The organism is Flavonifractor sp. An306, from assembly GCF_002159455.1.
GTDB lineage: Bacteria > Bacillota > Clostridia > Oscillospirales > Oscillospiraceae > Flavonifractor.
This window is the reverse complement of the sequence record NZ_NFIQ01000035.1, coordinates 1-42,300: the sequence shown is the minus strand read 5'-3', so window position 1 is coordinate 42,300 and position 42,300 is coordinate 1. Positions and strand designations below refer to the sequence as shown.

The window sequence follows — 42,300 nt, the reverse complement described above, 5'->3', positions numbered from 1 at the left end:
TATTCGGATTGGTGAGTATGTCGTAAATAGCTATAGTATATCATAAAAACAAATCTGCACACCCAATATATCGAGTGTGCAGATTATAAATAGAGTATCTATTATCTATCAATCAGTCTATTATTACTAATTGCATAGATTATCATATGTCCCCAGTTACGAACTTACTTTAATGGCACTTCTCATATAATATAGATTCATTTATTCCATATCAGGCTCTTTCCTTCTCTAATATTAGATATAAAATTTGCTTATTCATCTCTCTTTTACACCGGTAGTCTGGTAGTAGTAGGGGAAAATGCCTGCTTTCTTAGCATATCTGAAATTTTGAATGAGGGAGGAGGGGGCCTATACTTAACAACCGTGCTTTTTAAAATTACTTCAATGTAATATTAACAACACAAATTATTTTCCATAAAAATATCTGGCACAACGGAGCAACTTATATGAATAACTCATCTAAACTTAATGAACATAAGCACATTATACTTGTTCATTCAATTATGCTAATAGTAGCATCACATACTAGCTGATTATTTATCAACAATTTTGACACAACAGAAAATTGCATTATGAATCACCAAATTAAACTTAAAGGCATATATTATATATCATATTTGCTCATTAAGTTATCTTAATTGTATCATTACATATTTAGTTTCTTATATATCAGAAATATTTCAATTATTATATAATTTTTGGTAATTTGGTAACCTGGGGTCAAGTCCGTTCCCAAGCGGATTAGCCGAAGTCAATTTCTTCATTGTCCGCTTCTATTGCAGCAAGTTCTTTTACTTTCCGGTACCAGGTAGACCGGGCAATCCCCAGCTTCTTGGCTCCCTGGGCAGCGCTTATTTTTCCATTCTTGTAGTCCAAGTAAACATCTTCAAAGGTATCTACCGCCTTTCGGGGCCTTCCGGTCATGCGTCCCTCCGCCTTGGCTATGGCTATCCCCTCGGCCTGACGCTCCAAGATTGTTTCTCGCTCAAACTGCGCCAAAGCACCAAAGATAGTCAGCATAAGTTTTCCTGCTGGGCCTTTTGTGTCAATGGCTTCCTTCTGACTGACAAATCGCACGCCCTTTTCCTCTAATGCCGCTGTCAGGTCTAACAGGTCACGGGTATTTCTCGCAAAGCGTGAAAAGCTCTCCACGACTACCACATCACCCTCACGCACAAAGTCCATCATCTTCTGCAACTCCGGGCGCTGGGTGTCCTTTCCGCTTAACTTGTCCGTAAAGACACGCTCAACCCCCAACTTCTCCATAAGCACATCCTGACGGGCTGTGTTCTGCTCCCGTGTTGAGATACGCACATATCCAACTTTCATATTGCCGCCGCTCCTTCATAACTAGATTTGTAAATGAAACAGCACACCAAAACTGTCCCATAAAGCACCGCACCAAAAGCCATACCTTTCAGAGCGGGCAACTTTATTGAGCAATCGAGCGTCCCAAAAACTTATTTGGAACTTTTAGAACACCCCTTTTGAAGCATTGTTTCAAAAACTACCCTCTCATACTTTTGAAGCAGTCCGCCTAGATTTACCAAATACTAGAAATTTTATCCGAACCACTTTGGAACCCTCTGGAATCCCCTGTCGCGGCTTTTTCCATCAACCCACCCCCTGGGACACTACCCCCACCCTTAAAATCCCGTGGTGACCCCTTAAAATTGTTTTGGAAACATTTCCCTCATTTCTCACACCCAAACCTTTTTCATTCTCTTCCAAACTTTACCGCTATCCAAGCCTTATTCTCTTCCACAGCACAACAAAAAGCTGGTACTGTTCGGGGTATCCCAAACAGTACCAGCTTTTTTCATTTTGTTCCATCGTAGAAGCGGTAAAATTGCGGAAAACCGCCCTTTATACCTCCTGGGGCGCTTCACCGGAAGACCCGAAAACCCTTGCGGCTCTAGCATCTTCCTCTCTACGCTCCTCAATGGCTTCCTTCAGAAGCATATCCTTTACCTTCATCAGACGGATGGTGTTGGACCGCTCGTTCTCGTCCAGCTTCATGGAGATATACTTGATGGCCTCCTGCATCTGGGGGATCTTCACGTACTCCAGGGCGTTGACCCGGCGGCGGGTCTTTTCGATCTCCTCCGCCAGCAGCTGGGAGGTCTTTTCGATCTCCGCCAGCTTCAGCATATCCTGAAAGACCCCGGACAGGGCGTCCACCGCCCCGTCCAGTTCGCCGGAGGTGGCGGCGAAGCCGTAGGGATAGATCTCCCCGGCGTCGTCGCTCTTGGTCTTGAAGTGGTAGATGGGCACGTTGACGCTCATGATGTTCTGGAACGTCATGTCCAGCTCCACGGACTGCTTGGGATACATGAGGGACTGCTCCAGCATCTCGCTGGACATGAGGGCGGAGGCCACGGTGAAGGAGCCGTGGGCCCGCATCAGCCCCTCCTCCACCTTCTTCCGCAACGCCCGGTTTTCCCGCACCACGTCCATGAACTGCTTCATCAGCTCGTCCCGCTTATCCTTCAGCAGCTTGTGGCCCCGGATGGAGGTCTTGAGCCGCCCCTTCAGACGGGTCAGCTCCTGCCGGGTGGGGTTCACGTTAATGGCGGGCATATCTTATCCCTCCTTTTTCGGGAGGTATTTCTCGATATACTCCGGCTTGATCCGCTTCAGCTCCGCCTTGGGCAGCAGGCTCAGCAGCTCCCAGCCCAAATCCAGGGTCTCGATGACGGAACGGTTCTCGTCCACCCCCTGGGAGACATAGCGCTTCTCAAACTCGTCGGCGAATTTGGCGTACTGCAGATCGGTGGGAGACAGGGCGGCCTCGCCCAGGATGCTCATGAGCTCCTTGTTCTCCTTACCGGTGGAGTAGGCGGCAAACAGCTGGTTCATGGTGCCGGCGTGGTCCTCCCGGGTCTTGCCCACGCCCACGCCCTTGTCCTTCAGACGGGACAGGGAGGGCAGCACGTCCACCGGGGGATTGACGCCCTTGCGGTACAGCTCCCGGGACAGGATGATCTGGCCCTCGGTGATATAGCCGGTCAGGTCGGGAATGGGGTGGGTCTTGTCGTCCTCGGGCATGGTCAGAATGGGGATCATGGTGATGGAACCGCTCTTGCCCAGCTGACGGCCGGCCCGCTCGTACATGGTGGCAAGGTCGGTATACAGGTAGCCGGGGTAGCCGCGGCGGCCGGGGACTTCCTTCTTGGCCGCGGACACCTCACGGAGGGCCTCGGCGTAGTTGGTGATGTCGGTGAGGATGACCAGCACGTGCATGCCCTTCTCGAAGGCCAGGTACTCCGCGGCGGTGAGGGCCATACGGGGGGTGGCGATACGCTCGACGGCGGGGTCGTTGGCCAGGTTGGTGAAGAGCACCGTACGGTCGATGGCGCCGGTGCGGCGGAACTCCTGCACGAAGAAGTCGGACTCCTCGAAGGTGATACCGATGGCGGCGAACACCACGGCGAAGTTGGCCGCGTCGTCACCCAGCACCTTGGCCTGCCGGGCGATCTGGGCGGCCAGGGCGGCGTGGGGCAGACCGGAGCCGGAGAAGATGGGCAGCTTCTGTCCACGGACCAGGGTATTCAGGCCATCGATGGAGGAGATGCCCGTCTGAATGAACTCGTTGGGGTAGTCCCGGGCGGCGGGGTTCATGGGCAGGCCGTTGATATCCCGGTACTCGTCGGCCATGATGTCGGGGCCGCCGTCAATGGGACGGCCCATGCCGTTGAACACCCGGCCCAGCATGTCGCCGGACACAGCCAGCTGCAGGGGGTGGCCCAGGAACCGGATCTTGGACTGGGCCAGGTTGATGCCGGCGGAGGCCTCAAAGAGCTGGACCACGGCGTTGTCGCCGTTGACCTCCAGCACCTTGCAGCGGCGGATGGTGCCGTCGGGCAGCTCGATCTCGGCCAGCTCGTCGTAGGTGACGCCCTGGACCTTGCGCACCACCATCAGAGGGCCGTTGATCTCCTGGATTGTGCGATATTCCCGAATCATGCCTCAGCACCTCCCTTGGCGGCAATAGCCTCGATCTCTTCCTCCATCTCCCGGGCCATCTCGGCGTAGACGGTGGGGAACTGGTCGTCGGGCACGCTCTTGGCCCGGCCCATCTTCTCCCGGAAGGGGATGACAAACAGCTCGGACACCGGGGCGCCCTTCTCGATGGCGGCCCGGCACAGCTTGTCGTAGTCCAGAATCATCTGGATCATCTTGTCCTGGCGCTCGTAGCTGGAGTACCAGTCCACCTCCATGAAGCCGTTCTGCTGCAGGAAGTCCTCACGCAGCATCTTGGCGGTCTCCAGGGTGAGCTGGTCGCCGGCGGACAGGGAGTCCTTACCGACCAGCTGGACGATCTCATTCAGGCTGGCCTCCTCCTGGAGGATGGCCATGGACTGATCCCGGTTGGCCATGAACTGGGGACCCAGGTTCTCGTCATACCAGGGCTTCAGGGAGTCCAGGTACAGGGAGTAGGAGTTCAGCCAGTTGATGGCGGGGAAGTGACGGCGGTAGGCCAGAGAGGCGTCCAGGGCCCAGAACACCTTGACGATACGCATGGTGGCCTGGGAGACGGGCTCGGACAGGTCGCCGCCGGGCGGGGACACCGCGCCCACGGCGGTCAGGGAACCCCGGCGGTCGCCCTCGGAACAGATGCACTCCACCATACCGGCCCGCTCGTAGAACTGGGCCAGACGGGAGGACAGGTAGGCGGGGTAGCCTTCCTCGCCGGGCATCTCTTCCAGACGGCCGGACATCTCACGCAGAGCCTCGGCCCAGCGGGAGGTGGAGTCGGCGATGACGGCCACGTCGTAGCCCATGTCCCGGAAGTACTCGGCGATGGTGATGCCGGTGTAGATGGACGCCTCACGGGCGGCCACGGGCATGTCGGAGGTGTTGGCGATGAGCACCGTCCGCTTCATCAGGGACTCGCCGGTACGGGGGTCCACCAGCTCGGGGAATTCCCGCAGAACGTCGGTCATCTCGTTGCCCCGCTCGCCGCAGCCGATGTAGATGACGATATCCACGTCGGACCACTTGGCCAGCTGGTGCTGCATGACGGTCTTGCCGGAGCCGAAGGGGCCGGGGATGGCGGCGGTGCCGCCCTTGGCCACGGGGAACATGGCGTCCACGATCCGCTGGCCGGACAGCAGCGGCTTGCGGGGGGGATACTTATGCTTATAGGGGCGGCCCACACGGACGGGCCACTTCTGCACCATGGTCAGCTCGTGCTTCTCACCCTTGTCGTCCACCAGGACGGCAACGGTGTCCAGCACGGTGAAGGAGCCGGACTGGATGGACTGGATGGTGCCGCTCATGGTGGGGGGAATCATGATCTTGTGGAGCACCACGCTGGTCTCCTGGACGGTGCCGATCACGTCGCCGCCGGCCACCTTGTCGCCGGGCTTGGCAACGGCCTTGAACTCCCATTTCTTCTGGCGGTCCAGGGCGGGCACTTCCACGCCGCGGGGCAGGTTGTTGCCCCCGGTCTTTTTCATGATCTCCTCCAGAGGCCGCTGGATACCATCGTAGATGTTCTCAATGATGCCGGGGCCCAGCTCCACGGACAGGGGGGCGCCGGTGGTCTCCACCACCGCGCCGGGGCCCAGGCCGGAGGTCTCCTCATACACCTGGATGGAGGCGGCGTCGCCGTTCATGGTGAGGATCTCACCGATCAGGCGCTGCTCGCCCACGCGGACCACGTCGGCCATGTTGGCGTCGGTCAGTCCGGTGGCCACCACCAGCGGGCCGGAGACTTTCACGATTTTTCCGCTCAATGTTTCAACCTTCTTTCAGGTTTGAATTTCAAAATAGGGTTCCGCTTACAGAATATCTGCGCCCACGGCCCGCTCCACGGCGCTCTTGACGTTGGCCATGCCGATGCCCAGAGAGCCGTCCTTGCCGGGGATGAGGATGATGGCAGGAGTCAGTTCGTCCTTGTACCGGGCGATCTCCGGCCCCATGCCGGCGGCATACTGCTCGGTGAGATAGATCACCGCGTAATTTTCCTTGGCCAGCTCGTGGAGGGTCCGCTTGGCCTCCTCCACGTTTTCGGCGGGAAACACGTCCAGACCCAGGGCCTTGAAGCCCAGGACGCTGTCCTTGTCCCCCAGTACCGCGATACGATAATTAGACATAGGCTTCACGCAGCCTTTCCCGGATGGTATCCGCGTCCAGGCCCGCCATGCGGCCGGACAGAATGGTGCGGATGGCGGTAAACTCGCTCTCCCTGGCATACAGGTAGCCGATCACCGCCTGCTCCCCGAAGGGGATCCGGCGGGCCTGGGCCAGGTAGTGCATCACCGCGTCGTCGCACATGCGCTCAAAGCCGGTGAGCTCCCCGCTGCCGGGGGCAGTGAGGGCCGCCCCGGCGGCGGCCGCCTCGCTGAGGGGGCCCGCCCGGAACACCGTGGCCAGGTCGGCCCCCTTGCGGTCGGTCAGGGTGTGTACCTCCACGTTGCCGCCGGGCAGGAGCACCTGGCTCAGGAAGTCGCTCCCCTTGCCCATCCGGGCGGCCCGGACGGCGGAGCGCAGGTTGGTGGCGTCGATGAGCAGCCTGACATAGCCCTGGAGGAAGGAACTGCCGGTGGTCTGGGCCGCCGCGCGCATTTCCTCAAAATAGGCCCGGTCCAGCACGAAGTCGGCCAGCTGGGGATCGCCGCCGCCATTGAGCAGCTCCCGGGCCTGGGTGACGGCCTGCCGGAAGGGGTCGGTGAAGTCCCGCAGGCTGTCCCGCTGGAAGGCGTCCTTGATCTGGGCGGCGGTCCAGCGCCCCCCCTCCATCAGCAGACGGTCGGCCTCGGTGCCCACCGCCGCCGCCTTGATGAGGGTCTTGGCGTTGTGGTAGTCGTATTTCATCTGGAATACCTCTACCAACCCCTTCTGAGGCACCGCCCCCTTCAGCTCCTTGTACAGAGCCCCCCGGGCGGCGGAGAGCATCTCGTCCAGCGCCCCGTGGGTGAGGGCGGACAACTCCCCATAGCCGCACTCGGCCAGGACCTTGGCGGCCTCCTCGTCGGTGCGGGCCTCCAGCATCCGCTCCATCCGCTCCCGGGTCAGCAGACGGGTCTCCATGGCCCGGATGCGGGCGGATATGGTGAGGTAATCCGTGTCTCTGATCTTAGTCAAACCATTGCCTCCTTACTTGCAAGGAGCGCATCAGTCAAAGAGCACCTTGGCGACCTCCCGGTCCATCTCGCCCCGCTGGAGGCGCACCAGGGTCTCAAAGGTACAGTTGACCTCCACGTCCCCGTCACTGAGAATGAGGCCCCCTTTGATGGGCCGTGTCTGCTCGGACAGGGTCAGCCGGCCGTCCCCCAGCTTCTCATTGGCCTGGGTGACCACCGCCTTGCCGTAGCGGGTGCGGTCCTTCTGGGAGAAGATCACCGCCTCCTTCTTGGTGGAGGAGGCCTTGACCGCCAGGTCGGCCAGCAGGGCTACGTACTCCTTCTCGGGCAGCTGCAGCAGCTTCTCCAGAGCCAGGTCGTAGGCCTTCGCCAGCATCTCCTGCTTGGCGGCCAGTTCCAGCTTGCGGGCGTCCAGCTGGGCCACGCTGGCCAGCCGCTCCACCCGCTCCTCGGCGTTGCGCTTGCCCCGGGCGAGGATCTCCTCGCTCTCCCGCTTGGCCTGGGCCTCATACCGGGCGGTGATCTCGTCGGCCTGGCGGCGGGCCTCGGTCAGGATACCGTCGACCTCCCGCCCGGCATCCTCGGCGATGCGCCCGGTGATTTTTTCAATTCCGTCCATAATACGCCTTTCTGCTTCTTAGAAGCCGAACATGATCATCAGGAAGGAGATCAGCAGGGACAGGATGGCGTAGAACTCCACGATGATACACAGCACCATGCCCTTGGACCAGTCGTTGGGGTTCTTGGCCACGATGTTGACGGAGGCGGCGGCCACGCGGCCCTGAGCAATACCGGAGAGCAGTCCGCCCAGCGCCATGGGCAGGCAGGCGGCCAGAATCAGCAGGCCGTTGGCGATGGTCAGGTTAGCCACGGTGCCGTCAAACAGGCCCATCTTCATCAGAGCCAAAAAGCCGATAACCAGGCCGTACAGGCCCTGAGTGCCGGGGATAACCTGCAGGATCATGCACTTGGAGAACTGAGAGGGGTCCTCGGCCAGCAGACCGGCGCCGGCCTCACCGGCCAGGCCGGTACCTTTTGCGGAGCCTACGCAGGCCAGGCCTGCGGCCAGAGCGGCGCCCAGGAAACCAAAGAAGGGGCCGGCGTAGGTAGTCAGAAATTCACCGAATGTCATGTTACTGTTCCTCCTTAATGTCGACATACTTTGTCGCAATGTTCAGGGGCCGCCAGGGGCGTCCTCCCTCTTCATAGAACTGCTTGAAAAATTCCAGGTACTGCAGACGGGACGTGTGCACGTAGGTGCCGATGACGTTCAGGCCGATGTTGAAGGAATGGCCCACGATGAAAATCAGGAAGAAAATGGGGATGCCGATGGCCGGAGGCAGGCCGCCGCCGGGCATGGCGCCCAGAATGTTGAACACCTGACCGATGACCGAGCCGGCCAGCATCATGACCATCAGACGGGAGTAGGAGAGGATATCTCCAAAGTAGCCCGTCACGCCGTTGTACACCGCGCCGATCACCGCCGTCACCTTGCCGAAGCCCTTGGCGCTGCGGGCCTGGCCCAGCAGCATCAGGCAGCCGATGATGAGCACCACCGGGTAGCCCGCCACGTTACCCACACCCAGGGCAAACAGGGCGATACCCACGAAGATGACCCACCAGGTACCGATGTCCAGCACCGCGTCCACCACCTGGCCCCGGCGGCAGAGCATCCAGAACTTTACCGCCATGCCCACGATGATCTGCACCAGGCCCACCGCCAGGGCGAACACCAGCACGGTCATGGGGTCCCCCATCACGTTGAGGAGCGGAGCGGGCACGCCGCTGCCCTCCGGCACGGAGAGGAAGGGGATGGCAGGCTGGGGCAGACCCAGCATGTCGGTGAACTGCACCAAAAAGTCGGAGAAAAAGCCGCCGGTGAGCAGGCCGATCACAGCGGAGGAAATACCGCACATGATCATCAGCCGGATCAGCTGTCCAAAGCCGCCCTTGGGGCGGACCTTGTAGTTGATAAAGGCGCAGGCCCCGGCCAGAATCAGGCCGTAGCCCAGGTCGGCGAACATGAAGCCGAAGAAGAAGATATAAAACGGGGCCATCAGGCCGTTGGGGTCCACCCCGTCATAGGCGGGCAGAGAGTACATCTCGGTGATGGTGGTCAGCGGCTCGGTAAACCGGTTGTTCTTCAGCTTCACCGGCACCACCGGATAGTCCTCGGGAGCCGGGTCCTGGGTCTCCCAGCAGCAGGTGTACTGCCCCAGCTCCTCCGCCAGCTTCTTCTCGTCGGGCACGGGCACCCAGCCCTCCAGGAAGAAGGCGGTGCTGCTGTCCAGCAGGCGGCAGCGGGCCTCCTCCCGGGCGATCTCCTGGTCCGCCCGGTCCAGGCACTGCTCCAGAGCGCCCTTCCGCCCGGCGTAGGAGCCCACCTGGGCGATGGTGTTTTCCAGCTCCTTGGCGGCGGCGGCCAGCTGCGCATCCAGCTGCCGGTCGTTTTCCGCCGCGGTCCCCGTCCAGCCCCGCAGGGCCGCCCGGGAGAAGCCGTACTCCTTCAGCACCTCCTGGCACCCCTCCTCCGCGCTGCGGTGGCAGAGGAACACCAGATACTTCAGCTCCCGGTCCTCTCCGGCCCGCATCAGCTCGTAGAGGTCGGTCACCGCGCCCAGCGCCCCTTCCAGGGCGTTCAGGTCGGTGGAGGCGGCCACGGTACCAAACTGCACCGCCACCTCCGCCGTGGAGGCGGTTTCCAGGGGAATGTCCAGCGCCAGCCAGGGCGCCAGCGCCAGCTTTTGGGTCTTTAACTTGTTTTGCTCGGCGTACAGAGAGGAGATCTTGCGCTCCAGCTCCACCAGGCTTCCGGCGTCAGCCAGCGCCGCCTGATAGGCTCCGTCGTCAAAGAGCTCCGCCTCCGTGATCACCGGCCGGGGGGTCAGAAGCCCGCCCTTCTGCTTGGGCCCATACTTTCTCAGGGTCTTGAGGGCGTTCTCCACGCTGGTCCGGGCGTCCCTGGCCCGGTTCAGCGCCCCGGTGTCCGGCCGCGTCAGCGCCGCCCAGTCCGGGTCCCCCGATCGGTCCCCGGGCTCGTCGATCTCCACGCAGCCCAGATGCTGAAGCCGCCGCAGCATGTCGCCACGCTGGTCCTGCATGCCGATGAGCCGCAGCCGCTTCATTTTTACAATGGACATCAGCTCTTCACTACCCTTCTCACGATGCTCTCAGCGGCATCCGCCAAACGGCCCTCCGCCTTGGCCCGCAGGTCGTCACAGGCCCGCTTGGTCTGCGCCGTCACCTCCGCCGCGTGCTCGGCCGCCTTGGCCTCAGCCTGCTGCAAAAAGCCCCGGGCCTGGGCCTCCGCCTGGGCGCGGGCCTCCGCCAGGTGGGCCTTGCCCGCCCGCTCGGCCTCGGTCACCAGACGCTTGGCCTCCGCCTGGGCCTCCGCCTTGCGCTGCCGGTTGGCCTGCTCCGCCTGCGTCACTTGCTTGATCGCTTCCAGAGACATGCTTTCACCGCCTTTCTGCATCTGGTTATCCCATTGGAATAAACTCCCGATGATATGAGCATCATACTTCAAATGCGTTGTAATTTCAAGATTAAAATTGCCGGTTTAGTTTTTTTACTAACTCTTTTAGACCACGAATTCTATTTTTATGCAAGTTTACCTGATGATACGCTGGTATTTTCCGCTTTTTAGTTACAAAATATTTATTTATACCTAAAAAATATTTTTTCGACCTCTCTCCGCAAAAAACGCCCGTCCCAAAGGACGGGCGTTTCACATTAAAATTCCACCGGAGGGGTCAATACCGCCCACTGCTCCTCCGCTCCGCCAGGCGCCTCCACAACGGGCACCACGGAGAGCTGCTCCGGAGTGGGCAGCGTACCGCTCTCGTCGGCCGCAGCCAGCACCCGGACGCTGTACTCCTCCAGCAGCGTCAGGGTCAGGCCGCTGGTATCCCCCGCGCCGGACAGCATCTGAGGCGTGGTCACCACCGACACCTTTACCTCCGGGTAGTCGGCCAGGGCGGTCTGCAGTTCCTGGAAGAACTGCTCCACAGGGCCGGTCAACTGCTCCGGATCATAGTCCTCCCCCGTACTGATGCGCTCCACCCGGCCCTGCACGGGATAGCCGCAGTTGTCCAGCAGAATCTCGTCAAAGCCCAGCCCGGCCAGCTCCTGGCAGATGCCCACCACATAGGCCCGGGCCTCAGGGTTGCCCACGCTGAGCCAGCGGGAATTTCCCTCGTCCCGCCAGTTGCCTCCGCTGCCCCGGACGGCCCAATCGTTGTTCCAGCGGGGAATGGTGTTGTCCCGGAAACAGGACACCCGGGCCACGGTGTACAGCTCCCCGCTGTTGACCAGCTGGATGGCGGCGTTGATGGCCGGGTCCTCGGCACATACCCCCGCGGTCTGGGCTATCTCCTGCTGGGAGATATAGGCCAGGGTGCCGTCGTCCGCCTTCATATCAAAGATCACGGCGTTGGCCCCCGCCTGCTGGCTCTGGGCCTGGGCGGTACCGTCATAGAGAGCGGTCCCCTCCAGCGTGATCCCCCGGAATTCCTCCTGCCGCTCCGGCGTGGCGGTGGGCTGGGCGGTGCTCACCACCACCGGCGGCTGGGTGGAGGTCACAGGCGTATCCTCCTGCCCCTGGAAAAAGGGCGGCAGCTCCAGCCGCACGCCGTCGGCGGAATAGACCAGATAGGGCTCCAGAAAAAACAGCGCCGCCAGCCCTGCCGCCAGGAGCAACAGCAGCAGGACAATCAGCACCTTTAAAAATGTGGCAAATCGATTGCGTCCGTGATAAGTGTCATAGATATTCCCTCTCACTATACATCACGCCTCTCCCAATTCCTCTCTCCGCATCCCTCAGCGCGCCGCCTCGTCAGCCTGGACCAGCGCCGCGTCCAGCTTCTGCAGCGCGGTGGCAATCAGCTTCCGGTCCTCCTCCGGCATGGTGCGCAGCAGGGAGTCAAAATACCCGCTGACATCGGTGGAGGTCTTTTCCCGCAGGGCGGCGTACTTCTCCGTGGCGCACACATAGATTACCCGGCGATCCAGCTCGCTGCGCTGCCGCTTGGCCAGGCCCAGCTTCTCCAGCCGGTCCACAATACCGGACACGGTGCTGTTGGCGCTCCCCGTCCGCTCGGCCAGGGTACTGATGGGCACTGGGTCCTCCTCCCCCAGCACGGTAAGTACCAGCGCCTGGGGAAAGGTCAGGTTCAGGCGGCCGAAGTGGCTGCGGAACTGCTGTGAAATGTGCTGCGTCAGGCGCAGATAGGACATAAAGATATCGGGCTGTTCCATGATTACTATAGGACTCCTTTCTGTATCCCGGTCCGGCGGCCTCACCCCATGGCGGGCGTATCCATCCGCACCAGAATCGCGGCCAGCTGGGCGCGGGAGGCCAGACCATCGGGATTCAGCTTTCCATCGGTCCCCTCCAGCCAGCCCATGCCCACCGCGTGCTGCACGCCTTCCTTGGCCCAGCTGCTGATCTGATTGGCGTCGCTGAACAGATTCAGGGCCCCTTCCGCCATATCTATGCCCTGATAGGCGTCATACCGGGCCAGAAGCACCGCCATTTCCTCCCGGGTGATCTGCTGGTCCGGGTGGAACGCGCCCTTCCCGTCTCCGCTGGCGATCTTCTTCTCCTTGGCCCAGTCAACGGCCTGGGTGTACCACGCGTCGGCGGCCACGTCGGAAAAGCCGGAGGAGGCGGTGGGGGCGGGGCTGCCTGCCATCCGCCACAGCACGGTCACCACCGTGGCCCGGGTCACATTGGCCAGGGGCACAAAATGGGTGGGATCCACGCCGGTCATGTATCCTTTTTCGGTAACCTGGCTGACCTCATCCGCATACCAGGCCCCGCCGGGCACGTCCACATATGTTCCGGCCGCCGCGGCCGGCAGCGTCAAGCCGGCGCACAGGCCGACGGCGCAGACCAGGGCAGTCCATCGTCTCTTCAATAGACCCACTTCCCATCCTTTTATAGAATGTTTTTATTTTACGACATGGATTTTAAAATTTCATGAACATTTCGCAAATTAAGGAAATGGAGGGTGAGCAGACAGCGCTCACCCTCCAGCTTTTCTATACGGCCAGCGCCCAGTTGACCAGCAGCAGCAGGCCCAGCCCCGGCACACCCAGCACCCCCAGCACCAGGGCATTGAGCAGATTGACCCCCAGCTGCAGCCCCGCCAGGCTTCCCAGCGGGTGGAGCAGCCACAGCACCCCCAGCCCCACCCCCGTGCGCAGGCCAAGGCGCAGCAGGGTGCGCAGGGGACGCCGCAGCGCCGCCAGAGCCAGGGCCAAAATCAGTCCGCCCACGATCCAGGGCAGAGCGTTGAGCAGCCATTCCATTCCGCCACCTCCTCCGGCTGTGCCAGTCCCTTGGCAGCGGATTATCCTCGGTTTTCCCTATTCCTCCAGCTCCTTCAGCCGGCGCAGCAGGTAGGAATAGCGGGATTGCAGGGCGTTGATCTCATAGACATAGGACTCGATGAGGTCCGGGTCCTGGACGGCGTTGAAGCCTTGATAGGCCTGGGCAATCAGGCCACGGGTCTGGGTCAGGCACTCCGCCAGGGTGCGCCTGGCCTCCTCCTGCTGGCTCTCCCGCCGCCTGCGCCGGGAAAAGGGCCGTGCTGTCTCCGTCATGACGTTTCCTCCCTCCGGGCAGCCCCGTTGTACTTTCAGCATATGTCTAGTCTGGACAAATATGACCGGCCTTATTCCGTTTTTTTCCTGCATATATGGGGCAAAGCGGCACATACTAGAGCTCGGACAGGCAAGCGATCCGCCGTCCGCATCTCCTTTTAAGCCGGTGCCGGGTGAGCTCACCCTCTGGCGAAAGGCGAAAGGAGAGGGAGCCGGTTCGCAAAACGGCCTGCTCCGTGCAACGGGACCGGCTCCTGCCGTTCCCTTTCAATAAAAGCGCCGTCCCGCCAAAACCGGCGGGACGGCGCTTTTTATCCGGTCAGGCGGGAAAATAGGCCAGGATCCCCGCCAGGGCGTCTTGCTCCAGCACCGCCCGGCCGTGCTCGGCCAGGCAGGCGTCCAGATGGGGACGGTCGGCCTCCCAGCGGCCAAACTCCGACATCCGGGCCGCGGTCCCCCGCTCCTCCCCCGGCAGGGAGAGCCACCAGCGCCCCTCCCACCACAGCAGGGCGGCCTTCGGGCTGGGCTGGGGCAGACTCCGGGCGGCGGCGGCCAGATCCTCCAGACGCCCGAAGGAAAACCACACCCGCTCCGGCCGATGTACATGGGCAAAGACCAGCACGCCGCAGCTCTCCGGATAGGCCTCGATCTCAATGGAGCCCTCCAGGTCGATGCCCGCCTCCCGGAAGGCGTCCCGGGTCAGCTCCAGGGCCCGCTCTAGGGTGAGCTCCGCCGGGGTGAGGCCGTGCTCCTTCAGGTCCGCTGGCGTGATGTAGAGCGCCACGCTGGCGCTGCCGATGGATTGGATGGTCATAGTGCTCCTCCTTTGGGTGGTGGTCTCATTATACCGGATGTCAGGGAATGCGGATAGCTGTAATCCTTGGAGGGATTGGAAAAGGTGAGACTGGAACAGCGGGGCGGAGTGTGGTATACTATTTATATTCACATTTTTGGCGGCCGCCGTCGGCGCCGCCGGAAGGGGGCGCAGGCAATGGACCTGTGGGAAAAGACAATCAGCAGCCAGACGCTGTTTGAGGGAAAAATCGTAACGCTGAAGGTGGACCAGGCCCAGCTGCCCAACGGCGCGCTGGCGGGCCGGGAGGTGGTGGAGCACCCCGGCGGCGTGTGCATCCTGCCGCTGTTTGACGACGGCACGGTGAGCGTGGTGCGCCAGTTCCGCTACCCCTTCCAGCAGGTGGTGGCCGAGCTGCCCGCCGGCAAGCTGGAAAAGGGAGAGGACCACCGCCCGGCCGCCCTGCGGGAGCTGGAGGAGGAGGTGGGGGCCACCTGTGGCAAGCTGACCTATCTGGGGTGCCTGTATCTCTCCCCCGGCTTTTCCACCGAGGTGCTCCACATGTATCTGGCCCAGGAGCTGCGGCAGGGCCCCAGCCACCCGGATGAGGACGAATTTCTGGAGACTGAGCGGGTCCCCTTCTCCACCCTGGTCCAGCAGGTGCTCTCCGGGGAGATCGTGGACGCCAAAACCGTGGCGACGGTGCTGAAAACCAAATTGCTGCTGGGTCTGTAACAGGCGACAGGAGGTTGAAATGAGCAAACGCATCCTGATTGTGGAAGATGAAAAGAACATTGTGGATATCCTCAGCTTCAACCTGAGCAAGGAGGGCTACAACACGCTGGAGGCCTACGACGGCCAGGCGGGGCTCCAGCTGGCGCTGGAGCAGGACCCCGACCTGGTGCTGCTGGACCTGATGCTGCCCAAGATGGACGGCTTCGACGTGTGCCGCCAGCTCCGCCAGGCCGGGCGGAACACCCCGGTGATCATGCTCACCGCCCGGGAGGAGGAGACCGACAAGGTCCTGGGCCTGGAGCTGGGTGCGGACGACTACATCACCAAGCCCTTTTCCATGCGGGAGCTGCTGGCCCGGGTGAAGGCCAACATCCGCCGCAACGAGATGGCGGGGGCCGCCTCCGCCGCCCCGGCCAAGCCGGCGGGACAGCGGATGGAGCTGGGCCGGATGGCTATTGACCCGGAGCTGATGGTGGTCTACAAGGACGGCCGTCCCCTGGAGCTGACCCAGCGGGAGTACGAGCTGCTCCGCTTCCTGGCCTCCCAGCCGGGGAAGGTCTTTTCCCGGGAGGCGCTGATGGAGCACGTTTGGAACTACGAGGGCTATGTGGGGGACGTACGGGCGGTGGACGTGGCGGTGCGCCGCCTGCGGGAAAAGGTGGAGGACGACCCGGCCGCTCCCCAGTTTGTGGTCACCCGCAGAGGCCTGGGGTACTACTTCAACGCCTGAGCCACCTGGGCCTGATGGAAAGGAGGTGTCCGCCGCCCTATGTTTCGCAGCCTGCACATGAAGCTGATGCTCATTATGACCCTGCTCATCATCCTGCTGATGACGGTGGTGGGCGCATTCCTCATCAACTCGGTATCCAACTACTACACCCAGGATTTCTACACCCAGATGTCGGAGGCCTTTCAGGACGCCGACTTCTGGGCCGACCTGAATACCCCCGTCCAAGGAGAGGAGGACAGTGTGGAGAGCATTGTCCAGATCCTGGACAACTACTACAGCGTGCTGGGGGTGGACAACCGCAGCCGGAAATACTACGTGCTGGACGGCAGCGACGGCCACTGGCTGGCCAGCTCCGACAAGCAGGACAGCGGCCAGGAGCTGGACATGGACTCCTGGAACCTGATGCAGGTGCTGGCCGGAGCGGACAAGAGCGACGACAACGACCCCACCTCCCCCTACATGGACGTGGCGGTGGCGGTGGAGCGGGGCCCCAGCCGGTATATCATCTACGTGCGGGACGACGGCACCAACGCCGCCACTCTGAACAACGAGCTGATGACCCTCATTGTGGAGGCCCTGCTCTTCGGCCTGGTGATCACGGTGCTGCTGTCCTTCCTGCTGTCCAAGACCCTGATCACCCCCATCGAGCGCCTCACCGAGGGGGCCGAGCGGGTGGCCGACGGGGATTTCTCCCAAAAGCTGGAGGTAGCCTCCCGGGATGAGATCGGCGTGCTCACCGGCACCTTCAACGACATGGCCCGGCAGCTGCGCTCCACCCTGGAGGCGGTGGAGAACGAGCGCAACAAGCTGGGCACCCTGTTCCTCCACATGACCGACGGCGTGGTGGCCTTCTCCCGGGACGGCATGGTGATCCAGTCCAACCCCGCCGCCGAGGACATGCTGGGCAGGGCCATCCCCATCGGCGGCAGCGAAAACTACGACACCCTGTTCTCCGACATCGCCCCCCTCCAGGGGGTGCTGGCGGTGGAGCCGCCGGGCTATCTGGACGGCACCCGGACGGTGGGGGGCCGCAGCCTGGAGCTGCTGCTCACCCCCTTCGACCAGGAGCGGCTGGGCGGCGTGCTGGTGGTGATCCACGACGTCACCGAGCAGCACAAGACCGAGGAGATGCGCCGGGAATTCGTGGCCAACGTGTCCCACGAGCTGCGCACCCCCCTGACCAACATCCGCTCCTATGCCGAGACCCTGGTGGACAACGCCGGGGAGCTGCCCCCCGACACGGAAAAGAATTTCCTGGGGGTCATCCTCAACGAGTCCGACCGGATGACCCACATCGTACAGGACCTGCTCACCCTCTCCCGGTTCGACTCCGGCCGCTCTGAGCTGAAGCTGGCCCCCTTCTCCTTCTCCCAGGCGGTGGAGGACGTGTACAACGCGGTGCTGATGGAAGCCCAGCGGCACGGCCACACCGTCAACCTGCACATGCAGGAGGGACTGCCCGACATCGTGGGCGACCGGGAGCGGATCATGCAGGTGATGATGAACGTGGTGTCCAACTCCATCAAGTACACCCCCGACGGGGGCGAGATCCGCATCTCCGCCGGCCAGTGGCCGGGCAAGGTGTGGATGGAGGTGGCCGACAACGGCATCGGCATCCCGGCCGCCGACCGGGGCCGGATTTTTGAGCGGTTCTACCGGGTGGACAAGGCACGCTCACGGGAGTCCGGCGGCACCGGGCTGGGCCTCTCCATCGCCAAGGAGATCATCGACCGGCACGAGGGCGCCATTGAGCTGCTGGACCGGCCCGGACCCGGCCTGACGGTGCGCATCACGCTGCTGACGGAGGGGCCGCGCCATGGACGGGAATAAACGGCCCCGGCGGCGCAGGCGGCGGGGGATCGAGACGGTGAAAAGCCTGCTCATCCTGCTGCTCTCCCTGTCCGCCATCTACCTGACCCTGCTGACCCTGGATTACAGCCGGGTGTCCTGGGCCCCGCTGCAGGGGGTGCTCTCCCTCTTCCACAAGGACGTGGACCAGCCCCCCGCGGACACCTCCGCCCCCGCCCAGTCCGCCATCGCCCCCCGGCCGGTGCGCATTGGGGTGAGCGACGGGACGGAGCGCTATGTTAGCCAGTACGACACCCAGGAGACCGACCAGATGTTTGAGCAGCTGAGCATTCTGCTCAGCGAAAGCCTGGACAGCGCCTCCTCCCCCCAGCCCGTGGAGGAGGCGGCCTGGCGGCAGGCGCTGGAGGCCCCCGGCGTGTGGTTTGACTTTCTGGGCACCATCCCGCTGGATGTGCTGTACGCCTGGATGGGGGACGGCGGAGACAATCCCGCCCTGATCCACTCCGCCCGCCGGGTGGCGGTGGCCCTGGATGAGGGGGGCGGCGTATGCCTATACTATCATAATGAAGCGGACGGCCTGTATTATGCCTGCGCCACCGCCGTGGCCTACGAGGGACACATGGACGCCCTGGTGAGCGGATACGGCGGCAACGGCTACTCCTTCGTGTTTGAGCTGGAGGACAACGGCGGCTACGAAGCGCTGGATCCCTATGTGCTGCTAGCCCCCGATTCCCTCCGGCCCCCGGTATACCGCGCCTCCAACCCCCTGTTGGAGCTGGACGACGCCATGGTATCCGCCATCCAGCAGGCGGCCTCCTTCCAGCCCCAGAGCAATTCGGTCTACCCGGTGGCCAACGGCATCCGCATCCGGGAGGGCCGGGAGACCCTGGAGATCGGCTATGACGGCGTGGCGGTATACCACGCCGGCGACGAGGATACCGGACGCTATCCGGTGGGGAACGGCAAGGACCTGCTGCCGCTGGTGGAGACCACCTGGCGGCTGGCCGCCGACACCGTGGGCCGCTGGTGCGGGGAGGCCAGGCTCTACCTCATGGGCATCGACCGGGAGGCCGACGGCAGCCTGCTGGTGCGCTACGGCTACACCCTCAACGGGGCGGACGTGCTTCTGCCCGACGGGGCCTGCGCCGCCCAGTTTACCGTCTCCGGCGGCCAGATCACCGACTATACCCTGTATTTCCGCCGGTACGAGCAGAGCGGCCAGACCAGCCCGGTGCTGCGGGAGCGGCAGGCTGCCGCAGCCCTGGAGGCCCTCCAGCCCCAGGGCAGGGAGCTGATTTTGTCCTACAGCGACACCGGCGGGGACACCGTACAGGCCGGCTGGACAGCCAGATAAAGCGGGGTGGCATATGGAATGGTCTAAGCTGAAAACCGTCATCCTGCTGATGCTGGCCGGAGTCAACCTGTTCCTGTTGGGGCTGGTGGGCGTGCGGGTCACACAGGGGGCCTTTTATGAGGACGAGACCCGCCAGGCCGTGGTCCAGGTGCTGGAGCGGGGCGGGATCTCTTTCCTTCCGGAGCAGATTCCGGAGGACATCACCCTGCCGCCCCTCACCCTCACCCGCAGCAGGGACGACGAGGCGGACATCGCCCGGCTTTTTCTGGGCCCGACAGTCCAGACGGGAGAGAGCGACCTGCGGCCCAGCTATACCGGAACCGGCGGCACGGCAGAGTTTTCCATGAACGGCTCCTTCACCATCACCCTGACCGGGGAGAGCTGGACCTGCCCTCCGGGGCAGGACATCGGCCAGGCCTCCCGGGATTGCCTGGAGCAGATGGGTTTCCAGGCCGGCGAGGAGGAGCTCTTTACCCAGGGGGACACCACCTGGGCCACCTACTGCCAGATGTGGGAGGGGGCGCCGGTGTTCTCCTGCCAGGTGAGTCTGACCTGGTCGGGCTCGGTTCTCACCCAAGTGGAGGGCAGCCGTCTGTCAGGCGAGAGTGCCGCCGACAGCTCCTCCACCCTGCTCTCCACCCCCACCGTCCTGATGCGCTTTCTGGCGGGGGTGAGCCAGAACGGCTATATCTGCAGCCAGATCCGCTCCATGGAGGACGGCTACCTGGCCAGCGGCAGCACCCGCTCGGTACAGCTCACGCCGGTATGGCGCATTTCCACCGACACCGGCGACTACTTTGTGGACGCCGTGACGGGGACCGTCACCCCTGACATCTGAATCCATCGGCCAGGGGCCTGCCGCCGGAACGGGCGGCAGGCCCCTGGCTCCCCTCCGATTGCCTTTTTTCATTTTGGATGGTATAATGCTTTAGATAGACTGAAATGCCTGCTTTTTTAGGCTTTTTGCGCTTTAAAACGATAAAGGACTGATCTGTTTGGCAAAAAAGAAGGCCCCCGACCAGGGGGCGAGGAATGTGGACAACCCCAACGTGATGGGGCTGCGGCCCGAGGTGCTGGAACAGCCCATCACCGAGACCCTGGAGCTCAACTATATGCCCTACGCCATGAGCGTCATCGTCTCCCGGGCCATTCCGGAGATCGACGGCTTCAAGCCCTCCCACCGGAAGCTGCTGTACACCATGTATGAGATGGGGCTGCTCACCAAGCCCCGCACCAAAAGCGCCAACGTGGTGGGCCAGACCATGAAATTAAACCCCCACGGCGACGCCGCCATCTACGACACCATGGTGCGCCTGTCCCGGGGCTACGGCGCGCTGCTCCACCCTCTGGTGGACTCCAAGGGCAACTTCGGCAAGGTGTACTCCCGGGATATGGCCTGGGCGGCCAGCCGGTACACCGAGGTGCGGCTGGATCCCATCTGCGCCGAGCTGTTCCGGGACATCGACCAGGACACGGTGGACTTTGTGGACAACTATGACGGCTCCATGCAGGAGCCCACCCTGCTGCCCACCTCCTTCCCCAACGTGCTGGTGAGCGCCAACCAGGGCATCGCCGTGGGCATGGCCTCCAACCTGTGCGGCTTCAACCTGGGGGAGGTGTGCGACGTCACCGCCGCCTTCCTGAAAAATCCCAAGATCAACCTGATGGAGTACCTGAAAGCCCCCGACTTCCCCACCGGCGGGGAGCTTTTATACGACGAGGCCGCTTTGCGGCAGATCTACGACACCGGCCGGGGCTCCTTCCAGGTGCGGGCCCGGTGGCGCTACCTCAAAAGTGAAAATCTCATCGAGGTGTACGAGATCCCCTACACCACCACGGTGGAGGCCATCATGGACAAGGTGGCCGAGCTCATCAAGTCAGGCAAGGTCAAGGAGATCGCCGACATGCGGGACGAGACCGACCTGAACGGCCTGAAGCTCACCATCGACCTGAAGCGGGGCACCGACCCGGACAAACTGATGGCCAAGCTGTTCCGGTCCACCACCCTGCAGGACGCCTGCTCCTGCAACTTCAACATCCTCATCGCCGGGATGCCCCGGGTGATGGGCGTGGGGGAGATCCTGGAGGAGTGGACCGGCTGGCGGATGGACGGGGTGCGCCGGCGGACCTACCACGTGATGAAAAAGAAGCAGGAAAAGCTCCACCTGCTGAAAGGCCTGAAAAAGATCCTGCTGGACATCGACCGGGCCATCAAGATCATCCGGGAGACCGAGGAGGACGCCGAGGTGGTGCCCAACCTGATGATCGGCTTCGGCATCGACCAGATCCAGGCGGAATACGTGGCCGACATCAAGCTGCGCAACATCAACAAGGAGTATATCCTCAAGCGCATCGAGGAGGTGGCGGGGCTGGAGGAGGAGATCGCCGACCTCCAGGACATCGTCAACAACCCCGGCCGCATCAAGAAGATCATCGTCTCTGAGCTCTCGGCGGTCAAGAAGAAGTACGCCGCCCCCCGGCGCACCGAGATCATTTACGACTACCAGAGCGCCAGCCCCCAGGAGGAGGAGGACGAGACCCCCGACTATCCGGTGCATGTGTTCTGCTCCAGGGAGGGCTATTTCAAGAAGATCACCCCCCAGTCCCTGCGGATGAGCAGCGAGCAGAAATACAAGGAGGGGGACGGCCCCTTCCTCCAGTGGGAGGGGAACAACCGGGACGAGCTGCTGGTGTTCACCGATAAGCAGCAATGCTACAAGACCCGGCTCGCCGACTTCGACGACGCCAAGGCCAGCGTGCTGGGCGACTTTCTGCCCACCAAGCTGGGCATGGAGCCGGGAGAGGGCTTTGTGTGGGCCTGCCTCACCAGCGACTACTCCGGCAGCCTGCTGTTCTTCTTTGAAAACGGCAAGGTGGCCCGGGTGGAGCTGGCCGCCTACCAGACCCAGACTCGCCGGAAAAAACTCACCGGGGCCTACTCCGACAAGTCCCCCCTGGCCGCCGCCTTCCACCTGACCCAGGAGCAGGAAATGGCGGTGATCTCCACCGAGGGCCGCTGCCTGGTGTTCCACACCGCTGTCCTCAACCCCAAGGCCACCCGGTCCACCCAGGGGGTCAACGTGATGACCCTCAAGCCCAAGTGGAAGGTGGAGACCGCACGGCCCCTGGACCAGACCACCATCGTCAACGCCGCCCGGTACCGGGCCCGGTCCCTTCCGGTGGCCGGGATGCTCCTGAAAGAGGAGGACCGGGGGGAACAACAGCTCACCCTGCTGGAGTGAGCCGGAAGGAGCGCTGCCATGTCAGCCCGTATCAAACAATTCTTTTTCCCCTACCTCTGGATCACCGTGGCCTCCGCCCTCTACGCCCTGGGCTTCTGCTGGTGTTACGACCCCAACCAGATCGGCTTCGGCGGCATCACCGGCGTGGGACAGATCCTCAACCACTTCTTCCCCATCCTGCCCATCGGCACAGTGGTCATTCTGCTGAACATCCCCCTGTTCCTGCTGGGCTGGCGGCTGCTGGGAGGTCACCTGCTGATCTCCTCCCTGTACGCCATGTTCGTCTCCTCCGCCTTTATCGACCTCATCAACCTGTTCTACACCTTTGAGCCCATGGATCCCCTGCTGGCCTGCATTTTCGGCGGGGTGCTCATGGGCGGGTCCCTGGGGGTGGTGTTCCTCCAGGGCGCCACCACCGGCGGCACCGACCTCATCGCCCGGCTGGCCAAGCTGAAGCTGGCCTGGCTGCCCATGGGCAAGCTGCTGCTGGGCATCGACCTGGTGGTGATCGTGGCGGTGGCCCTGGCCTTCCGCAACCTGTACAGCGCCATGTACGGCGTGGTGGCCCTGTATATCTCCTCCCTGGTGATGGACGGGGTGCTCTATGGCATCGATAACGCCAAGGTGGCCTATATCATCAGCGACGCCCATGAGCGCATCACCGACGCCATCATCCACGACATCGACCGGGGAGTTACCATCCTCCAGGGCCAGGGGGCCTATTCCGGCGCGGAGAAAAAGGTGCTGCTGGTTGCCTTCAAGCAGCGGCAGATCGTGGCCCTGAAGCGGACCGTCAAGGAGATCGACCCCGCCGCCTTCCTCATCGTGTGCGAGGCCCACGAGGTGCTGGGGGACGGTTTCCGGGAGTATAAACAAAACGACATCTGAGGAGGCATGCGGTATGTACGATTTCAGCACAGTCAAGGCCAATCTGGAGCAGCGGGGCTTCGCGGTGAGCTGCTTTGCCACGGAGGAGGAGGCCGCCGCTTATCTGGACGGCAAGCTGGACGGCAAAACCATCGGTATCGGCGGTTCGGTCACCATCCGCGAGATGGGGCTGGATCAGCGGCTGGAGAAGCACAACCAGGTGCTGTGGCACTGGAAGCACGGCACCCTTCAGGACGCCGCCTCCACCCAGGTTTACCTCACCTCGGTAAACGGCCTGGCAGAGACCGGCGAGCTCATCAACATCGACGGCACCGGCAACCGGGTGGCCTCCACCATCTTCGGCCATGAGGAGGTCTACTTCATCGTGGGCGTCAACAAGCTGGCCCCCGACTACGACAAGGCCCTGTGGCGGGCCCGCAATGTGGCCTCCCCCAAGAACGCCCAGCGGCTGGGCAAACAGACGCCCTGTGCCGTCAAGGCCGACAAGTGCTATGACTGCAAGAGCCCCGAGCGCATCTGCCGGGCCCTGACCGTGCTGTGGGAGGCCCCCAAGGGCATCGGCCGGTCCGAGGTGGTGCTCATCGACCAGGAACTGGGATTTTAAGGGAGAAAGGGGGCGCTGCGGCGTGAAACGCATCATCCTGGTCCCGGCGCTGTGCGGCGCCCTGCTGCTGTCCGGCTGCTCCTCTCTGCTGGACCGCCCCTACGTCATGGTGGAGCCCCATGTGGAGCGGCCGGCGGTGTCCGGGGACTCCTCCACCATCCAGGTGGATACCTACTCCGAGCTGGTCAACGCCGTGCTCTTCTTTGTCTCCCAGGGGGTGGAGGAGGGCACCATCCAGCTCACCGACTATCAGGGCGAGGTGGAGGAGGATCTGAACCGGGCCTGCCTGGAGGTGGCCAAGGACGACCCCTTGGGGGTCTATGCGGTGGACTTTATCAAAAACAGCTACACCCGGGTACTCACCACCTATGAGGCCACCATCTCCATCACCTACCGGCGTACCAAGGAGCAGGTGCAGAGCCTGGTAAACGTCACCAGCACCAACGCCATCCGCAAGGAGGTGGCGGAGGCCCTGGCCCAGTTCCGGCCGGAGCTGGTGCTGCGGGTGGGCTACTTCACCGGAGACGCCGACGGCGTGGCCCAGCTGGTCCGGGGCGCCTACTACGACGCCCCCGCCTACGCCATGGGTATGCCGGAGTGTACCGTCACCCTCTATCCGGAGACTGGCACCCAGCGCATTGTGGAGATCGTGCTCACCTATCCGGAGGAGCCGGCCATTCTGACGGCCCGGAGCGGGCAGCTCCAGCAGGAGGTGGAAAACCTCCTCGCTCCCCTGCGCTCCCAGTCGGCGGGCAGCGTGGAACGCCTGTCCCAGCTGTTCGCCCTGCTGCCCGGAACGGTGCGCTATGATCCAGACGGCGGCCCCACCGCCTGGGACGCCATTCTGGGGGACGGGGCCAACAGCGAGGGGATGGCCCTGGCCTTCCAGCTGCTGGCCCAGGAGATGGGGGTGACCTCCACACTGGTGGAGGGCACCCTGGACGGACAGCCCCACTTCTGGAACCGGCTGAGCGACAACGGCGTACACTATGTGGACCTGACCCGGGACCGCACCGGAACCACCTGGTCCGCCGAGGATCTGCTGGCTCTGGGCTATCAGTGGGACGACGCGCCGAATTTTGAAGAAAATTAAAAAAAGGGTTGACAGCGGCGAGATATCAGGTTATAATAACTCACGTCGCTGCAGGTGTAGCTCATCTGGTAGAGCGCCACCTTGCCAAGGTGGAGGTAGCGAGTTCGAGCCTCGTCACCTGCTCCATAAAAAAGAACCACGCTCAAACGAGCGTGGTTCTTTTTTATGGAGCAGACAGAAAAGAACCGCGTCCGGCGGACGCGGTTCCCTTTTTCGGCTGTGGACCGGCGGGGCTCAGGCCTCCCAGTCGGCGTAGTCGGCGCACTCGTCCCCACAGCTGCAGGACTCCTTGCCGCCCAGCATGCCCTTGACCTTGCACAGCAGCTCCATGATCTTATCCCAGTAAAGAACGGCGGCGTAGACCAGTGCGCCCAGAACGGCCAGCAGCGCAAACAGCTTGGCCAGGCAGCAGATCAGTTTCTTCATAGCAGTGAACAGCCTCCTTTTCTTTCCACATATTGCGGATGCTATCAGTTTACACGTTTCCGGTTCAAAATACAAGGGGCCAGCTCCACTTTCCCCAAACTTTTTCCCTTGTAATTTTCCTGAAAATAGAATACAATAGAGTGACAAAATATGAATTCCAATCCCCCCGTTTTGACGGGAATCCGCTGTGCTCCGCCGAGCCGGGGCCACTCCCAGGAAAGGAAGGGATCTGACAATGAAAGTTCAAACCGAACAGGGCGAGATCACCATCAGCAGCGAGGTGTTCACCAATATCACCGGCGCCGCCGCCACCAACTGCTACGGCGTAAAAGGTATGGCGGTTCGCTCCAAGGCCGACGGCCTGGTCCACCTGCTGCGCCGCGAGTCCATGGGCAAGGGCGTGAAGGTTACCTACAACGAGGATTCCTCCGTCTCCATCGAGCTGCATATTATCGTGGACAACGGCGTGAACCTGATGGCGGTGAGCCGCTCCATCATGAGCGAGGTCCGCTATATCGTGCACCGCACCACCGGCGCCGAGGTGCGCAACGTGGACGTGTGCATCGACTCCATGGTCATCGGCTGACCTACCGCCATCGAAAGGAAGGAACACAAGTATGAGAGAGCGTATTGACGGAGCTTCTCTGGCCCAGGCACTTATCCATGCGGCCGCCTCCATCAATCTGCAAAAGCAGCAGATCAACGAGCTGAACGTATTCCCCGTCCCCGACGGAGACACCGGCACCAATATGAGCCTGACCATCTCCACCGCTGCCGCCGAGCTGAAGAAAAAGCAGCCCCGCACCGTCAGCGACGTGGCCGCCACCAACGCCTCCGCCCTGCTGCGGGGCGCCCGGGGCAACTCCGGCGTCATCCTGTCCCTGCTCTTCCGGGGCTTCTCCAAGGCCGTCAAGGACAAGGAGACCATCGACGGCCGGGACCTGGCCATCGCCCTGGACTTCGGCGTGGCCGCCGCCTACAAGGCGGTGATGAAGCCCGCCGAGGGCACCATCCTCACCGTCTCCCGGCTGGCCGCCGCCCGGGCGGCCGACGCCGCCCGCAAGGCCCCCAACGACCCGGAGGGCGTGCTGGAGGCCGCCATCGCCGAGGGCCAGGTGGCCCTGGAGCACACCACCGAGATGAATCCCGTGCTGAAAAAGGCCGGGGTGGTGGACGCCGGCGGCAAGGGCTTTCTGGTGATCCTGCAGGGTATGCTGGACTCCCTGCGGGGCGTGCCCATGCCGGAGGAGGCCGGCGAGGGGGCCAAGTCGGAAAACAAGACCGATTACGCCGCCATTGCCGCCGAGGAGATCACTTTCACCTTCGACACGGTGTTTATCGTCCGCAAGACCACCAACAAGGGCCTGGAGCCCTTTGAGGCCTATCTGAACAGCATCGGCGACAGTCTGGTCATCGGCGAGGACGACGACTGCTTCAAGGTCCACGTCCATACCGACATCCCCGGCGCCGCCCTCACCGAGGCTCAGAAGTACGGCACCCTAGAGCTGGCCAAGATCGAGAACATGCGCACCCAGGCGGAGGATCTGGCCGCCGGGCGGCACATCCAGAGTACCGACGACCTGGAGGAGGACGACCACGACCACGCTCCGGAGCAGCCCAAGGTGGCCGCGCCCGAGAAGAAGTACGGCGTGGTGGCGGTGGCCGCCGGCGAGGGCCTGGCCGCTGTATTCAAGGATCTGGGGGCCGACGGCGTCATCAGCGGCGGCCAGACCATGAACCCCTCCACCGACGATATCATGCGGGAGATCGACGCCACCCCGGCGGAGATCGTGTTTGTGCTGCCCAACAACGGCAACATCATTATGGCCGCCCAACAGTGCATCCCCCTGGCGGAGGGCAAGAAAGTGGTGGTACTCCCCACCAAGACCATTCCCCAGGGCATTTCCGCCCTGATGATGATGGACCCCGAGGCCGACGAGGAGACCAACACCGCCGCCATGACCGAGGCCATCGGCCGCGTCCACACCTCCGAGATCACCTATGCCGCCCGGGACTCCGACTTTGACGGCTTTGCCATCAAGCGGGGGGATTACCTGGCCCTCACCGAGCACCAGCTTTTCGGCACTGACCGGAAGCTGGATAAGCTGCTGCGGCGTCTGGCGGAGTCGGACAACCAGCAGAACGCGGAATTTATCAACATCTTCTATGGGGAGGACGTGTCGGACAAGGAGGCCCAGAAGGCCCTGGCCCTGTTTACCGAGTGCTGCCCCAACGCCGAGATCACCCTGCTGTCCGGAGGGCAGCCGGTATACTACTATATGATCTCCGCGGAATAAACAAAGACGCAGAAAGCCGCCCCATCCGGCCGGATGGGGCGGCTTTTTTGCACTTAGAGCACCTTGGACAGAAATTCAATGGTGCGGGGCTCTTTGGGGTTGGCAAAGAAGGCGTGGGGCTCGTTCTGCTCCAGAATGTGGCCTCCGTCCATAAACAGCACCCGGCTGCCCACCTCCCGGGCAAAGCCCATCTCATGGGTGACCACCACCATGGTCATGCCCTCGTCGGCCAGCTGCTTCATGACTTCCAGCACCTCCCCCACCATTTCGGGGTCCAGGGCGGAGGTGGGCTCGTCAAACAGCATCACCTTGGGCTTCATGGCCAGGGCCCGGACGATGGCGATGCGCTGCTTCTGGCCGCCGGAGAGCTGGGCGGGGTAGGCATCCGCCTTCTCCGCCAGCCCCACCCGCTTCAAAAGCGCGGTGGCGGTGTCGTCGGCCTCCGCCTGGCTCATCAGCTTGGCCCGCACGGGAGCCAGGGTGATGTTCTTCCGGATGGTCATATTGGGGAACAGATTGAAGTGCTGGAACACCATACCCATCTGCCGGCGGACCAGATCAATGTTGGTCTTGGGGTCGGTGATGGGGGTGCCTTCAAAGGTGATGGTGCCGGCGGTGGGGGTCTCCAGCAGGTTGAGACAGCGCAGGAAGGTGGACTTGCCCGAGCCGGAGGGCCCGATAACCACCACCTTCTCTCCGGGGTGGATGTGCTCGGAGATGTCGTCCAGCACCAGATGATCACCGAAGGATTTGGACAGGTGTTTAACGTCTATCACTTTGACGCAGCCTCCTTTCCAGTTTGCCCTGGAGCCAGGTGAGCAGAACCACCACCACCAGATACATCAGCGCGATGCCGATATAGGGTGGCATATAGTCAAAGGTGCTCCCGGCGATGCGGGAGGCCCGGTAGGTCAGCTCCGTCAGGCCGATGGTGTTGACCAGGGAGGTGTCCTTGAACAGGGTAATGAACTCGTTGCCCAGAGAAGGCAGGATGTTCTTGAACGCCTGGGGAATGACGATAAAGCGCATGGTGTCCAGATAGTTCAGGCCCAGGGAGCGGCCGGCCTCGGTCTGCCCCACATCCACGCTCATCAGGCCGCCCCGGACGATCTCCGCCACGTAGGCCCCCGAGTTGATGCCCAGAGCCACCACGCCCACCATGAACTTGTTGCGGCTGGAGGCAAAGACTACAAAGCCCCAGATCAGGATCTGCACCAGCATGGGGGTGCCCCGGATGACGGTGGTATAAATCTGACAGATGAGATTGAGTATGCCCAGGAAAATATTTTTCCGGCGGCCGGGACGCTGCTGGTCGTGGGCGGTACGGATCACCGCTACCACCACGCCCAGAATAACGCCCACAATCAGCGCCACCACTGTAAGCTCAATGGTGGTCAGCAGGCCCTGGAGATAGAGCTGCCAGCGCCCTCCCTCCAGAAAAGCGGCGTACAGGCGCGGTCCGAGCTCGTTCAGCCACTCAAACATAGAAGCCCTCCTTTTTCTATACTGCGGCAAAAGGGCGGCCCTTCAGGCCGCCCTTTTTTCCGATTTGCTTACTCGGCGGTGATGTACTTGTCCACGATGGACTGAACGGTGCCGTCCTCGATGAGCTCGGCCAGAGCGTTGTTGATGGCGTCCAGCAGAGCGGTGTTGCCCTTCTGCACACCGATGGCGTAGTCCTCAACCGCAAACTCGGTGTCCAGGATCTTCAGGCCCTCGCTCTGCTCCACAAAGGCCTTGGCAGGCTCGTTGTCGATAACCACGGCGTCCACCTGGCCGTTGACCAGAGCCTGGACGGCCAGAGCGCCGGACTCGTAAGCGGTGACGTGGTCCTCGCCATAGCCGCCGTTCTCAGGGGTGTCAGAGCAGTAGATGTAGCCGGTGGTGGCCACCTGGGTACCGATCATGTCGGCGTTGGCCAGATCGTCCACGGTCTGGATGGGGGAATCCTCCTTGACGATAACCACCTGCACGCCGGTGGCGTAGCTGTCGGAGAAGTCCATAACCTCCAGACGCTCGTCGGTGACGGTAACGCCGGCCATGACCATGTCGCTCTGACCGTTCTGAGCGGCCAGCAGAGCGGCGTCAAAGCCCATGTCGTCCACAACCAGCTCCAGGCCCAGCTTCTCGGCGATGGCGCCGGCCACCTCAACATCAATGCCCTCGAAGGTGCCGTCCTCCTTGATCATCTCATAGGGGGGGAAGGCGGCGTCGGTGGACATGTGCAGCTTGCCGGCCTCTACGGTGGTGAACTCACCGGTGGCGGCGGGGGTGGTCTCAGCGGGAGCCTGGCTCTCGGTCACAGGAGCGCTGCTGTTGGCGTCGGGAGTCTCGGCGTTGCCGCTGGCGCCGTTGCCGCAGCCGGCCAGCAGGCTCAGCGACATGGCGGCGGTCAGGCCCAGCAGGGCCAGCTTCTTCAGATTCTTCATGATGTATTCTCTCCTATTCATTCTGTCCTCATTGGGTATCCTTGATTGGTAAGTCTTATTATACACGTTATTCATCAAAATGCAATATTTATTCACTCGTCAAAGCACACAAAAAACCCCTCGGTTTTCTGCTGTTCTCTGGCAGAAGGGGACGGAAAAAGGGCGGAGCCAAGCGGCTCCGCCCTTTTATCTGGCTGGAATCAGCCTCTGGTGCACTTGTCAAAGAAGAAGTAGCCCAGAGGAGTATAATACATACCCTGAATATCGTCGGCCAGCAGGTACTTCTGGGTGTAGAAGTAGATGGGGCACAGGGCATGGTCGGTACCGATGATCTGGTCCTCGGCCTGGTGCAGCAGCTCCATGCGCTTGGCAGCGTCAGTCTCGGTACGGGCCTGAGCAATCAGGTTGTCGAAGTTCTCGTTGGAGTACTGGGCGTCGTTGTTGCCGCCGCCGGTGAGCCACATATCCAGGAAGGACATGGGATCGTTGTAGTCGGCAATCCAGCCGTTGCGGCAGATGGCGTAGTCGCCGTCCTTACGGACCTGCAGGAAGGCGTTCCACTCCTGGTTGTTCAGGGTGACCTCAACGCCCAGAACGGTCTTCCACATGTTCTGCAGAGCCTCAGCGATCTTCTTGTGGCCGTCGTTGGTGTTGTACAGGTACTCCACGACAGGGAAGCCCTCGCCGTTGGGATAGCCAGCCTCGGCCAGCAGCTCACGGGCGCGCTCGCAGTTGGCCTCGTAGTCCTCCTCAGAGATGGAGTAGTAGTTGCCGCCCACGGTACGGAAGTCCTCGCCCTCGGTACCGGCAGCGTCATACACGCCGGAGGGCACGAAGCCGCCAGCGGGCATCTCGCCGGCCTGGGTGATCTCCCGCACCATATAGTTGCGGTCGATAGCCAGAGTGAAGGCCTCACGGACCAGAGGATCATCGAAGGGAGCCTTCTCGGTGTTGAAGCACACATAGTAGACGCCGATATAGTTGACGATGTTCAGGTCGCCGGAGGCGATCAGACCGGCAACCTCATCCACGGGCATGGACTGGATGAAGTCCAGATCGCCGGACTTGAAGCCGTTGAGGATGGCGTTGTCGTTGTCCATCAGCTTGAAGGTGATGCGGTCGGGACCCAGCTCCTCAACGCCGTAGTAGTTCTCGTTGGGAACCATGCTGATCTGGTCGTTGGTCTTGCGGATGTCCAGCTTGTAGGCGCCGTTGCTCACGAAGGTCTCAGGGCTGTAAGTCCACTGGGTATCGCTTACCACATCCTCACGCACGGGCATGCAGGAGGGGAAGGCGCAGATCTCCAGGAAGTAGGGCAGATCGTTGACCAGGGTGACCTCAAAGGTCTTCTCGTCGGGAGCGGCCACGCCCAGCTCAGAGGGATCCATCTCGCCGTTGGTGATGGCGATGGCGTTCACCACGCCGGAGAGCATGTTGCTGTAGTCAGAGGCGGTGTCGGGAGAAACCAGACGCTGCCAGGAGAACACGAAGTCCTGAGCGGTCACGTCCTTGCCGTCGGACCACTTGATGCCGTCCCGCAGGTGGAAGGTGTAGGTGACGGTGCCGTCCTCATTGGTGGTCACGTCATAGCTCTCGGCCTGGCCGGGAACCAGCTTGGCGTTGTTGCAGGTGCCGTTGGAGCCAGCGGTCTCCTCACCGCTGTCCTCCCAGGTCATCAGACCCTCAAACAGGTGGTTGATCATGATGGAGCCGTCCACGGTGGTGTTGCGGGCGGGGTCCAGAGACTCGGGCTCAGAAGCAAAGTTGACGGTGATCTCATTGGCGGTGGTCCCATTGGCGGTAGTCTCGCCGCCGGCCGCCGGGCTGTTCTGGGCGCCGGGGGTCTCGTTGCTGTTCTGCGCCCCGTTGCCACAGCCGGCCAGCAGGCCCGCTACCATGGTACCGGCGAGGAGCAGAGACAGAGCTTTCCTCTTGTTCATAGTTCTTCCTCCTTCTGTTTTTTGTATCTGGTCGCCATATAGGCGGGATACACAGAGCCATTGTGTCCGCCGTCCGCAGCGCGGACGGCGAAAGGCCATGGCCTTTCAGATTGCCGGGTATGGACCCGCTTACCCCAGCAGGTGGCAGGCCGCCCAATGCCCGGGGGCATGCTCCTTCAGCTGGGGGACCGCCTGCTTGCACTGTTCCGTGGCGTAGGGGCAACGGGTGTGGAAGCGGCAGCCGGAGGGCGGATTCATGGGGGAGGGAATGTCGCCCTCCAGCACGATGCGCTGGCGGGAGCGGCTCACCTCCGGATCGGGCACCGGCACCGCGGAGAGCAGCGTCTTGGTATAGGGGTGGATGGGGTTGCGGTTGAGCTCATAGCTCTCCGCCAGCTCCACCAGAGTACCCAGATACATGACGCCGATGCGGTTGGAGATATGGCGTACCACGGACAGGTCGTGGGCAATGAACAGATAGGTCAGACCCAGCTCCTGCTGCATGTCCTCCAGCATGTTGACCACCTGGGACTGGATGGACACGTCCAGAGCGGAGATGGGCTCGTCGCATACGATGAACTCAGGCCGCACCGCCAGAGCCCGGGCAATGCCCACACGCTGCTGCTGGCCGCCGGAGAACTCATGGGGGTAGCGGTTGGCGTGCTCGGTGTTCAGCCCTACCATGCTCAGCAGCTCTTTGATGCGGTCGGTACGCTCCTGCCTGCTGCCGCACAGCTTATGGATATCCAGAGCCTCGCCGATGATCTCGCCCACCGTCATGCGGGGGTCCAGAGAGGCGGAGGGGTCCTGGAAGATAATCTGCATTTTCCGGCGGTAGGGCAGCATATCCACCGCCTTCGCCTTGGGAACCGCCTTCTTTACCAGCACGCTGGCCTCGTGGGACGCCCCCCCCTTCTCCCGCACCTGCATGGTCTTGGGCTCAAAGGGGTACTGATGCTGGTAAATGGTCTGGCCGTCGTAGATGATCTGGCCGGAGGTGGGCTCATGCAGCCGCAGGATGGTACGGCCCAGGGTGGTCTTGCCGCAGCCGGACTCACCCACCAGGCCCAGGGTCTCGCCCCGCTTGATGAACAGGGAGACATCCTCCACCGCCTGTACGCCGGGGCCCTTCATGCCCTTGACATGGAAATACTTGGTCAGGTGGTCTACCTGGACCAGAATGTCGTTTTTCTCACTCATGGTCCCCCACCTCCTTCTGTTCGGCGGCGTCCTGCTTCTTTCCCTGGAGCTGATCCTGCACCCGCAGCCAGCAGGCGGCACGGTGATTTTCCCCCAGCTCGATATAGGGGGGCATCTTCTGCAGGCAGATCTTCATGGCGTACTCGCACCGGGGCGCGAAAGGGCAGCCCTCGGGGGGATTGAGCATATCCACGGGGGTACCCTCAATGGGAATCAGGCGCTCATAGCTCTCGGCGTCCACACGGGGCATGGACCGCAGCAGGCCCATGGTGTAGGGATGGCCGGGCTTGTAGAAAATATCGTCCACCGGGCCCTGCTCCACCATCTTGCCGGCGTACATGACGGAGACCTTGTCGCAGATCTCGGCCACCACGCCCAGGTTGTGGGTGATGAAGATAATGCCCATGTGGGTCTTTTTCTGCAGTTCCTTCATCAGCTCCAGAATCTGAGCCTGAATGGTCACGTCCAGAGCGGTGGTGGGCTCGTCGGCAATGAGCAGCTGGGGGTGGCAGATCAGGCCCATGGCGATCATGACACGCTGGCGCATGCCGCCGGACAGCTCATGGGGATACTGCTTCATCCGCTTCTGCACATTGTTGATGCCCACCAGCTCCAGCATCTCCATGGCCCGCTTGGCGGCCTCCTCCTTGGAGACCTTCTTGTCGTGGGCCTTCAGGGCCTCAATGAGCTGGTTGCCGATGGTATAGACGGGGTTGAGGCAGGTCATGGGGTTCTGGAAAATCATGGCCACCTTGGAGCCCCGAAGGGCGATCATTTCCTCCTTGCTCTTGGCCAGCACGTCCTCACCCTCCAGGGTGATGGACCCGCCGATAACCTTGCCGGGAGACTGGAGCAGGCCGATGATGGAGTAGGCCTCCACGCTCTTGCCGGAGCCCGACTCACCCACGATGCCCATAACCTCGTCATAGTTCAGATCATAGCTGATGCCGCCCACCGCCTTGACCTCTCCGGCGGGGGTGAAGAAGGAGACGTGGAGATCCTTCACTTCCAGCAGCTTGCCGGTCTTTACATTCTCTTCCATGCTGTCTCCTCCTTTCTCACTTCTTCAGCCGGGGATCCAGCGCGTCACGCAGGCCGTCACCGAACAGGTTCAGGCACAGGATCATCACGCTGAGGATGGCGGCGGGAATAAACAGACGATAGGGATAGCTGGTCAGACCGCTGAGGGCGTCGGCGCACATGGAGCCCAGGCTGGTCATGGGAGCGGAGACGCCCATGCCCAGGAAGGACAGGAAGGACTCCGTGAAAATGGCCGAGGGAATCTGCAGGAAGGTGGTGGTCACGATCTGGCCCACGCAGTTGGGCAGCAGATGGCGGCTGATGATCCGTCCGCCCTTCGCGCCCAAAGCCCGGGCGGCGGTGACATATTCCTGCTGCTTGAGCTGGAGGATCTGGCCGCGGATGATGCGGCTCATGGTCACCCAGTACAGCATACCAAAGGCAATGAAAATGGAAATCAGGTTGGGGCCCAGCACGGTGACCAGCCGCTGAAGCGGCCCGTCGCCGGAGTTCTGGAATTCCTCGAAAATGGGCTTCAGGGTGGCGCCCAGCAGCAGGATCACCAGCACCTCGGGAATGGTGTAGATGATTTCCACGATGCGCTGCATCACCGCGTCCACCTTGCCGCCGCAGTAGCCGGAGATGGAGCCGTACAGCGCGCCGATCACCAGCACGATGAGGGCGCAGCAGATACCCACGATCATGGACACCCGGGCGCCCACCATGGTACGCACCATGATGTCACGGCCCTGAATATCGCAGCCGAACACATGGGGGAACACAAATTCCCCATCAGCCATGCGCTGCAGCTCGTCGTTGGTGTAGCCGAAGGGCTTGGCCTTGATGCCCAGCTCCTGCTTCAGGGCCTCCACGTCGGTGTTGGAGCTGTTGACCTTGGCCTTGGCCCGGATGGTGGCGATCTCCACGGAGGTCAGAGTGCGGCCTTCCACAGCAGCTTCCGCCTCGGCGGCGGCCACCGCCTCGTCCGGGGTCATCTGGGCCTCGGACAGCTTCTCCTGGTCCTCCAGGGTGTAGTGCCAGGGGTGAATGTTATTGGCCCCGGGAATCACTTCGTCATAGCTGTAGGGCACAATCATGGGGCCCACAAAGGCAAACAGGGCCAGCAGAATGATGATCACCAGCGCGATCATGGCCACCTTGTTCTTACGCAGGCGGCGCCAGGCGTCCTTCCAATAGGATACGCTCTTGCGGTCCTGAATAAAACCCGCCTTCTCCTGAGTGCTGGCCGGCTCGAAAGCGTTGGCCGGCAGGTCGTTCCAGCTCAGGATGTCCTCAACGTCCGGCTGAAGGGAGCCGAGTACCTTTTTATGCTTCTTGTCCGCCAACTCAGTCCCCTCCCTTGCTCAGATTGATCCGCGGGTCCACCAGCTTATACAGCAGGTCCACCACCAGGTTCATAATGATGATAAATGCCGCCAGGAAAATGGTGGTGCCCATAATCAGCGGATAATCCCGGTTGGTAATGGACTGCACAAAGTAGCGGCCCAGACCGGGGATGGTAAACACGGTCTCCACCACAAAGCCGCCGCACAGGGTAAAGGCGATCTGGGGACCCAGATAGGTGATGACCGGAATCAGCGCGTTGCGCAGGGCGTGCTTGAAGATGATCTTGCCGTTCTTCAGGCCCTTGGCACGGGCGGTCTTGATATACTCCTGGCTGATGGAGTCCAGCATGGCCGTCCGGGTCTGGCGGGACAGATAGCACATGGGATAGAAGCCCAGAGACAGGCAGGGCAGCACATAGCTGCGCCAGTCCGACGCCACAAAGGTGGCCGGGAAGAGGTTCACCCCCGGCAGGCCGCCGGTCAGGGTGTGCAGCAGCAGGGTCGCCACCACAAAGCCCGGCATGGATATGCCCACTGTGGAGATGACCCGCAGCAGGCTGTCCACCCACGTACCTCGTCGGTAGGCCGCCAAGCAGCCCAATGGGACGCCCACCAATATGGCCCACAAAATGGAGATCACGCCGATCTTGGCCGAGATGGGGAACATGTTGGCGATGATGTCCAGCACCGGCCGGTCCTTCTGCATCTTGATGGAGTCCCGGAAATCCAGGTGGAGCAGATCGTTCAGATACATGCCCAGCTGAACGATAACCGGCTTGTCCAGACCATACTTGGCGTTCAACGCGTCAATGGTGGCCTGACTGGGAGACCGCTCCGACAGCCACGGGCTGCCCGGCACGGCGTTCATCAGGAAAAAAGTGAGGCAGATCACGACGAACAGCGTGATGACTGCCATCAGCACCCTTTTCAAAATGTATTTTGCCATGTTTTCACTTCCTATATCACCTTTCTCTGTGCCTTCCGCTGTACGCCCTATGACATACAGGCGCCGGGAGGATTGCTCCCGGCGTGCCCCATTCCTTCGCTCCGGCCAGCCGCCCGTCCGCCTGCCTTCCCACAGCAGGCATACAGGACACGCCCCTCTTCCGGCGTCAATGCTGGTCGAACACGAGCATTTTGAGTTTACTCATTTTATCTTAAATAGGCCGCTCCGTCAAGAGTCCAGACACCCTAATTTGCTGGTTCTAGCGTCATTTCTTGCATGTGTCCTCTTCACACGGACATATATCCAAAGTTTTGTCCGCGAAATTTTTAGTCGTTTCGCCCGGCGAAATGCCTTATAATCTCGGCATCCTGCACTTTCATTCATTATCTCGCTAAAATATACTCCATTTTTATTCATTTTAATATTTATAAATATACAATTTAGCCTGAAAAAGAAAAAATTTTTCCTGCATAATCTCCTGCAAAGCCATTCAAAAAGGGGCGGCACAGCCAGCTGTGCCGCCCCGCCGGGTCAGTCAAATCCCAGTCCCATATATCCTTTTGTCCCCTCCTGCCACAGGGCGGCCTTGTCCGGGTTATACCACTTCAGCATACCGAAGGGCTGCAGGTAGCTGCCCGGCAGGCCCTCCCAGCAGGCCGGAGTGCGCACGTGGCAGCGCCGGCCGGGCAGGATCTGGGCGAACACCGCCAGCGCCTGGGGAATGTTCTGCCTGGAGAGGAGCAGCTCCTTGAAGAGCACGCTGTCCTCGTCGGCGTATTCCACGGCGGCGCAGCCCTCCACACCGCCGGCCAGGATCCGGTACAGCCCGCCTCCGGACAGGCGGCACATCCCCTCCTGATAGCGGACCAGCTCCGTGTCATAGGTAACGGCAGGGGTACCGGTCAGCAGGCGGTTGCGGATGGCGTTATATTCCTCCGGCGTGGCGGGGAATACCTGGTCCCCCGGCTGGGGCTCCTTGCTCTCGTCCCGCAGCAGCTCCACCTTCCGGGTGGAAAAGCCGGGGGCAAAGCCCACCGTGCCGAAAAACTTGAACAGGCTGGGCTCGGCGGGCACCACGGTCACACAATCGGCCCCCAGCGCCCTGAGGTGATCGTCCACATAGTGGAGCAGCTGCCGGCCATAGCCCTTGCTCCGCACCGCCGCGTCGGTGGCCAGGGCGTACACATAATAGGCCGTGGCCTCCGCCCCATTGGGCAGGGTCAGACCATGGGGCAGCAGAGCCAGCATGGAGGCCAGCTTCCCGTCCTCCAGCAGCAGAAGCATATTCTCCGGGTGCCAGCAGCACTGATAAAACCAGTCAATATAGCGGGGGTCGTCCCCAAAGGCCTGCTTCCAAAGCCGCTTTTGCTCCTCGGCCTCGTCCGGCCGGGAGGGCCGCATGTCAATCATAAAATCGCTCCTCTCCTATCCGCTTAAGGCCGCCGGGTGGCGGCAAATTTCTCCACCAGCAGGTCGGGGTAATAGGACTGCTTGGCCTTGCGCAGACCCTCCACCCCCATGTCGTCCTCCCGATTGAGGTACTTGATTTCCGGATGACGGGCCCGCACCCAGCGGGCAAACTCCCGGTTGATCATGGCATAGGCGCCCTGGAGCTCACCGTAGGCCTTTTCAAAGTGGACGTCAAAGGTGTCCGCCGTCAGCCGGTCCCCCATGGTAAAGGCCACCACCTCGCCGTACACCCGGATGAGTCCCCCCTCCAGCCCCAGCTGCTGGTAATGCTCCATGGCGGTGCGCAGGGCAATTCCCTCGTCGCCCAGCTCCCGCTCCTCCGCCTCCCCCTCCGTCTGAAGGGAGCGGAGATACCACTGCTTGTCCATCTCCAGACACTCCGGCAGGCTCTCCGGGGTGATCTCCTCGTACACCCAGGTGGGATTGTTCTCCATAAAGCGGTTGATGTGGTTGCGCTTGGCGTGGAGCTTCTTGCCCCCCAGGTCGGCCAGACGGTCAATCTCATAGAGGTAGTCATAGCCGTCCCGGTCGGCCTGATAGTCAAACTGGCCGGGGAAAAACTCCTCCAGCTCCGCCATCTGCTGGCGGGTGAGACACACCAGACGGAGGGGCTGACCCCGGCGGGCAGCGTCCGCCTCAATGGCCCGGATCGCCCCGGCAATATCACCCGAGCCGGCGGGATACATATAGCTGCACCCCATCCGGCCGCACAGGTGGACGGTCAGAAAATCCTCAAACCGTCCGATCTCCAGACCGTAAGCCTTCTTCCACACAAAAATATTGGTAAAATTATAATCACAGCCCCGGTAGCTTCTGCGGGCCAGCAGCTCGTCCACCCAGGGCTTGTCCGCCGGCTCCGGCGCACGGAATTCCATCATCGGGCATTCTCTCCTATGCAATATATCCTAGTATGCCGTCATGATATCACGCACCCGGCCAAATAGCAAGGGAAATCAGGCGGCCCATACCGTCCGGCCAGTTCACTTTTATCTTGACATGGACGTAAGCTGGTGCTAGGCTGGTAATGTCTGGGCCCCCATTTTCCATGAGAGGAGATCCGTTATGGAGCAGCCACCGGAAAATCTGATTCAAACTATCCAAGATATGCTCAGCACCTGTATGGACGGGCTGTGCGAGGTCCTCACCGAGGACAACCGCGTGCTCTTTGTGGGTCGGTTGGAGCAGTATGACCCGAAGCAAAACGAAGTCTGGATTGATCTGCGCCGGGGAAGCGAACCTCCCCAGGGCGTCATCCACAACATGCCCGTGAAAGTTCAGATTCATGTAAAAAACCAATCGGGCGCTCTGGTTATGCTATACGGCAACGTCTCCCTCTGCGCCGCCACCTACTGGACCATTATTGTGCGCAATGTGGTGGCCTGCGCGGAGTCCCGCCGGGCCTTTCGGCAAAAGGTGGGGGTGGAGGCACAGATCCTCTGGGGTCCCGGCCTTCACTTCCGGGCCAAATGCCAGGTAGAGGACATCAGCCTGGTGGGAGTGGCCATCCACAGCCCCCTCAAGCTGGAGATCGGCAGCCGGATTGTGCTCTCCATCCCCGCCCTCATCGAGGACGGGCCCAACTATGAGCTGCCCTGCTCCGTGGTGGTGCGGCGCAACACCGCCGAAGCGGGCCTGCCCCCCAAGTGGCGGTACGGCTGTGATTTCGGCGGGCTGGAGGAGCAGGTGGAGGAGACGCTGTGCAAGGACCTTTTTACCCTGCAGGCCAGAACCATGAACCGGGGTTGACGCTTTCTTCCTTAGTATTGCCGGCGGCGGCGCCGCCTTATACCTCAACAAAAAACGGGCCGGACAATCGTCCGGCCCGTTTTCTCATTTCGTCTCCTCCACCAGCATCAGGCAGCCGTCCTTGTCATACTTGAGCCGCTGAACCTCCGCTTTGGTGTTGCGCACAATGTCGTCCATGCGGATGCCCTCGGTGACGGTGGCAATAAAGGTATAGGCCACCCCGTGGCGCTTGGCCCGGCCGGTACGGCCGATGCGGTGGGTATAGTTCTCCAGCTCGTCGGGCACGTCGTAATTGAACACCGCGTCCACGTCGTCGATGTCCAGGCCCCGGGCCGCCACATCGGTGGCCACCAGTACCCGCAGCTCCCCTTTCTTGAACTTCTCCAGGGTCTTTTCCCGGATGCGCTGCTGAATATCGCCGTGAATGGCCTCGCAGGAGATCCCCCGCATTTTCATCAGGCCCGCCAGCCGGTCGGTCATGTTCTTGGTGTTGCAGAAGGCGATGGCCCGCTCGTACTCCCCATGGGTGATGAGGGCCACAATGGTGTCCAGCTTCTGCTCCCGCCCGTCCAGGTCGATGCGGTACTGGGTGATGTCCGGCTTGGACTCCTCCACCGGCCGGACGGTGATCTCAATGGGATCCCGCTGGTAGACCCAGGAGATATCCATGACCTCCCGGCTGATGGTGGCGGAAAACATGCCCATATTCTTCCGGTGCTTCAGCTGGTCCAGAATCCGGGTCACATCCCGGACAAAGCCCATGTCCAGCATCCGGTCGGCCTCGTCCAGCACCACCGTCTGCACCTTGTCCAGACGGACGGTGCGCCGCTTCATATGGTCCATCAGCCGGCCGGGGGTGGCCACCACAATCTGGGGCCGCTTTTTCAGGGTGTTGATCTGCTTGTCAATGGGGGCACCGCCGTACAGGCAGACGGTACGCACCCCCTCCTTAAATTCGCACAGATCCCGCAGCTCCTCCTGGATCTGCACCGCCAGCTCCCGGGTGGGGGCCAGCACCAGAGCCTGCACGTCCTCACAGGCCGGGTCAATGTGCTCCACCATGGGGATGCCGAAAGCAAAGGTCTTGCCGGTACCGGTGGGGGCCTTGGCAATGACATCCTTCCACTCCATAAAATAGGGAATGGCCCCGGCCTGCACCGGGGTGGCCTGGACATAGCCCTTCTTGTCGATGGCCTTCATGACCTCCGCGGAGAGGCCCAGGTCGGCGTAGTTGACAATTGCGTTAACCTGCTCGCCGTTGATTTCCATGGGTACAAAACTTCCTTTCGTCTCCTTCTGCCTGATTCAAGGTCCCCACAGGCATCGAAACTCCCTTTCGTACCCAAAACGCCCGCCGGTTCACCGGGGCGCGACCTCAAATCCAACTGCCGGGCCTTTTTCCGGCAGATTTTACCCAAATACTATATCATAGCCCGTTCCATTGCGCAAGGGGCAGGAGGAGCCCGGCGTTCAGCTCCGCCGGAATACATGGATTCGGAAATCCGCCGTGATCTCCAGGCTCTCCAGCGCCGCCAGCCGGGCCGCACCCTCTTTTGGGATCTTCCAATAATAGGGGGTCATCTGGAACAGATCCTGCAGGGCCTCTCCCGCCACCTGCATCTTACCCGTCACCGGCACCACCGCCTCATAGGTGAAGCCCTCATAGGGGATCTCCTCCTCCTGGTTGCGGTAGGGTGTGTCGTAGAGCACCTGCTTCAGCTCCCACAGGTGGTCCGCCCCCGGCACCACATACAGAAACGTCCCGCCGGGACGAAGCACCCGCCGAAACTCCTCCAGCGCCAGGGGCGAAAAGCAGTTGAGCAGGAGCTCCACCGTCTGGGTCCCCACCGGCAGGTGATAGGCGGAGGCCACGGCAAACTCCCCCGCCCGCAGCCGCCGGGCCGCCAGACGGATGGAAGGCTTGGACAGGTCAATGCCCGCCAACCGGGGGGTGCGTCCCGCCTGGGTCAGCGCCTGCCACACCCCCTGGGTATAATACCCCTCGCCGCAGCCGGAGTCCAGCACCGCCGTCCCCGGCCCCGTCCGCTCCACCGCCAGAGCCTGCAGCCGCTCCAGCAGGGGGGCGTAATAGCCGCCCGACAGAAAGCGGTTCCGGGCGGCGGACATTCCCTTGTCGTCCCCCGGCTCTTTGGCGTGTTTCCGGTTGGCGGGCAGCAGATGGACATATCCCTCTCTGGCCCTGTCATAGCTGTGGCCGTTGGGACAGAAATACCGCCCCTCCTCCCGGCTCAGTCCCTTCCCGCAGATGGAACAGCACAGCAGGCTCCCGCTTGCTTCCATGTTCCGCACCCCTTCCGTTTTGCCCATTATACGGCCATTTCTCCGATCTGTAAAGCGTACCCCTCTCTCATTCGACAAAGTTCCGCCTTTTTCCTTCCATTTCTTGCATTTTCTCCTCTCCCGTACTAAATAGTGTCTACACAAGATTAGGCTAAAATGGCACACCAAATAGCAATGCAACGAATTTGCACTGCTGCCAAAAAAGATGCTGTATTTTTGGCATATCGCGTGGCA

Annotated in this window: 41 protein-coding genes, 1 tRNA gene and 1 pseudogene; 13 read left to right on the top strand and 30 right to left on the bottom strand. The window is 61.8% G+C overall.

From position 1 onward, the window contains the following. Positions 1–741 precede the first annotated feature (741 nt). The 16 genes from B5F88_RS10255 to B5F88_RS10180 form a co-directional block, all read right to left on the bottom strand. Positions 742–1,329 (bottom strand): recombinase family protein, encoded by a 588-nt coding sequence (locus tag B5F88_RS10255; protein ID WP_087345367.1) that lies wholly within the window; start codon positions 1,327–1,329, stop codon positions 742–744. Between the two features lie 537 nt (positions 1,330–1,866). Then, positions 1,867–2,580 carry a V-type ATP synthase subunit D gene (locus B5F88_RS10250; protein ID WP_087345363.1) on the bottom strand — a complete coding sequence of 238 codons (714 nt, stop codon included), beginning with the start codon at positions 2,578–2,580 and terminating at the stop codon, positions 1,867–1,869. Positions 2,581–2,583: 3 nt separating this feature from the next. Continuing rightward, positions 2,584–3,966 (bottom strand): V-type ATP synthase subunit B, encoded by a 1,383-nt coding sequence (locus B5F88_RS10245; RefSeq protein WP_087345360.1) that lies wholly within the window; start codon positions 3,964–3,966, stop codon positions 2,584–2,586. Next, on the bottom strand, positions 3,963–5,741 hold the full coding sequence (locus tag B5F88_RS10240) for a V-type ATP synthase subunit A (RefSeq protein ID WP_087345357.1): 1,779 nt from the start codon (positions 5,739–5,741) through the stop codon (positions 3,963–3,965). The genes B5F88_RS10245 and B5F88_RS10240 overlap by 4 nt, the downstream gene beginning before the upstream one ends. Before the next feature lie 45 nt (positions 5,742–5,786). Continuing rightward, the gene (locus B5F88_RS10235; RefSeq protein ID WP_087345354.1) at positions 5,787–6,101 is read right to left on the bottom strand and encodes a V-type ATP synthase subunit F; all 315 of its coding nucleotides are present in this window, start codon (positions 6,099–6,101) and stop codon (positions 5,787–5,789) included. Then, positions 6,094–7,092 (bottom strand): V-type ATPase subunit, encoded by a 999-nt coding sequence (locus B5F88_RS10230; protein WP_087345351.1) that lies wholly within the window; start codon positions 7,090–7,092, stop codon positions 6,094–6,096. Before B5F88_RS10230 ends, B5F88_RS10235 begins: the two co-directional genes overlap by 8 nt. Positions 7,093–7,122: 30 nt before the next feature. Then, the gene (locus B5F88_RS10225; RefSeq protein WP_087345348.1) at positions 7,123–7,710 is read right to left on the bottom strand and encodes a V-type ATP synthase subunit E family protein; all 588 of its coding nucleotides are present in this window, start codon (positions 7,708–7,710) and stop codon (positions 7,123–7,125) included. 18 nt (positions 7,711–7,728) lie between these two features. Continuing rightward, entirely contained in the window at positions 7,729–8,223 is a 495-nt protein-coding gene (locus tag B5F88_RS10220) for a V-type ATP synthase subunit K (protein ID WP_087345345.1), read from the bottom strand. 1 nt (position 8,224) lies between these two features. Beyond that, the gene (locus B5F88_RS10215) at positions 8,225–10,231 is read right to left on the bottom strand and encodes a V-type ATP synthase subunit I (RefSeq protein ID WP_087345342.1); all 2,007 of its coding nucleotides are present in this window, start codon (positions 10,229–10,231) and stop codon (positions 8,225–8,227) included. Continuing rightward, positions 10,231–10,545 carry a hypothetical protein gene (locus B5F88_RS10210; RefSeq protein ID WP_087345338.1) on the bottom strand — a complete coding sequence of 105 codons (315 nt, stop codon included), beginning with the start codon at positions 10,543–10,545 and terminating at the stop codon, positions 10,231–10,233. Before B5F88_RS10210 ends, B5F88_RS10215 begins: the two co-directional genes overlap by 1 nt. Positions 10,546–10,823: 278 nt before the next feature. Then, positions 10,824–11,870: a putative glycoside hydrolase gene (locus tag B5F88_RS10205; RefSeq protein ID WP_087345335.1), complete on the bottom strand. Its 1,047-nt coding sequence runs from the start codon at positions 11,868–11,870 to the stop codon at positions 10,824–10,826. A gap of 39 nt (positions 11,871–11,909) precedes the next feature. Further along, positions 11,910–12,347 carry a MarR family transcriptional regulator gene (locus B5F88_RS10200; RefSeq protein ID WP_087345333.1) on the bottom strand — a complete coding sequence of 146 codons (438 nt, stop codon included), beginning with the start codon at positions 12,345–12,347 and terminating at the stop codon, positions 11,910–11,912. A gap of 41 nt (positions 12,348–12,388) precedes the next feature. After that, positions 12,389–13,018 (bottom strand): S-layer homology domain-containing protein, encoded by a 630-nt coding sequence (locus B5F88_RS10195; RefSeq protein WP_087345330.1) that lies wholly within the window; start codon positions 13,016–13,018, stop codon positions 12,389–12,391. Positions 13,019–13,133: 115 nt separating this feature from the next. Continuing rightward, the gene (locus B5F88_RS10190) at positions 13,134–13,403 is read right to left on the bottom strand and encodes a pro-sigmaK processing inhibitor BofA family protein (RefSeq protein WP_087345326.1); all 270 of its coding nucleotides are present in this window, start codon (positions 13,401–13,403) and stop codon (positions 13,134–13,136) included. Positions 13,404–13,460: 57 nt separating this feature from the next. Beyond that, the gene (locus tag B5F88_RS10185) at positions 13,461–13,697 is read right to left on the bottom strand and encodes a DUF2508 family protein (protein ID WP_087345323.1); all 237 of its coding nucleotides are present in this window, start codon (positions 13,695–13,697) and stop codon (positions 13,461–13,463) included. 319 nt (positions 13,698–14,016) lie between these two features. Further along, entirely contained in the window at positions 14,017–14,511 is a 495-nt protein-coding gene (locus B5F88_RS10180; protein WP_087345320.1) for a hypothetical protein, read from the bottom strand. Between the two features lie 177 nt (positions 14,512–14,688). Between B5F88_RS10180 and B5F88_RS10175 the strand changes: the two genes are divergently transcribed. The 10 genes from B5F88_RS10175 (at position 14,689) to B5F88_RS10130 (ending at position 25,071) form a co-directional block, all read left to right on the top strand. Beyond that, on the top strand, positions 14,689–15,225 hold the full coding sequence (locus B5F88_RS10175; RefSeq protein WP_087345379.1) for an NUDIX hydrolase: 537 nt from the start codon (positions 14,689–14,691) through the stop codon (positions 15,223–15,225). Positions 15,226–15,244: 19 nt separating this feature from the next. Beyond that, a complete protein-coding gene (locus tag B5F88_RS10170; protein ID WP_087345317.1) occupies positions 15,245–15,955 on the top strand; it encodes a response regulator in 711 nt (236 codons plus the stop codon). A gap of 39 nt (positions 15,956–15,994) precedes the next feature. Continuing rightward, on the top strand, positions 15,995–17,785 hold the full coding sequence (locus B5F88_RS10165) for an ATP-binding protein (protein ID WP_204246222.1): 1,791 nt from the start codon (positions 15,995–15,997) through the stop codon (positions 17,783–17,785). Next, positions 17,772–19,118, top strand: a complete 1,347-nt coding sequence (locus B5F88_RS10160) for a hypothetical protein (RefSeq protein WP_087345314.1) — start codon at positions 17,772–17,774, stop codon at positions 19,116–19,118. The genes B5F88_RS10165 and B5F88_RS10160 overlap by 14 nt, the downstream gene beginning before the upstream one ends. A gap of 13 nt (positions 19,119–19,131) precedes the next feature. Further along, on the top strand, positions 19,132–19,956 hold the full coding sequence (locus B5F88_RS10155; protein WP_087345311.1) for a hypothetical protein: 825 nt from the start codon (positions 19,132–19,134) through the stop codon (positions 19,954–19,956). A 157-nt stretch (positions 19,957–20,113) separates the two neighbouring features. Beyond that, positions 20,114–22,360 (top strand): DNA topoisomerase (ATP-hydrolyzing) subunit A, encoded by a 2,247-nt coding sequence (locus B5F88_RS10150; protein ID WP_087345308.1) that lies wholly within the window; start codon positions 20,114–20,116, stop codon positions 22,358–22,360. A gap of 18 nt (positions 22,361–22,378) precedes the next feature. Next, on the top strand, positions 22,379–23,248 hold the full coding sequence (locus B5F88_RS10145; protein ID WP_087345305.1) for a YitT family protein: 870 nt from the start codon (positions 22,379–22,381) through the stop codon (positions 23,246–23,248). A gap of 13 nt (positions 23,249–23,261) precedes the next feature. Continuing rightward, the gene (locus B5F88_RS10140; protein ID WP_087345302.1) at positions 23,262–23,852 is read left to right on the top strand and encodes a lactate utilization protein; all 591 of its coding nucleotides are present in this window, start codon (positions 23,262–23,264) and stop codon (positions 23,850–23,852) included. A gap of 22 nt (positions 23,853–23,874) precedes the next feature. Further along, entirely contained in the window at positions 23,875–24,945 is a 1,071-nt protein-coding gene (locus tag B5F88_RS10135; RefSeq protein WP_242959727.1) for a hypothetical protein, read from the top strand. A gap of 50 nt (positions 24,946–24,995) precedes the next feature. Continuing rightward, a tRNA-Gly gene (locus B5F88_RS10130) sits at positions 24,996–25,071 on the top strand. Positions 25,072–25,179: 108 nt separating this feature from the next. Here B5F88_RS10130 and B5F88_RS10125 read toward each other — a convergent pair. Further along, entirely contained in the window at positions 25,180–25,371 is a 192-nt protein-coding gene (locus B5F88_RS10125) for a hypothetical protein (RefSeq protein WP_087345299.1), read from the bottom strand. A gap of 235 nt (positions 25,372–25,606) precedes the next feature. Between B5F88_RS10125 and B5F88_RS10120 the strand changes: the two genes are divergently transcribed. Both B5F88_RS10120 and B5F88_RS10115 read left to right on the top strand, forming a co-directional pair. Continuing rightward, a complete protein-coding gene (locus B5F88_RS10120; protein ID WP_087345296.1) occupies positions 25,607–25,957 on the top strand; it encodes an Asp23/Gls24 family envelope stress response protein in 351 nt (116 codons plus the stop codon). A gap of 31 nt (positions 25,958–25,988) precedes the next feature. Further along, the gene (locus B5F88_RS10115) at positions 25,989–27,668 is read left to right on the top strand and encodes a DAK2 domain-containing protein (RefSeq protein WP_087345293.1); all 1,680 of its coding nucleotides are present in this window, start codon (positions 25,989–25,991) and stop codon (positions 27,666–27,668) included. A 53-nt stretch (positions 27,669–27,721) separates the two neighbouring features. On the opposite strand, the gene B5F88_RS10110 is transcribed toward B5F88_RS10115, so the two are convergent. From B5F88_RS10110 to B5F88_RS10065, 10 genes are all read right to left on the bottom strand, one after another. Then, the gene (locus tag B5F88_RS10110) at positions 27,722–28,444 is read right to left on the bottom strand and encodes an amino acid ABC transporter ATP-binding protein (RefSeq protein WP_087345288.1); all 723 of its coding nucleotides are present in this window, start codon (positions 28,442–28,444) and stop codon (positions 27,722–27,724) included. Continuing rightward, entirely contained in the window at positions 28,431–29,153 is a 723-nt protein-coding gene (locus B5F88_RS10105) for an amino acid ABC transporter permease (RefSeq protein ID WP_087345286.1), read from the bottom strand. Before B5F88_RS10105 ends, B5F88_RS10110 begins: the two co-directional genes overlap by 14 nt. 68 nt (positions 29,154–29,221) lie before the next feature. After that, positions 29,222–30,097, bottom strand: coding sequence for a transporter substrate-binding domain-containing protein (locus B5F88_RS10100; protein ID WP_087345282.1), 876 nt, complete (start codon positions 30,095–30,097; stop codon positions 29,222–29,224). Between the two features lie 200 nt (positions 30,098–30,297). Further along, positions 30,298–32,037 (bottom strand): peptide ABC transporter substrate-binding protein, encoded by a 1,740-nt coding sequence (locus B5F88_RS10095; protein WP_087345278.1) that lies wholly within the window; start codon positions 32,035–32,037, stop codon positions 30,298–30,300. Positions 32,038–32,166: 129 nt separating this feature from the next. Further along, a complete protein-coding gene (locus B5F88_RS10090; protein WP_087345275.1) occupies positions 32,167–33,237 on the bottom strand; it encodes an ABC transporter ATP-binding protein in 1,071 nt (356 codons plus the stop codon). Beyond that, on the bottom strand, positions 33,230–34,279 hold the full coding sequence (locus B5F88_RS10085; RefSeq protein ID WP_087345272.1) for an ABC transporter ATP-binding protein: 1,050 nt from the start codon (positions 34,277–34,279) through the stop codon (positions 33,230–33,232). The genes B5F88_RS10090 and B5F88_RS10085 overlap by 8 nt, the downstream gene beginning before the upstream one ends. 16 nt (positions 34,280–34,295) lie before the next feature. Continuing rightward, positions 34,296–35,603 carry an ABC transporter permease gene (locus tag B5F88_RS10080; protein WP_087345269.1) on the bottom strand — a complete coding sequence of 436 codons (1,308 nt, stop codon included), beginning with the start codon at positions 35,601–35,603 and terminating at the stop codon, positions 34,296–34,298. Position 35,604: 1 nt separating this feature from the next. After that, positions 35,605–36,549: an ABC transporter permease gene (locus B5F88_RS10075; RefSeq protein ID WP_087345266.1), complete on the bottom strand. Its 945-nt coding sequence runs from the start codon at positions 36,547–36,549 to the stop codon at positions 35,605–35,607. Positions 36,550–37,080: 531 nt separating this feature from the next. Further along, positions 37,081–37,959 (bottom strand): GNAT family N-acetyltransferase, encoded by an 879-nt coding sequence (locus tag B5F88_RS10070; protein WP_087345263.1) that lies wholly within the window; start codon positions 37,957–37,959, stop codon positions 37,081–37,083. A gap of 23 nt (positions 37,960–37,982) precedes the next feature. Further along, positions 37,983–38,897 carry a phosphatidylglycerol lysyltransferase domain-containing protein gene (locus B5F88_RS10065; RefSeq protein ID WP_087345260.1) on the bottom strand — a complete coding sequence of 305 codons (915 nt, stop codon included), beginning with the start codon at positions 38,895–38,897 and terminating at the stop codon, positions 37,983–37,985. A 184-nt stretch (positions 38,898–39,081) separates the two neighbouring features. On the opposite strand from B5F88_RS10065, the gene B5F88_RS10060 reads away from it, so the two are divergent. Further along, entirely contained in the window at positions 39,082–39,765 is a 684-nt protein-coding gene (locus tag B5F88_RS10060) for a PilZ domain-containing protein (RefSeq protein WP_087345257.1), read from the top strand. Positions 39,766–39,849: 84 nt separating this feature from the next. Here B5F88_RS10060 and B5F88_RS10055 read toward each other — a convergent pair whose 3' ends face one another. The 3 genes and pseudogenes from B5F88_RS10055 to B5F88_RS20215 form a co-directional block, all read right to left on the bottom strand. Next, the gene (locus B5F88_RS10055) at positions 39,850–41,034 is read right to left on the bottom strand and encodes a DEAD/DEAH box helicase (RefSeq protein ID WP_087345254.1); all 1,185 of its coding nucleotides are present in this window, start codon (positions 41,032–41,034) and stop codon (positions 39,850–39,852) included. A gap of 201 nt (positions 41,035–41,235) precedes the next feature. Beyond that, entirely contained in the window at positions 41,236–42,066 is an 831-nt protein-coding gene (locus tag B5F88_RS10050) for a putative RNA methyltransferase (protein ID WP_087345370.1), read from the bottom strand. 146 nt (positions 42,067–42,212) lie between these two features. After that, positions 42,213–42,300 (bottom strand): annotated as a pseudogene (locus B5F88_RS20215) (IS5/IS1182 family transposase); the annotation flags it as partial.

What these genes read in the sequence shown, in the direction of transcription:
- B5F88_RS10065 (WP_087345260.1), bottom strand. Translation starts at nt 38,897, where the DNA reads ATGATGGAATTCCGTGCGCCGGAGCCGGCGGACAAGCCCTGGGTGGAC.
- B5F88_RS10245 (WP_087345360.1), bottom strand. Translation starts at nt 3,966, where the DNA reads ATGATTCGGGAATATCGCACAATCCAGGAGATCAACGGCCCTCTGATG.
- B5F88_RS10190 (WP_087345326.1), bottom strand. Translation starts at nt 13,403, where the DNA reads ATGGAATGGCTGCTCAACGCTCTGCCCTGGATCGTGGGCGGACTGATT.
- B5F88_RS10220 (WP_087345345.1), bottom strand. Translation starts at nt 8,223, where the DNA reads ATGACATTCGGTGAATTTCTGACTACCTACGCCGGCCCCTTCTTTGGT.
- B5F88_RS10225 (WP_087345348.1), bottom strand. Translation starts at nt 7,710, where the DNA reads ATGGACGGAATTGAAAAAATCACCGGGCGCATCGCCGAGGATGCCGGG.
- B5F88_RS10055 (WP_087345254.1), bottom strand. Translation starts at nt 41,034, where the DNA reads ATGGAAATCAACGGCGAGCAGGTTAACGCAATTGTCAACTACGCCGAC.
- B5F88_RS10175 (WP_087345379.1), top strand. Translation starts at nt 14,689, where the DNA reads ATGGACCTGTGGGAAAAGACAATCAGCAGCCAGACGCTGTTTGAGGGA.
- B5F88_RS10075 (WP_087345266.1), bottom strand. Translation starts at nt 36,549, where the DNA reads ATGGCAAAATACATTTTGAAAAGGGTGCTGATGGCAGTCATCACGCTG.
- B5F88_RS10090 (WP_087345275.1), bottom strand. Translation starts at nt 33,237, where the DNA reads ATGAGTGAGAAAAACGACATTCTGGTCCAGGTAGACCACCTGACCAAG.
- B5F88_RS10215 (WP_087345342.1), bottom strand. Translation starts at nt 10,231, where the DNA reads ATGTCCATTGTAAAAATGAAGCGGCTGCGGCTCATCGGCATGCAGGAC.
- B5F88_RS10165 (WP_204246222.1), top strand. Translation starts at nt 15,995, where the DNA reads ATGTTTCGCAGCCTGCACATGAAGCTGATGCTCATTATGACCCTGCTC.
- B5F88_RS10180 (WP_087345320.1), bottom strand. Translation starts at nt 14,511, where the DNA reads ATGACCATCCAATCCATCGGCAGCGCCAGCGTGGCGCTCTACATCACG.
- B5F88_RS10185 (WP_087345323.1), bottom strand. Translation starts at nt 13,697, where the DNA reads ATGACGGAGACAGCACGGCCCTTTTCCCGGCGCAGGCGGCGGGAGAGC.
- B5F88_RS10105 (WP_087345286.1), bottom strand. Translation starts at nt 29,153, where the DNA reads ATGTTTGAGTGGCTGAACGAGCTCGGACCGCGCCTGTACGCCGCTTTT.
- B5F88_RS10100 (WP_087345282.1), bottom strand. Translation starts at nt 30,097, where the DNA reads ATGAAGAATCTGAAGAAGCTGGCCCTGCTGGGCCTGACCGCCGCCATG.
- B5F88_RS10115 (WP_087345293.1), top strand. Translation starts at nt 25,989, where the DNA reads ATGAGAGAGCGTATTGACGGAGCTTCTCTGGCCCAGGCACTTATCCAT.
- B5F88_RS10155 (WP_087345311.1), top strand. Translation starts at nt 19,132, where the DNA reads ATGGAATGGTCTAAGCTGAAAACCGTCATCCTGCTGATGCTGGCCGGA.
- B5F88_RS10170 (WP_087345317.1), top strand. Translation starts at nt 15,245, where the DNA reads ATGAGCAAACGCATCCTGATTGTGGAAGATGAAAAGAACATTGTGGAT.
- B5F88_RS10160 (WP_087345314.1), top strand. Translation starts at nt 17,772, where the DNA reads ATGGACGGGAATAAACGGCCCCGGCGGCGCAGGCGGCGGGGGATCGAG.
- B5F88_RS10210 (WP_087345338.1), bottom strand. Translation starts at nt 10,545, where the DNA reads ATGTCTCTGGAAGCGATCAAGCAAGTGACGCAGGCGGAGCAGGCCAAC.
- B5F88_RS10200 (WP_087345333.1), bottom strand. Translation starts at nt 12,347, where the DNA reads ATGGAACAGCCCGATATCTTTATGTCCTATCTGCGCCTGACGCAGCAC.
- B5F88_RS10085 (WP_087345272.1), bottom strand. Translation starts at nt 34,279, where the DNA reads ATGGAAGAGAATGTAAAGACCGGCAAGCTGCTGGAAGTGAAGGATCTC.
- B5F88_RS10140 (WP_087345302.1), top strand. Translation starts at nt 23,262, where the DNA reads ATGTACGATTTCAGCACAGTCAAGGCCAATCTGGAGCAGCGGGGCTTC.
- B5F88_RS10145 (WP_087345305.1), top strand. Translation starts at nt 22,379, where the DNA reads ATGTCAGCCCGTATCAAACAATTCTTTTTCCCCTACCTCTGGATCACC.
- B5F88_RS10255 (WP_087345367.1), bottom strand. Translation starts at nt 1,329, where the DNA reads ATGAAAGTTGGATATGTGCGTATCTCAACACGGGAGCAGAACACAGCC.
- B5F88_RS10125 (WP_087345299.1), bottom strand. Translation starts at nt 25,371, where the DNA reads ATGAAGAAACTGATCTGCTGCCTGGCCAAGCTGTTTGCGCTGCTGGCC.
- B5F88_RS10095 (WP_087345278.1), bottom strand. Translation starts at nt 32,037, where the DNA reads ATGAACAAGAGGAAAGCTCTGTCTCTGCTCCTCGCCGGTACCATGGTA.
- B5F88_RS10250 (WP_087345363.1), bottom strand. Translation starts at nt 2,580, where the DNA reads ATGCCCGCCATTAACGTGAACCCCACCCGGCAGGAGCTGACCCGTCTG.
- B5F88_RS10050 (WP_087345370.1), bottom strand. Translation starts at nt 42,066, where the DNA reads ATGGAAGCAAGCGGGAGCCTGCTGTGCTGTTCCATCTGCGGGAAGGGA.
- B5F88_RS10235 (WP_087345354.1), bottom strand. Translation starts at nt 6,101, where the DNA reads ATGTCTAATTATCGTATCGCGGTACTGGGGGACAAGGACAGCGTCCTG.
- B5F88_RS10060 (WP_087345257.1), top strand. Translation starts at nt 39,082, where the DNA reads ATGGAGCAGCCACCGGAAAATCTGATTCAAACTATCCAAGATATGCTC.
- B5F88_RS10070 (WP_087345263.1), bottom strand. Translation starts at nt 37,959, where the DNA reads ATGATTGACATGCGGCCCTCCCGGCCGGACGAGGCCGAGGAGCAAAAG.
- B5F88_RS10120 (WP_087345296.1), top strand. Translation starts at nt 25,607, where the DNA reads ATGAAAGTTCAAACCGAACAGGGCGAGATCACCATCAGCAGCGAGGTG.